This window comes from Bartonella sp. AP88XZML (assembly GCF_042195565.1).
In the GTDB taxonomy this organism is placed as follows: Bacteria; Pseudomonadota; Alphaproteobacteria; order Rhizobiales; family Rhizobiaceae; genus Bartonella.
The window spans coordinates 1-57,671 of the sequence record NZ_JBHIOQ010000029.1; the positions used below are offsets into that span (position 1 = coordinate 1).

The following is a 57,671-nucleotide window of genomic DNA, read 5'->3' on the forward strand; positions in this document are numbered from 1 at the left end:
GATTCATAAGAACCATTTTTACTCCTTTCTGCTATAGTTTTTACCCACACATCAACCCCGCTTGTGGTGTGCAAGCAAGTGGTTTTGATTGATTCAAGATAAACAGATTTGAAATGAGAGAATCCTACGTTATTCGGGGGTCTAATTCAATATGAACAGAGCTAGATTATCATTATAAATCAATGCATTACACACTGGTTGCGCGACAAATAAATATGTTTCTTCTTGTGTTGGTTGGTTACCTATTTATTTAAGCCGGCAAGATCTGAACACCATTAGCTCAAACTTAGCAAGAGAGATCTTAAAGCATAACAAGCAGGGTCAACGCTTGTGTGGGTGGAAACATGGTTAGAAAAAAATCCAAAAAATACACAGAGCTTACAGAAGCAGAAAAAGAAATGCTTCAAGAAATGATCATCACCTATCAAAGCGTGAAAATGATGTCTCGCTTGATGAAGTGGATAGCATTTTTTCTTTTTTTGCTTATCCTTGATTTTGCATGCCTCATGGATGCGATAGACAACATCTTCGCTCATTTGAAGCAGTGGTTTTCAAAGAATTAGAAAAACTGTCATACAAGCAAAAACTTCGAAAAATTCTTTTTACTATGAATTGGAGATCCAATCATAAGCGTAGTTCAGAATGCAAACCAAGTCGTAAGAGCTCGAGTGTTTTGGTATTCGGCTTTCGATAGATCAAAACTAAATCTGGCTTGATATGACAATCACGAAAATTGCGCCATTGACCTGTTAGCGCATGATCTCTCCAATGCGCTTTTAGCGGTTCATTCTCCGCTAACGCTTTGACCACAAGCAGCAAATCCTTCTCTAGTGTATTAGCATACCTACCTTTGCTTTCACGTTTAAGGTCAGACCGGAATGAACGCGTATAGACAATATAGCAAGCTTAGGTTTTCTTTTCAGATTTACGCATTTCGGTTCTATCTTCGCGTATCATGGTCCTTAAGCTGTCTAATAATGTACGTTCGACGCATCCCATTTCGACATCCTCGATAGCTCGTAATGTTTCCGGATTTGGTTGAAAGATCCAAGCGGTAATGTACGATCTCTAGCAATGCGGGTCATAAACATGCGTACTACATCCGATACAGTTAAACCCGTAGACTTAATAACTGCACTTGCAATTTCTTGAACTTGATCAGGTATGCGGGCTTGAATTTTTCCCATTGCTAAATCCCCTATTCAATTGTAGCACAATGTACTGTACGTTAAGTCTATGTCAAGAGTTTCAACAATAGCTTTTCACAAGAGAACTTAGCAAAATTCAAAAAATTATTAGAGAAAGTTAGCAGAATAAGATATGTTTTGTAGAAGAATATTGGAAAATCCTATTCCCTAACCTTTATTTATGAACCCCATACTTAAAAAAACATATAAATCAATGTGATATATGAATAAAAAAGAGCATAATATCACTAAAAGAGTGTTATAGAAATGATGTGTCATGACGATTCTACCACTCGATAGTGCTTCGATAAGAGAGGCAATAGCGCTTCTTGAACAAGGGAAGTTAGTAGCATTACCAACGGAAACTGTTTATGGATTAGCGGGCGATGCAACCAATGGGAGAGCAATTTCTTCTATTTATTCTACAAAGGGTCGTCCGCAAATTAATCCTCTTATTGCGCATGTCAGCGGCATCGAAATGGCGGAACGTTATGTTAAAATTGACTTTCTTTCACGCCAATTAATGGAGGAATTTTGGCCAGGTCCTTTGACATTGGTTTTGCCTTTAAAGGAACAGCATAATATCCATCCTTTAACAACCTCTGGTTTGAATACCTTGGCTGTTCGTTTTCCAGACAGTCGTTTTGCGGAAGTGGTACAACATTTTGGCCGCCCACTTGCTGCTCCTAGTGCGAATCAATCGGGGCGTCTTAGCCCTACTTCAGCTGAGGCTGTTTTTGCATCTTTGGGGGAATCTGTTCCTTTGATATTGGACGGAGGACCTGCTAAAATAGGGCTGGAATCAACGATTATTAAAATTTGTGGTGAAAATATTTATCTTTTGCGTCCAGGGGGGCTTGCGGCTGATGAAATTGAAGAAGTTGTGGGGAAGCCTTTAAAACGGATAGATCAAAGGGCGGCGATTGAAGCTCCTGGGATGTTAAAGTCGCATTATGCTCCCAATGCCACGGTTCGTTTGAATGTAGAAAAGGTGGAAAATGGTGAAGCGCTTTTAGCATTTGGTTCAAAGCGTGTTATGGGGGCTGAAAATGCCGTTTCTATTTTAAACCTTAGCGAAGATGGAAAGTTAGAAGAGGCAGCCTCTCATTTATTTCAATATATGAAGGAATTAGATTCATTTAAAGTGAGATGTATCGCAGTAGAACCTATTCCATTATACGGATTAGGGGAGGCTATCAATGATCGTCTTATACGGGCTGCGGCTCCAAAGGAGAAATGAACATGGAGCAGGAATTAATTGAAGGGTTTAGGGAAATTGTTGGTGCTAAGCATGCTATAACAGATCAAGCGTTGATTGCACCGTATTTGCTTGAAGAGCGTGGGCTTTTTCATGGAAAAACACCTTTACTTTTACGTCCATCTTCTTGCGCAGAGGTCTCATCGATTATGCAGTTAGCGAGCAAAACGCGCACACCGATTGTGCCACAGGGTGGAAATACAGGGCTTGTGGGGGGACAACAACCAGATGAAAGAGGAGAGGGCGTTCTTTTATCCATGGAGCGATTAAATAAGATTAGAGCTATAAATATTGAAGGAAATTTTGTTGTTGTAGAGGCTGGTGTTATTTTACAGGATTTACAGAAAAAAGTGGATGAATCAGGTCGTTTTTTCCCTCTTTCTTTGGCATCTGAAGGTTCTTGCCAAGTAGGAGGAAATCTTTCGTCGAATGCTGGAGGGACAGCTGTTTTAGCCTATGGCAATATGCGTGATCTTTGTCTTGGTTTAGAAGTTGTTTTACCGGATGGGCGTATTTTAGATGATTTGCGTTTTGTTAAAAAAGACAATAGCGGTTACGATTTAAAAGATCTTTTTATTGGTGCAGAAGGTACATTGGGTGTTATAACCGCAGCCGTTTTGAAGATGTTTCCAAAAATAAAAGGAAAAGCTGTTGCTTTGGTGGGATTATATAGTCCGGCGAAGGCTTTAGAGTTTTTATCTCTGGCTCAAGAGTATGGAGGAGGGATGTTGACAGGTTTTGAGCTCATGGGAAATCTCAGTTTGCAAATGGCTTTAGATTATAAGATGTGTGAGAAGCCTCCTCTTCAGCGGAAACATGAATGGTATGTATTAATGAACATTTCATCGTTGCAAGGCAATGATGAGGCGTTATCGGTATTGAGTACTATTTTAGAAGAAGCTTTAAAGAATGCGGTGATAGAAGATGCAGTTGTTGCGCAATCTTTAAAACAGCAAGATTTTTTTTGGCAATTACGAGAAAGTATATCATTAGCACAAAAGTTAGCAGGAGGGTCCATTAAGCATGATATTGCAATCCCACTTGCTTCTATTCCTGATTTTATTGCTGATGCAGCGCTTATTGTTGAGGATATTGCTCCAGGAGCACGGGTGATTTGTTTTGGACACATGGGCGATGGAAATTTACATTATAATATTACACAACCTGTAGGAGCTGATACGACAGTGTTCTTGCAGTTATGGTCAACAATGAATCATCGCATTCATAGTTTAGTGGTGGACTATAGAGGTGCATTTTCTGCTGAGCATGGAATTGGTCAGCTTAAGCGCGAAGAACTTCGTTCTTTTAAATCGCCTGTCGCATTGGATATTATGCAAGGGATTAAAAAAACGTTCGATCCTTTAGGGATAATGAATCCTGGAAAAGTATTATAATTCAAGAATGGTGATCATGCATTTTTGTTTAGATTTTAATAACCAAAAAAGAAACCAGTTGTTTTTTATTCAAACTTTTAATAATCCAATGAGAAAAAGCTGCTAAAGGGTGTATGTTATTTAAGATAAATTGGGATAATGTATATGGCTAATCAATGCTTTAATCAGGCAAAAGCGGTGCTTGAATTTCGGTTAGATCCGTGCCATTTGCCACAAACGACGACATATTTTTCATCCAAAACGGGTAATCAGGTTATTTGTTCGTTAAATGAGCGTGGTGTTTCTTTTAAAACGGATATGCCTTCAAGCTTATCGCATTTAATACCCCCTTATCATTTTCAAGGAATTGCAGCACGTACCGTAAAAACGCGTTCAGGAGAAAGAGCTGTTGCATTAGAATTACTTCATGCCGATGAGGAAGCTTGTATACCGCTTTTGGTTTCCAGAGATTTGAATAATGTTCTTCTGGATTGGCGGTTATGGGCGGATACTTATGGCCTTCCCATGCTTATGATCAATGAAGATAATCGCATTCTGGTTGTAAAAGATCGTTCTGATTTACATCGATTTTTTGGTACAACAGCACATTCTAAACAAAAGCATTTTTTACTTCGTTATAGCAATCCGTTAGGCTTGCGTTTGGTGATTGCGAATCGAATTGCACTCCAGTAAATTAACATGCATTCATTTTTGTACTACCGTCAGCATTTATCTTGTTGTGCTGTAAAACATCGTTGTTTGGGGAGGTAACATAAGGCATGTAAACTTCACACATGAAGTGTTTTTAGAAGATATGGCGAATATTCTTAAGTTTGCTTGTAGGTCTTTGTGTAAGTGCAGCATATTAATGAGAATTCAGACCTTTACAGACGGGATTTGGTGTGACTTTTGGTTCTTTAAAACAAAGAGAAAGTCAATGATTGTAAATGAGAGTTTTTTGACACCATACATTGGCAGCAGGAATCGATGATGTAAAACGCTTTTTTCAGAGAGGTAAAAACGGTTTTCATAACAATAGAAACTGTTTTTTTGCGGTATAATTTTGGGTTTTTGCCACATTATTAAAAACACCAGAAGATTACTGGAAGTGTTTTTGAATTTTTTTATAAATCATTTCTTCATGTTGAATGAAAGCTTTGAATATTGCAGAATATTCTTATTTCATCTCTCTTTTATAATCAAAATCATTTAGATAGAAAGGGTTATCGTAATATTGAGAATTGGAAAATACAATGATGGTATAGGTTTTTATTTTTATTCCAGAAAGCTGGCAGAATGGATTTATACTATTTGCAGGTAGTGTCGTAAAATGGGAATGATAAGCATGAGAGATATTGTTTAAGAGTTTGTATGTGAATAACATAACTATCTTTTTTGGGCATTTCATTTTTCGTAAAAGCGGAATTTCACTAAAAACGCGATAAATAAAAGAAATGATAGTATATACGTTTTTCCTCAGGATTTTATAAGAAAGAAAGTGTTTATAAAAATGATGAGAAAATGCGTTTAAAGTAAAGACAACAGTAAAATGATTATTTTATATTACATCTTCAGATTCAGAAAATTTTCCTATTTTATCATGAGTAGATATCCTATTTACAATATTTGATTGTTCAAAGGAAAGCACACTCATTTTTTCAAAATTATGGTCAACGTAAAACAGTGAGAAAATTTTTGTATCATGCTCTTATATAAAATAAGAAAATCGTAAAAAAAGAATATTCAAAGGATTTAATTTTCTCGCGCAACGGCTCTCCATCCGATATCTCGACGAACAAAACCTTCTGGCCAATCAATACAATCAACAGCTTCATAAGCACGTTTTTGTGCATGGGTAATCGTTTTTCCTGTTGCTGTTATATTGAGTACACGTCCACCATTTGCAATGAGTTCTCCATCACGCAACACTGTACCAGCTTGAAAAACTTTCACATCGAGAAGAGTGTTTACTTGATCAACGTTACGGATAACAGTACCTTTTTGGGGAGAGTCTGGATAACCATTAGCAGCCATAACAACGGTGAGAGCTGTTTTTTCAGACCACCGAAGAGGCTGATTTTCAAGTTTTCCTTGAGCTGCAGCAAGAAAAATTGGCAAAATATCATCTTTGAGGCGCATCATTAAAACTTGACATTCAGGATCACCGAATCGTACGTTAAATTCAATTAATTCGGGTCCTTTTTGCGTTATCATTAATCCGACGAAGAGAATACCTTTAAAGGGGGCACCCATTTCTTTCATGCTTTTTAAAGCTGGTTCAACAATTTCTTTGAGAGTACGATTCACTATTTCTTGGGTCATGATGGGCGCTGGTGAATAAGCACCCATACCACCGGTGTTTGCTCCAGTATCCCCATCACCTACACGTTTATGATCTTGAGCAGATCCAAAAGGAAGAGCAACTTTACCATCACAAAGGCAGAAGAAGCTTGCTTCTTCACCTTCAAGAAAAGATTCTACAACAATTTTGTTTTCTGCATCTCCAAATGTACTTTTGAAGCAGGCATCAACTGCGTTAAACGCTTCTTCCATAGTTGTTGCAACCACGACACCTTTGCCAGCTGCTAAGCCATCAGCTTTAATAACAATGGGAACACCTTGTTGCTGAATGTAAGCTTTAGCTTTAGAGGCATCATTAAAGCATTGGTAACTTCCTGTAGGAATGTTATTCTTCCGACATAAATCTTTTGTAAAGGCTTTTGAACCTTCTAGTTGAGCAGCTTTTTGAGTAGGACCAAATACACAGATGTTAGCGCTATTAAGAGAGTCTGTTATACCCGCCACCAAGGGTGCTTCTGGTCCTACAATTACAAGATCAATAGAATGTGCCTTACAAAAATCAATAACAAGGGGATGGTCATCAATGTTCAAATTAATATTTTCACCAAATTCTGTTGTTGCAGGATTTCCAGGAGCACAATATAACTTTGTTAGCAGTGGTGATGCTGCTATTTTCCATGCTAAAGCATGTTCTCGTCCACCTGAGCCAATAAGAAGAATATTCATTGCTTGCTCCTCTCATAAAAGATAATTAATCTCATCCTCTTCTCATAAGAATGAAATGTCTCTATCGCAAGACCAAAGGTAAATCATTTGATGAAAAAAAATAAAAATATCGCGCATGTTCAGTCCTATGATAGCCAAGGACGGGTTATGGATGCATCTTCCAAACAATGGGTCTACAGCTTCCTTCCCCGTTCTTTATGGTTTTATGCGCAATTGGCGCGTTGGGATCGACCTATCGGTTGGCAATTGTTGATGTGGCCTTGTTTTTGGTCAACAACAATGGCTTTTTTCTCTTATAACATGCATTACGATACTCTTTTATCAATGTTTCTTCATTGGGTTTGGTATCTTTTTCTTTTTTTTCTGGGATCTATTGCTATGCGAGGGGCAGGATGTACTTGGAATGATCTTATTGACCATAAAATTGATGCTCAGGTAGAAAGGACACGTTCTCGCCCATTGCCAACAGGACATGTGAGTCGGTTTCAAGCGAGAGTTTTTATCCTTGTGCAATGTTTTGTTGGTTTAGTCGTTTTATCACAATTTAATAGGTTTAGTTTTTTTCTAGGTATTTCGTCATTGATAGCTGTTGCATTTTATCCTTTTATGAAACGCGTAACATATTGGCCGCAGTTTTTTTTAGGCGTTGCATTTAATTGGGGGGCATTAATGGGGTGGGCTGTTGTCTTTGGAAGTTTAAGCTGGGCACCAATCTTGCTTTATGTGGGATCAATTTTGTGGACCATAGGATACGACACAATCTACGCACATCAAGATAAAGAAGATGACGTTACTGTTGGTGTCCGTTCTACGGCTCTTCTTTTTGGTAAAGCAACCAAGCGTGCTTTAGTATTTTTGTATGGTGGTTTTGTGATGTTCGTTAGTCTAGCATTTTATTTAGCTGGAGTCCCTGTTCTTAGTTTTTTGGGGATTTTTGTGGCAAGTATCCATATGTTTATTCAAATTAAAGTCATTGATATAGATGATAGTTCACAATGCCTCAGGCTTTTCAAATCTAATTCGCTTATTGGTTTTGTGATTTTTTCTGGTTTAGTATGTGGGGGTATATGGATGATATTTTATCCTGCGGTCTAAAAATAAGTTAGCTAAAATCATAGTTTCTACTGAATACAGTATGTTTTTTTTAATAAGCTTGTTGCTAATCTATTTTTAAGCAATACAGTAGAAAATATCACCAATTAACCTTTACAGTGAAAATAAAATTCTTCTATTTAAATAGAATAAATCATCTTCTTTTAGAATTTTTCGAATAAAAAATATTTGTTTAATTGTTGCGAAGAAAAAATCTTCATAACGATGAAGTTTGAAGGATTAGGGATAAAGTTTTTGTCTTTTCCAATCGCTGTGTTCAACACAATCCCGTGTAAAAAGCAAACGATCATGTAAACGAAATGGGCGATCGCACCAGAACTCTATAGAAAGGGGTTTAACACGAAACCCAGACCAATAAGGTGGTCGTGGAATATTGCCTAGAGCATAACGCGCAGTATATTGAGCAATTGCTTTTTCGAGCACAAAACGATTGTCTAAAGGTTGAGATTGTTTAGAGGCCCATGCACCAATTCGACTACCACGTGGTCGCGATTGGAAATAGGCATCGGCTTCCTGTTGACTTACTTTTTCAACGATTCCTCTAATTCTGACTTGACGACGGAGTGATTTCCAATGAAAACCTAAGGATGCTTTCATTGATTTTAAAATTTCTTGTCCTTTACAGCTTTCATAATTGGTATAGAAGACGAATCCTTGGGGACTGTAGTCTTTGAGGAGAACCATACGAACATTAGGGAGTCCTGTTTCGTCAACTGTTGCTAATGCCATAGCATTCGGATCATTTATTTCACTTATCGTTGCCTCTTCAAGCCACTTTGCGAAAAGTTCAAAAGGTTTTTGCATTTTCATAAAATGATCATCTGTTGGTATTTTTGTGCTCATAGTTTCTCCAAATATCAGTGAGCATGGGTGAGGCATTTTCTCATTTACTTGATCATCAAGAAGTTACAGTACTATTTTTTCTTATTTTCAAAAAGCCAATGCTATCGTGTATTTCTATGGTAGTTTAATTATTTTTTACTTTAGCATAGACTACAAGGAGCTATATTAAATAAATGTCTCATTTTATCTGGTATTTTAGTTTATTGATAGACATATAAAGAGAAAAGAAGAAATTATTCTCTAGAATAGACTAATGAAGCTATAAGGGATATTGAACAACGTATCAGTTGATATTTTGAAAACGAAGAAATTGAAAAGAGGGCAATATGCGTGATCCCTACACGATTCTGGGTGTGGCACGTACCGCAAAATCGCAAGAGATTAAATCGGCATTTAGAAGATTAGCGAAGAAATATCATCCAGACCATAATAAAGATGATACAAAGGCTAAAGAGAAATTTGCTGAAATTAATCAAGCCTATGAAATTATAGGTGATAAAGATAAAAAGGCACAATTTGACCGCGGTGAAATTGATATGGAAGGAAAACCGCTTTATCAAGCCTATGGTGCTGGTGAAAATTTTAGCAATAAACAAAATCCCTTTTCAGGAAGAGCAAAGGGATTTGATTTTTCCTCTTCAGGTGGTGCAAGTTTTGATGCGAGTGATATTTTTCGGGATCTGTTTGGAGGAGGAGGTAGCTTTTCGAATTCCACACACTATAACCGTCCCCAACAAGGAGCACATGTTCGTGCTAATCTTGCCATAACATTAGAGCAGATGGTTGGCGCAGAAAAGGTGGAGGCTGTTTTTCCAAATGGAAAAAAGTTAAAAATTAAACTTCCAGATTATATTGAAGACGGACAGACTATTCGTTTAAAAGGTCAGGGAGAAGAGGTACCTCACGGGCAAGCAGGAGATGCGTTGATAACCATTCAGATTCAAAAACATCCTCGTTTTCGGGTTGAAGGAAAAGCACTCCATCTTGATTTACCAGTTTCTCTTAAACATGCTGTTTTGGGAGCAAAAGAAGAAGTTGAGACGTTGGAGGGGCGTGTGGTTTTAACGATTCCTGCGTGGTCAAGTTCTGATCGCGTTTTACGGTTGAAAGGGAAAGGGCTTCGTTTAAAAAATGGTACAAGAGATGATCTTTATGTGCATGTTCGCATTATGTTGCCGGGAGATGAAAATGCCGCCGCACTAGAACAGTTTTTGCAAATGCAACAAGATTAATTTTAAAAATTTTATATATAAAAGCGTAGTTTTTGTTTGATTTTAAACCAATTGCTTGAAGAAAAAGTTGACCTGTGTCATAGGCAGGTGAATAATACTAATTTTAAGTAACAATGGGGCAGTGCTGATGGCTAAGGGTAATGGTTTATTGTACGGTAAGCGTGGTTTAATTTTGGGGTTGGCCAATAATCGCTCCATCGCTTGGGGAATCGCTAAAGCGGCAAGTAGCGCAGGGGCAGAGCTTGCTTTTACCTATCAGGGTGAAGCAATGAAAAAGCGTGTCGAGCCTTTGGCTGAAGAATTAAAGGGATTTGTTTGTGGACATTGTGATGTTTCTGACAGTGTCTCTATTGATACGGTCTTTAGAGAAATAGAGAAGAAATGGGGAAAACTTGATTTTTTAGTTCATGCTATTGGTTTTTCTGATAAAGATGAATTAAGTGGTCGTTATATTGATATCAGCGAATCAAATTTTATGATGACGATGAATATTTCCGTTTATTCCCTAACAGCTCTAACGAAGCGTGCAGAAAAATTGATGCCAGATGGTGGTTCAATCTTGACACTAACCTATTATGGTGCAGAAAAGGTTGTTCCCAATTATAATGTAATGGGGGTTGCCAAAGCCGCTCTTGAAGCGAGCGTGAAATATTTAGCGGTAGATTTAGGTCCCCAAAATATTCGTGTTAATGCTATATCTGCTGGACCAATTAAAACGTTAGCGGCTTCTGGTATTGGTGATTTTCGTTATATTTTAAAATGGAATGAATATAATGCTCCATTACGTCGTACGGTAACAATTGAAGAGGTTGGTGATTCTGCGCTTTATTTTCTTTCAGATTTGTCTCGTTCTGTTACCGGTGAAGTCCATCATGTCGATTCGGGTTATAATATCATAGGTATGAAGGCAGTTGATGCACCAGACATTTCTGTCGTTAAAGAATAAAGTTTGGTTTATAAGATTTTATTAGACAGCAGTAATTTGACCAAATTTAAGGTGTCCAAGAGTATTTGGGAGAAAAGAGTTGTCTTGTGTATAGCACACAACATACGTTATCGTTGTATATATTTGACAGAGAAATGGATCTTTTTTCATGTCGCATAATACATTTGGTCATTTGTTTCGTGTAACAACATGGGGTGAAAGTCATGGTGCTGCTCTTGGTTGTATCATTGATGGTTGTCCACCTGGAATTATTTTTACTCTTGCAGAAGTTCAAGCTTATCTTGATAAACGCAAGCCAGGACAATCAAAATATACAACGCAGCGCCGAGAACCAGATGAAGTAGAGGTCCTTTCAGGAGTTGTTGTTCAAGACGATGGAACGACATTGGTGACAACAGGTACACCAATTTCTCTGTTGATTCGAAATACAGATCAACGCTCTCAAGATTATGGAGCAATTGCTCATCAGTATCGTCCAGGACATGCGGATTATACTTATGATATTAAATATGGCATTCGTGATTTTCGAGGCGGGGGACGTGCTTCGGCACGGGAGACGGCAGCACGTGTTGCAGCAGGTGCATTTGCTCGTAAAATCGTTCCTGGTTTGATTGTACGAGGAGCAGTGATAGCAATTGGTCCTCATAATATTAATCGTGATCGTTGGGATTGGTCAGAGGTTGATAATAATCCTTTTTTTACAGCTGATGCAGAGATGGTTCACATTTTTAGTGACTATATCAGTAAACTCCGTAAAGAGGGGACATCTGTTGGTGCGGTTGTTGAGATCGTTGCAGAAAATGTTCCGGCAGGTTTAGGAGCCCCTATTTACGCAAAGCTTGATCAAGATATTGCCTCGTTACTTATGTCGATTAATGCGGTAAAAGGTGTGGAAATTGGTGATGGTTTTGCGGCAGCCCGCTTGAGGGGAGAAGAAAATGCCGATGAAATGCGAATGGGAAATGATGGAAAACCGCTTTTTTTATCCAATCATGCTGGTGGTATTTTAGGGGGAATATCGAGTGGACAGCCAATTGTTGCACGTTTTGCTGTAAAGCCTACTTCATCAATTTTAACACCTCGTCGTTCCATTGATGTTGATGGTCATGATATAGACGTTATAACAAAGGGACGTCATGATCCATGTGTTGGGATTCGTGCCGTTCCTGTTGGTGAGGCGATGGTTGCTTGTGCTATTGCTGACCATTATCTAAGACATCGCGGTCAAGTTGGGTGATTGAAAAGGTGAACAATGGCGTATGATGAAAAAAAAATTGTTTCTGCACTTAAAGCTTTTGAACGCGGTGAAATTGTTGTGGTGACAGATGATGATGACCGTGAAAATGAGGGTGATTTAACTGTTGCTGCAGCGCATTGTACAGAAGAAAAGATGGCGTTTATTCTTCGTCACACAACAGGTATTGTGTGCACACCTATGCCAAAAAAAGAAGCAAAACGGTTTAATCTTTCTCTTATGGTACCAGATAATAACTCTGCACATGGGACGCAATTTACGGTTACTGTTGATTTTAAACACGGCATAACAACAGGAATTTCAGCGCATGACCGTACATTAGCTGTACGTAATCTTGCGAATTCAAATGCAAGTGCGGATGATTTTGTTCGTCCAGGGCATGTTTTTCCTTTAATTGCGCATGAAGGGGGGGTGCTCATGCGTTCAGGTCACACGGAGGCCGCTGTTGATTTATGTAAATTATCTAATTTGCCGCCGGTTGGTGTTATCGGTGAATTAGTCAATGATGATGGAAGCGTTAAACATGGCGATCAGATTATGAAATTTGCGCAAGAACATCGGTTGCATATTATAACGGTTGCAGATTTAATTTCTTACCGCCAACGTAAGGAAATATTGATCAAGCATGTTGGAGAAATGCTTATTGAAACATCTGTAGGTCCCGCTATTGTTCAAAGTTATCAACTCCCTTGGGAAGTCGTTCAGCATATTGCAATTGTTTTTGGTGATGTCCGTGAGGGTGAGAATATTCCTGTGCATTTACATCATGAAAACATTATAAGTGACGTTTTTTGTCAAACTTCAGATATTATGGTGATGATGCGGCGTATGATGGAAAAAGAAAAACGTGGCGTATTTATTTATTTGCGTGAAGGATCTGTTATACAATCAACTGTTGGTATTCAAAACATGACAAGAAACAGTTCAGAAAACCATGTGCAGGCGATTGAACGCGAAGAAGAATGGCGCAAAATTGGTTTAGGATCACAAATTTTAAAATATTTAGGAATAGGCTCTGTTATTGTTTATGCTTCTAAAGAGCATCATTATGTAGGTTTGGAAGGTTTTGGAGTTCGTATATCCAGAACAGATATTTTTTGAGGTTCATATGAAAAAAGAGATACAAGAGGGGGATATTACGACCTTAAGCTTTGAGCAAGCGCTTAAGCAACTTGAAGTTATTGTCGAAAATTTGGAACGTGGCGATGTGCCTTTGGAACAATCCATTGATATTTATGAACGCGGTGAAGCGCTTAAAAAGCATTGTGAAAAACTCTTAAGAGTTGCTGAAGCTAAAGTTGAAAAAATCCAGCTTTCAGAAGAAGGTTCTCCAGAAGGAGTGGAACCACTTGATGCTAAATAATTTAAATCTTTTTGGATATTTATTGTGGGACTTAAGAGAAGCAATAACCTTAGTTTATAAATAGAAAGTTTTATTGATCTCTTTTTTATAAAATAAGTTAAAAATGAGGAAATTATAGCTCATCTCAAATAGAAAAGAGCATTTTTCAGTAAAAAAGATGCAAAACTGTAAATAAAAGAGTAGAGAAGATATATTTTTATCATTGTGTTTTCTTGAGTTAAGATAATAGAAAGGATTTTTTTTGTCTCAGGTCTTAACACCATTGCTTGACCGTGTTTGTTTTCCGCAAGATTTGCGGGCATTGCCTGAGTCTGATTTGGTACAGTTGGCTGATGAGTTGCGGACCGCAACAATTGATGCGGTTTCTGTAACAGGTGGTCATCTTGGCGCGGGACTTGGTGTTGTTGAGCTCACTGTTGCATTACATTATATTTTTAATACACCAGAGGATAGGATTATTTGGGATGTTGGTCATCAAACCTATCCACACAAGATTTTAACGGGGCGTAGAGAAAAAATTCGCACATTACGTCAAGATGGCGGATTATCGGGTTTTACAAAACGTTCAGAAAGTGTGTATGATCCATTTGGAGCGGGGCATTCGTCTACTTCTATTTCAGCGGGGCTTGGTATGGCGGTGGCAAGTGCTTTGAAAGCAGAGACAAGACGCAATATCATAACTGTCATTGGTGATGGTGCAATGTCTGCGGGCATGGCTTATGAAGCAATGAACAACGCTGGTGCTTTGAATGCACGCTTGATTGTTGTTCTTAATGATAACGATATGTCTATAGCACCACCTACAGGTGCTATGAGTGCACATCTTGCACGATTAGTGTCTCGTCCTTCTTATCGTCATTTGCGTGAACGCGTAAAGATGTTGAGCGAAAAATTGCCAAAGTTTTTTTTGGATAAAGCCCGTCGTTCAGAGGAATTTGCGCGTGGCCTTTTGGTTGGGGGAACTTTATTTGATGAGCTTGGCTTTTATTATGTTGGCCCCATAGATGGGCACAATTTGGGGCATTTATTGCCTGTTTTTAAAAATGTTCGTGAATATCCTAATGGTCCTGTTTTGGTGCATGTTGTAACCCATAAGGGAAAGGGATATCCACCTGCAGAGGCCTCGTCTGATAAATATCATGGTGTTAATCGTTTTGATGTCACGACAGGAAAACAGGTAAAAGCATCAAGTAATATTCTACCCTATACCAAGGTATTTTCTAAAGCTTTAATAGAAGAAGCTCGCCATGATGATAAGATTGTTGGCATAACAGCAGCGATGCCAACAGGGACAGGTCTTGATTCTTTTGCGAAAAAATTTTCTGAAAAAATGTTTGATGTTGGTATCGCTGAGCAACATGCCGTAACTTTTGCGGCAGGACTTGCTTGTGAAGGGTATAAGCCTTTTGTTGCAATTTATTCTACTTTTTTACAGCGTGCTTATGATCAAATTGTTCATGATGTATCAATTCAAAAATTACCGGTACGTTTTGCTATTGACCGAGCAGGTTTTGTGGGGGCAGATGGTGCAACACATGCTGGAAGTTTTGATATTGTTTTTTTGGCCACTCTTCCTGACTTTGTTGTTATGGCACCTTCTGATGAGCTTGAACTGATGCATATGGTGCGTACAGCTGCAGCTTATGATCAGGGACCAATTTCTTTTCGTTATCCGCGTGGTGAGGGGATTGGTATAGATTTACCGCAACGTGGTGAGTTATTAGAAATTGGAAAAGGGCGCGTTCTGCGTGAAGGAAATAGAATCGCTTTGGTTTGTTTTGGAACGCGGATGTCAGAAGTGTTGCAAGCTGCTGATGCGTTGGAGGCTGAAGGATTGTCTACAACGGTTGCAGATGCACGGTTTGCAAAACCTTTAGATAAGGATTTGATGCGTCGTTTGGCACGTGAGCATGAGGTATTGGTGACAATTGAAGAAGGGGCAATCGGTGGATTTGGAGCGCACATATTACAATTTTTAGCGCAAGAAGGGCTCTTAGAGCATGGTTTGAAAGTTCGTACACTAAAATTTCCTGATGAATATTTGAATCATGGTTCACCAGAAAAAGTTCTTTCACGTGTCGGACTTGACGCTATGGGTATTTTAAGCACGGTTTTTGCTGTTTTGGGACGCGAGATTCGAACAGAATAGAAAATTCGAGTATGAGATGGCTTCCAGAAAAAGACTCGATATTTTTTTAGTTGAAAAAAACTTTTTTACGACACGTTCACGCGCACGTGATGCAATTATGCGCCAAACTGTTAAAGTTAACGGAGAAATCGTTTTTAAAGCTGGGCAAATCGTTTTTGATGATGCAGAGATTACCGTTTGTGATCCAGCACAGAATTATGTTTCTCGGGCAGCGTTAAAATTGATTGCTGCACTTGATGCATTTCCAATTATAACAGATAAAGTGACAGCCATTGATGTTGGTGCATCAACAGGTGGTTTTACGCAAGTTCTCTTAGAGCGTGGAGCAGATCATGTCATTGCCGTTGATGTTGGGCATCATCAATTTGATAAACGTTTATTGGGCAACAGTGCTATAACGTTATTAGAAGGCTTGAATGTCAGAGATTTTAAACAGGAACATTTAGGTGGGCGAGAAATTGATCTTATCGTTTCAGATGTTAGCTTTATTTCGCTCAAACTTGCATTGCCTCCCGTGTTGTCTTTAGCCAAGAAGGGAGCCCAAGCTGTTTTACTGGTAAAGCCTCAGTTTGAGGTTGGTCGTAAACACTTTAGTAAGGGAGGAATATTAAGTCCATCAAGTGCTAAAAAAATTGCTGAGGCGCTTTTTGTTTGGTTAAGTACACAAACAGGGTGGAGTGCAAAAAGTTTAATTTCTTCCCCTATTACAGGTGGTGATGGCAACGTGGAATATTTACTATTCGGAGAAAAACAAGAGTGAATGACAATGTCATAATCGATCATATCGGAGCAAATGGTTATGGTACTGCTAAGACCGTCTCACGGCTTCGTTTCTGTTCCTTTTACTTTACCAGGAGAGTGTGCTGAAATTACGGTTCATGGAAAATATGCAACATATATAGCATTAAAAGAAAAATCATTAGAACGCATTGATACTCTTTGTCAGCATTTTGGAGAATGTGGAGGGTGTACTCTTCAGCATTGGCATATGGATGCTTATCGCGTATGGAAACAACAATTGGTTGTTGATGCGCTTAAAAAGTATGGACTTAATAATGTTGTTGCGCCTTTAATAGAATGTAAACCTTATAGCCGACGGCGGATTACTCTAACAGCATCTATGACCCCACAGGGGCAAAAAGTTGGTTTTAACCGTTATCTCTCTCATGAGATTGTAGCTCTTGAGGAATGTCCAGTAAGCCGTCCAGAGCTTATTTCTCAGTTGCATAATATTAGAGAGCTCTGTGCTTTTCTAAGCAGCTCTGCCAAACGGTTTCATGTTACGATAACATGTGTTGAAAATGGTTTAGATGTTGCTTTAAGCGGTTGCATTATACACCATGAATCACTTCGTCAGAAAATGATCAGTGCTGCTCTTTCATATGGGATTATACGTTTATCTGTTGACGGTGAAGTTTTGGTTGAACGAGAAAAACCAGAGATTTACTTTGGAGATGTCCGTGTTGAATTTCCTTCTGGTGGTTTTCTGCAAGCAACTTGTGAAGCTGAAAATATAATGGGCAATATTATTTTGACTCATTTTAAAAAAGTAAAGAATGCTGTTGATTTGTTTTCAGGGGTAGGAACATTTACCTTGCGTATGGCAAAAAAGATGAATGTTCATGCAGTAGAAAATAATGAAGATGCATTAAGAAATCTAAATACAGCAGCACGTTTTGCGACTGGTTTAAAAACGTTCACTTGTGAAAAACGTGATCTTTTCCGACATCCCCTTTCTGTAAAGGAACTTGAATGTTTTGAGAGTGTTGTTTTTGATCCTCCCCGTGCTGGTGCAGAGCAACAAGTACGTGAATTAGCGAAGACAACAGTATCACGTGTTGTGGCAATTTCTTGTAATCCTACTACATTTGCTCGTGATTTATCTCTTCTTGTTGCAGGGGGGTATACAGTAGAAAAAATCATACCGATTGATCAATTTTTATGGTCACCACATGTCGAAATTGTTGCTGTTTTGAGCAAAAAGAAAAAAAAGAAAGGTTGGAAACTTTAGCCTAATTTTTTTTAATGCTATGAAGATTTTTTAAAAGTTGACCTGTGTATTATTATAAAATCTCTCCAAAATTTATCTATAATAATAATCTTTTTCTCGTTGAGTTAAGAGCACTGAATGTAGAAAGTGTTTTTTTTCTTTTAAGCTTTTTTATTATGAAATATAAAAGACAAGTTACCCCACACAAAAAAACCACAAAAGACTAATGTATTACGAAGAAGATGTGTCTGAATAAGCCTGTGCCGTCGTTATATTTGCCATCCCCTAATGTTTCTTAAAACTCTTGGTACTTGAGACGGCCCATAAGAGGAATCTTTAGTTCTTTCTTGTACAGTTTTTATCCATATAACTCTCCCCGCCTGTAACGTATAAACGAATGATTTTGATTGATCCAACAGACACAGATTTAAAATGAGAGAATCTTACGGTATTCAAGGTTCTAATAAAATATGAATAACGCTAGATTATCTTTATAAATCAATTCATTGTAACATCCCCCTCACAAAATGGTCGTAATAGACGAGAAGGAGGCAATACTGGGAAGGAATGAGCAAGCTTATTCCTCTATAAGCGCAGTTCCACCGATTGTCATATTATTGATTCGAAGATGAGGTTGACCAACACCAACAGGGACATTTTGCCCTGCTTTTCCGCACATGCCAATACCATTATCAAGTTTGCTATCATTGCCAATCATTGTAATACGTTTCATGGCATCTGGTCCATTACCGATAAGGGTTGCACCTTTAATAGGCGCTACAATTTTACCATTTTCTACTCTGTAAGCTTCAGTACATTCAAAGACGAACTTTCCAGAAGTGATATCAACTTGTCCTCCGCCAAATGAAACAGCGTAGATACCGTTTTTGAATGATGATAGAATTTCTTCAGGTGTTTTATCGCCTCCTAGCATGATCGTATTAGTCATCCGCGGCATTGGTGCATGTGCATAGGATTCACGCCGTCCATTTCCAGTTGGATTAACCCCCATAAGTCGAGCATTTAGTCTGTCTTGCATAAAGCCAACGAGTTTTCCATCTTCAATAAGAACATTATATCCTGATGGGGTTCCTTCATCATCAACAGTAAGTGAACCACGGCATTCGGGAATTGTACCATCATCAACAACTGTAACACCTTTTGCGGCAACTTGTTGGCCAAGAAGTCCAGCAAAAGCAGAAGTTTTTTTGCGGTTAAAGTCACCTTCCAATCCATGACCTACGGCTTCATGAAGCATAACACCGGGCCATCCATTGGCTAAAACAACATCAAATGTTCCTGCTGGCGCTGCTTCTGCTTCTAAATTTGTTAAAGCCATACGTAAGGCTTCATCTGCAGCTTTTTTCCAATTGTCTTCATGAATAAATTGGTTAAATGCTTGTCTCCCTCCACATCCATAAAAACCATTTTCACGTCGATTGCCTTCAGCTGCGACCACAGATATAGAAAGTCGCACAAGGGGACGAATATCACGAACCAAATAACCATCTGCACGTAAAATTTCAACATGTTGTAGCGAGCCGGAAAGAGAAACAGTCACCTGATGCAATTTATCATTTTTAGCACGTAAATAGGCATCAATTTTTTGCAAAAGAGCACTTTTTTCTTCAAATGATGGAGAATCAAGGGGATTATGCGGTTGATAAAGTCTTTTGTTTGTTTGTTGAGGTGCTATGCTATAAGTCCCTGCATGATTATTATAGGTAACAGCTTTAGCAGCTTCACTGGCACGTTTGAGTGCAGCAGCTGATAACTCACTAGAGTGAGCATATCCAGTAGCCTCTCCAGCAACAACGCGTAGTCCAAATCCCATATCTTGATGAAATGAGCCGTTTTTAAGCTGTCCATTATCAAATAAAAGAGCTTCGCTTTCTGTATACTCAAGGTAAAGCTCACCATCATCAGCATGATGAAGTGTTTCCTGTATAAGTGATTGCACTTTAGAGGAAGCAATATCAAAATGATCAATCAGCGATTTCATAAGAATTATCCTATTTTTATGGGGGCTTAGAAGATTTTTATCAATCTAATTTTAAGAATCTTTCAAAATATACGATGAGATTTTGATTGTTTAAAATGTATTGATTTCATTCATGTCGGTAAGGTTGCATAGGCGTCGCCAAGACCATGAAGGTCAACAAAACCTCCAATCCCTTGTTCAGGAGTTGTAAAGATAAAATAGGTTGCCATTTTTCCTTTTAAAAAGAGCTGCAATATGTCTTCTTTAAGAAAGGCTTCAGCAACACAATTATCACCAAGACAACGACGATATTCCATTCTGCCCATATTTTTATCGTCAATTTTAATTCCAACGCCAGGACGTAATTCAACGCGAATCGGAACAAAAACACGCATCAAGGCACCTTGCTTTTGAGGAAGTTTATAAAATGTAACGCGCAAGGTAATATCTTGACGCCCTTGTGTGTGAACGTTTTGTACAACTTCACACTGCATGTTAGGTGTACCTGGTGGTAGAGAACACACTTTTGTCCATGCACCATAGGTTTGTGGAGCAGGGACATCTTGTGCATAGGGTGTTTGTGCAAATGCATGACTGATAAAACTACTATAAAGTGTGTAAAGAACAGCACCAATAAAAAAAGTTTTTTTGAGTAATTTATAAAGTATCACAGAAAATCCTATCCGACTCAACACCCACAACCATGCATAGATTTACATAAAAAAATGAACTCCCCATAAAAAACTATAACACAAAATCAGTATTTACCCAAATATATTAATTCATATGATATATTTTTATGATACATTTGTAATGTGGAGAGAACGTTGATTGAAAAAATGTATTTTTATTGCCAATATTTCCATTTACTTTTAGGGGATACGTGCGAAAGAGATATTTCATATTTTCTCAAAAATACGATTGGTCTTAATTGGTCATTTCCATACGCTAGATAATATTTGTCAGATAATATTGGGTTTGTGAATGACAGAAATGGAAAAGGGCTTTGAGTGGAATGTCAGTTTCAGAAGAGTTATCTGTTGTGAATGGTAAATCAACGCCACCAAAATCCGGTATTGGTGATTACATCACATTATTAAAGCCACGTGTTATGTCTCTTGTGGTTTTTACGGCTCTGGTTGGTTTGCTTGTATCGCCTGTTCCTATCAATCCGTTGTATGGTTTTTTAGCAATTTTATGTATTGCTGTTGGCGGTGGTGGTGCGGGAGCATTGAATATGTGGTATGATGCTGACATTGATGCTGTGATGGAACGAACTAAAAAGCGTCCTATTCCCATGGGTAAAATCAGCTCCCAAAAGGCATTTATTTTTGGCATGGTTCTTTCTATGCTCTCGGTATTGGTTATGGGGAGCTTCATTAATTGGTTTGCGGCATTTTTTCTTGCGTTTACGATTTTCTTTTATGTCGTTATCTATACAATTTGGTTAAAGCGTATCACACCACAAAATATTGTTATTGGTGGTGCTTCTGGGGCTTTTCCACCAATGATTGGATGGTCCGTGACAACAGGGACAGTGAGTATTGATAGCTTTTTATTATTTTTAATCATTTTTATGTGGACCCCTCCTCACTTTTGGGCTCTTTCTTTATTTTCATCTCTTGATTATGAGGCTGCAGGTATCCCTATGATGCCTAATGTACGAGGTGAGCATTCAACAAAAAAACAGATTTTATTTTATACTGTTTTGATGGCATTATGCGCTGCTGCTCCGTGTTTTACTGGTCTTGGCGGAATTTTTTATGGTATTTTTTCAACAATTTTAAGCATTATCTTTATTTATTTTGCCTATCGTTTGTGGAAAGCTGATACACATAATGAAACTATTTTGATGGCCAAAAAAACGTTTTTCTTTTCATTACTTTATTTGGCAGCTATCTTTGGAATTCTTTTGATTGAATCTCTTGTTTGGTATTTTATCGCTCTTTAGTTGCGTAAAATGAAGGAGCAAATTTTAAAAGAGCTTTTCTTCAAGAAAATGCTGTAAGAAAATACGATAGAGTGTGTTCTTATACAAAAGATGATATTGCGCGTTTTTTTACATTGCTTATTCATGTATAATGATAGGTTGTTTGAATATGATAAAGCTATAGAGATTAAGGATGATTATGTCTGGACTTCCCCCTTTAACGATACGTCTTTGTAGTCCACGTGGATTTTGTGCAGGGGTTGATCGTGCTATCCAGATTGTTCTGCTTGCATTAAAAAAATATGGTGTTCCAGTATATGTTCGTCATGAAATTGTACACAACCGCTACGTGGTTGAGGGATTACAGCAACGGGGTGCTGTTTTTGTCGAAGAACTTAATGAGATTCCAGAAGAACATCGCAATCAACCAGTTGTTTTTTCTGCTCATGGTGTACCAAAATCTGTTTCAGAAGAAGCACGATGCTATAATTTGTTTTATCTCGACGCAACATGTCCGTTGGTCTCGAAAGTTCATAAACAAGCGATACGACATCAACGTCATGGTCGTCATGTTATATTGATTGGTCATGCTGGTCATCCTGAAGTGATAGGGACAATGGGACAGCTTGAAGAAGGGGTTGTGACGCTTATTGAAACGATAGAAGATGCTTTGCATTATCAACCCAATGATCCAGATAAATTAGGATTTGTTACACAAACAACGCTTTCTGTTGAAGATACTGCAGGAATTATCGATATATTACAACAACGTTTTCCTACATTAGCAGCCCCAGCGGCTGAATCAATTTGCTATGCTACAACGAATCGACAAGATGCGGTTAAAGCAGCGGCAAAGGGGAGTGATTTGTTTTTGATTGTTGGAGCACCAAATTCTTCTAATTCACGACGTTTAGTAGAGGTTGCCGAAAAGTCTGGTGCGCGACAAGCTATTTTAGTTCAGCGCGCTGATGAAATTAATTTTGAAAACCTAAAATCTCTTTCTATTGTCAGTCTTTCAGCAGGGGCTTCGGCTCCTGAAATTATTATTGATGAAATTATTTCAGCGTTTCGTGAGCGTTATGATGTCACAATAGAATTAGCTGAAACAGCGGTAGAAACGGAAAAATTTTTAGTGAGTCGCGAATTACGTGACGTCATTTTAACGTCTCAAGATATGGCTTTCGTCAATGGTCAAGCAAATAATGCAAAAAATGAAAATCAGAATACAGACATGTCTACAACGAAAGCAGAATAATGGCCGTTTATACAGATATTCACCCAAATGATTTAAAAGTGTTTTTAACACGTTATGCAATAGGATCACTTTTGTCTTATCAAGGTATAGAAGAGGGGATTGAAAATTCCAATTTTATGTTAGAGACAACACAAGGGCGATTTATTTTAACACTTTATGAAAAGCGTATTTCAAAAGATGATTTACCTTTTTTTTGTCGCTTGATGCAGCATTTAGGACAACGTGGAATTCCTTGTCCTAAACCTGTTATTCAAAATGATGGAATGATGATCTGTGAATTAGCAGGACGTCCTGCTGCTATTATTACTTTTCTGGAAGGAGAGTGGATCCGCCAGCCCAACATAGATCATTGTGGCGAAGTGGGGATGGGGTTAGCACAATTACATTTAGCAGGACAGGATTTTACACTCAGTCGTAAAAATACTCTTTCTGTTATGGATTGGCAGGTATTGTGGCAACGTTGTCAAACCAAAGAAGATGCATTGTTAAAAGAATTTGGACAAAAAATTGAGTTGGAATTGGCTTTTTTACAGGAAAATTGGCCGTTCAATTTACCAATAGGCATTATTCATGCAGATTTATTTAATGATAACGTTTTTTTTGTGAATCATCGTCTTTCTGGGATGATAGATTTCTATTTTGCTTGTAATGACTTTTTTGCTTATGATTTAGCGATCTGTTTAAATGCTTGGTGCTTTGAGCCTGATCATTCCTATAATCTTACCAAAGCACGTAAGTTATTGGAAAATTATCAAAAAATAAGACCATTGATCCCTTTAGAATTGGACAAGATGGTTTTATTAGCTCGTGGTGCGTCTCTACGTTTCTTACTCACACGTCTATATGATTGGTTTAATACACCGCCTAATAGCTTTGTTATTAAGAAAGATCCATGGGAGTATTGGCACAAGCTTTGTTTTTTCAGTAATGTAAATTCGCTAAGTGAATTAGGTTTTTAAATTTTATGGCAACTCAACAAAAAGTCGTTGAAATTTATACAGATGGTGCTTGCTCAGGGAATCCTGGAATTGGAGGGTGGGGGGCAATTTTACGCTGGAATGGTCATGAACGGGAGCTTTATGGCGGTAAGGTCCATACGACAAACAATCAAATGGAACTCATGGCGGCAATTTGTGCATTAAAGGTGCTTAAAGAGCCCTGTTTGGTCGATCTTTATACAGACTCAGTTTATGTACGTAACGGTATATCTAAGTGGATTGAAGATTGGAAAAAGAATAATTGGCGCACCGCATCAAAAAATCCTGTTAAAAATATGGAGCTATGGCAAGCTCTTGAGGATGCTAGTTCTTGTCATACAGTTAGATGGCACTGGGTAAAAGGGCATGCGGGACATCCAGAAAATGAACGCGCAGATGCCCTTGCTCGCAAAGCAATTACTCAATATCGTGAAAATGGACGTTTTCCAGCATAATTGCTGTTTGAGAGCTTTTTCTTTTATCACGGAGACGCAAGAGGGGTTGGCTGCGTATGGAATATGAATGTTCCACTTAAGGCGTGATCTTTAAAAGAAACTGTATAAAAAATTTTTTGGTTTATTTCTTCTGGTGCGAAATAGAGTGGAGCATTAAAGAGTGTATATTCTGCGTTATCACTGACTTTTCTTGCTGCTCCAATTTGCATTTCTCCTCCATCTAAAAAGAGAGAGGAAGGAGTGGTTTTGTTATTATTTTGTATTTTTATAAGAAGGGTACTGTTATTTTTTTCGGCACTTATTTTTAGTGCATTCTGCGCCATGCGTGGCAAAGAATCTTGCGCCTTTTTTAAGAAGGAAGCAGGAAGCTGTTTATTTTTAAGAGCAGATGGCGAAAAATCAAAGTTAACAGTAAATGGAAGACAGATTTTGTGACATAATCCAAGAGTGAAAGCACCACTTAAATTTTTGCTTGAACTAGAAAGATTGAAGGGCAATATTACTTTATCTTTATAACCTAATGACCAATCATTTTCTGTTTCAAAAAGCTGTGGAGTAGGATAAAAGATTTCATAAGAAATCTGTTGGTTGAAATTAAAAAATGGTGCCATGCCAGAATTACCTGGATTACGCCAGTAAGTTTTCCATTCTGGTTTAAGCTCAATTTCAATAATGCCTTCTCTTATTCCAGAAAGAGAAGGTTCAGTGATCGCTAATCGGATACGACCACCATCTGATTCATACCAAGATGTTGCGAAAAGCTGGAGTTTTTGTTCTGTTTGAGCATTTACAGGAATGTTAAGTAATTCTAAAACTATGAATGTTAAGCTTAAAGTAACTAAAAGCTTTTTATAAAAGAAAGTTGCGATATTTTGTAAATTTGTAAATATATAACTTTTTTTCATTGGAGTTTTATTTTCCTAGTGTGCTAAATGAACAAACTTTTATCATGTAAATTATGGAGAATAACAGATTAATGAAGCGGTGTAATGGCTTTTTAGGTGGACAATTACTCATAGCAATGCCTGGGATGAATGACAAACGCTTTATTCGTTCTGTTATTTATATTTGTGCGCATTCTGATGCCGGTGCGATGGGCATCATTCTCAATCAATTGCATCATATTGATTTTCCGGAGCTTTTGCTTCACTTAGGAATCATAGACAGTGGCCAAAAAAAAAGTCTTTCTGAACCAATAAAACAGTTTCCAGTTCGCTATGGTGGTCCTGTTGATCCTTCGCGTGGTTTTGTTCTTCATTCAGATGATTATGCTTGTGAAGAAACTGTTTTTATTGCAGATAAGATCTGTTTTACTGCGACAATTGATATATTAAAAGCGATCAGTTGCGAACAAGGTCCGCAACATGCACTGGTCGCATTAGGCTATGCTGGATGGAAAGCGGGGCAACTTGAGGCAGAAATTTCTACAAATGGGTGGCTAATCAGTTCTACATCACCTAGTTTTCTTTTTGAAAGCGATTTAAGCTGCAAATATGATAAAAGTTTAACACGCATGGGTATCGATCCAACTTATCTTGCTTCTGAAATGGGACACGCGTAGAGTTTTTTCTAAGCTTTTTAACTTTATTTTATCCCTTATGTTTTTATTTTATAAGGGAAATGGCTCTGAACGAGCGTAATTAATTCTTCTATGGCAATCGGTTTTGTCACAAGTGTACTTTGAACATATTTACAGCCTTCTTGACGGAGGAAGATTGCTTCTTTTTCATTTTCAACACCTTCTGCGATAATTTGCAAATTAAGATCTGTTGCCATATTAATGATAGACTTTAGAACAATTTTCTTCTTAAGAGAGTCGATTGAGATAAGTGAATGATCAAGTTTAACCATATCAAATGGATAACGTACGAGATAGGTCAGAGACGAATAACCTGTTCCAAAATTATCGAGTGCGAGATTCATTCCAAGTGTTTTAATTTGTTCAAGAAAGTGCGCTGATTGTTCAGGATTATTTCTTAAGACAAATTCAGATATTTCAATCATCAGACGCCCTTTGTGGAGCGGATGGCGAAGCAAAGCGGCACGCAATTGACTGATAAAACGAGGATGAATCATTTCTGCGCTTGGTAAATTAATTGAAATAAAGAAAGATTGTTGGGAAAACTTTTCTTGTACATTTATAAGATCAATAATGGCATTATCGATGATAAATTGTGACAAATCCATAACAATTTGTTCATTTTCTACGATTTTTATGAAATCAGAGACATTTAAATTTCCATAAGTGGGATGATGCCATTCTACAATTGTTTCAAAACCAATAATATGTCCGTCTGATAAATTAAGAATAGGATGGTAGAGGATTTTCATCTCATTACGTTTTATGGCATAATGAACATCTTTCTCCAGAGTATTATGTTCGAGACCCAAAGTGCGAAAATTAGGACGAAAAGGTTCAATATGGTTCCCACCCATTTGTTTTGCGCGAATCATCGCTAACTCACTATCATTAAAAATATCTTTAGCCGTCGATCGGCTTTCACTCCATGTAACCAATCCGATAGAGGTTGAAAGGATTATTTTATTTTCTGAAAGTGAAATAGGTGCTGAAATTGTTTTGTGCAAATGATCTGCAAATGCTGCAATTTTTTGTGGTTCGGTTTCACTGAGTAAAATAATTGCAAAGCGGTCTGCTGAAAGACGCGATAAGGTGTCTTGAAAGTTAATGAGACGATTTAAACGACGTGCGATTATAAGCAGTACAGTATCCCCAACTGCTATGCCTAATTTGCGATTAATTTGGCGAAAATTGTCAAAATCAATCATAAAGACAGTCGGTCTAATTTTGATATTTGCTTTCGCTAAAGAGGTATAATTTTGTAGTCTATCAAAGAAAATTTGTTGGTTAGGAAGTCCAGTTAAGCTGTCGTGGATTGCATCATGCAATAAGCGTTCTTCGGATTTTTTATGGTTAGTAATATTGACAATGGTTCCAATAACACGTGTGATTTTTCCATCTTTTTGCATAGCCGGACGTGCACGAAGAGAAAACCAATGATAATAACCACCACCGGAAGAAAGCCGAAAAATTTGATCAATGCGCCCTTTTTTATTTTTAAGAATGATATCCAATACGGCTTGAAAGCGTTCACGATCATCATGGTGCAAGGCTGAAATCCAGTTGCGCATAGGTCCATTGAGGTTATGAATTTCAGTACCAAAAAGGGTTGCCATGTTTGGATGTACAACAATACGGTCACGCTCAATATTCCAATCCCAAATAATATTTCCAGCTCCCTTTGCTGCGAGTACTTGTTGTTCAAGGTCGGAAAATATTCCTTCATGGAAAGCGTCATTAGAAAAAGTTTGTTGCAGGACAGTAAAGCTTATGAGAAGAACAATGAGCACTAATCCCCCCGCTAATGCTGGCTGGATAATATCATTGTTTAAATGTCCAGCTATGCAGGCATAGGCTCCAACGCACCAAAAGCTAACGAGCAACCATGTTGGAATAAGCATAATGGCGCGGTCATAGCTTCTGATTGAGAAATAGATGATTAATATTATACCAAGCACAGCGGTAAGGCCAAAAGACAAACGCGCAATTCCAGCTGCTCTGATGGGATCATAAATAGCAAAGGCTCCTAGACTGCAAAACGCAATGGTCCAAGCGATAGCACCGTAACTAAAATGATAATGCCAGCGGTTAAGGCTGAGATAGGTAAAAAGAAAAATGAAGAGTGTAGCAGTAAGTGCTACTTCTGTACCAGCACGCCAGATTGGTTGGGTTGTGAGTGTAACTGCAAAGAATTTATTTAAAAAGTTGAAGTCAATACCAATATAAAAAAGCACTGCCCAAGCAACTGCCGCTGTTGCAGGAAACAGCCCTGTTCCACGGACGACGAAGAGAACAGTTAACAAAAGCGCTAAGAGACCTGATATCCCAAGAAGAATACCATGATAAAGCGTATAAGAATTAATTGCATCTTTATAAGCTTCAGGTTGCCATAAATAGATTTGCGGTAGATTTGCAGAGTTAAGTTCGGCCACAAATGTAATAACAGCACCAGGGTTAAGGGTAATACGAAAGATATCAGAGTTTGCACTAAGTTGACGATCGAGGGAAAAACCTTCGCTTGGCGTTATGGATTGAATCCTTGATGATCCAAGGTCTGGCCAAAAAAATCCAGAACGTGCCATGCGGTAATGGGGGGCAACGATGAGACGATCAACTTGTTCATCTGTTGGATTTGCAAGAGAAAAAACTGCCCAATTTCCGGAAAATTTTTCATTTTTTGCCTGCACTTCAATACGCCATACAATACCATCTGGTCCTGGTGCTGTACTTGTTTGAAAAATAGAGTTGTTTGTATGGTGAATTTCAATTGCTTTTGAGAGATCAAGAGCAGCATCTTGAGAAGAAATTTTAACTGGTTCAATTGCTTGTGCTGATGTAAGATGGACAAGAGAACTAACGACTACAATGAAAATGATGTCAATTATTTTACGCAAACTCTTCACAATGTCCCACTCTCAATATTTTAGGATGTTTAATTTTCATTTCGACTTTTGAGAAAAAACGTCCACCTTTTATAATTTATTTACATAATAAATTGTTATCACTTTTTCTTAAGTTATGTGATTTTATATACAAATAGACCACACACCCATTTGCTTCAATGGAACCTGAAGCGAATGAAGTTTTATATTTTAAAAGGGCAAAGTTAAACCATGAATTTTCAGATTTCACGGATATACCTTCACTTATTAGAATCTTTATCACATGAAGTATGAATTGGGTAGTTTTGTACACCTCTTTGCCCAATATTTCCAAAACTTATTTAATGAGGAGAGCTTTTGTGGTAAATTTTATGATAAAATATGTGACGTTATTGTGATGCTGCTTTAAAAAGAAGTTTTTACTTTAGCTTGTATGAAAGAGTTGACGTTAAATCATCAAAATTTATGAGGGGGCCTACAGGTCCGACAGCAGTTAGTGTTGGAGTGGAGTTTGTAAAAAGACGATGTGCTAAATCAGTTAATCTTTTAGGAGTGATGAGATTGAGGCGTTCAATTGTTTCCGATATTGGAATTGGTCGACCATAAAGGAGTATTTGGCGAGCAATGAGATGTGCTTGACTAGAGGGATTTTCTTGTGACATTGTCAGATTTGCACGATATTGCGTTTGTGCTCGTTGCAGTTCGTTGGCGTGAATATTTTTGCTGACCTTGGAAAGTTCATCAAGAATCACAGGAATAAGTTCTTTGAGCCCTTCTTGTCCGGTAGCTGCGTGAACACCAAAAAGCCCAGTATCTGAAAATCCCCAATGAAAAGCATAAATAGAATAGCATAATCCACGTTTCTCTCTTACCTCTTGAAAAAGACGTGAAGACATACCACCACCAAGAATGATTGAAAGAATTTGGGCCGCATAAAAATCACGCGCGTGATAAGCACGCCCTTCAAACCCTAGAACAACTTGTGTATCCATTAAATCGCGATATTCACGAAAGTCGCCACCGACATAATTTGCAAGATTAGTAAGAGGTGCGGTTGAATGGGAGCGAAAAGTACCAAGACGACTTTCAACTTCTCGCAAGAAACTTTCGTGCTTTACAGCTCCTGCAGCAACGACAATCATACGATCTGCACTATATTGTTTATTGATGAAATCATGGAGATCAGTAGATGTAAATGATTGAATAGTTTTAGCTGTTCCTAAAATAGAGCGTCCAAGGGATTGATGACGAAAGGCTGTTTCTGTAAAGTGATCAAAAACAATATCATCAGGAGTGTCATGGGCAGCACCAATTTCCTGAAAGATTACTTGTTTTTCTCGTTCTAGTTCATCGTCGTCAAATTTTGAATGCATTAAAATATCGGCTAAAATGTCTATAGCAAGTGGGATATCGCTTTTAAGTACACGTGCAAAGTAAGCTGTTGTTTCAATACTGGTTGTAGCATTGATTTCACCGCCAACATCTTCAATATCGGTTGCAATTTGAAAAGCAGTACGGTTTTCGGTTCCTTTAAAAGCCATATGCTCAAGAAGATGAGCAATACCATGCTGTGTGGAGGTTTCATTGCGTGAGCCCACTTTAACCCATATTCCGAGGGCAACACTATCAATTTGTTGCATTGTATGTGTGGCGATAGTCAAACCATTATTTAGGCGACAGATATCTACATCCATGTATTTACAACTCCATTAAATAAGCTAAATACCTCATTGTAAGGGTATCAGAATCTTCTTGATTTAAATTAATGCAGCTAACTTTAATAAGATGCACGCGATTTTAAAGAAATATAATCTTTTACTATTTTTTCATCATTAGCAAGATTTATAAAATGTTCTTCGTGTTTCATTACATCATTGAGATGAGATGGCCATGGAGCATGAAGGCCACAAGCGCTTTTAATAGTATCAGGAAATTTAGCTGGATGAGCCGTGGCAAGAACGATCATTGGAATATGCGGTTTTTTGTTTTCACGCGCTACTTGAAGAGCGACCGCTGTATGTGGATCAACAAGATAGCCACTTTCCTTATAGACACTATCAATTTTTTGAGCTGTTGCAGCCATGTTGCTTTTCCCAGCGGAAAATAGCGAACGAATATTTTTGAGTTGCTTTTCATCAAGAGTAAAGAGACCCGTTTTTTTCAAGTTTTCCATTGCATTGCGAATCCACATTGGATCACGATTGCCACTTTCAAAGAGCAAACGTTCAAAATTAGAAGAGACCTGAATATCCATAGAAGGTGATGTTGTATGGACTATTGGTTTTGTTTCGTAAGTACCACTGGTCAATGTACGTACAAGGATGTCGTTATCATTCGTTGCGATGACCAGTTGAGCAATGGGTAATCCCATACGGGCTGCGACATAACCTGCAAAAATATCACCAAAATTTCCAGTAGGAACAGTGAATGAAACAGCTCTATCAGGTGCTCCTAAAGAAAGTGCAGATGAAAAATAGTAAACAATTTGCGCCATGATACGCGCCCAATTTATAGAATTAACACCTGAAAGCGCTGTTTTTTTACGAAAATTATGATCATTAAACATTGCTTTGACAAGAGCTTGGCAATCATCAAAATTTCCTTCAATGGCAATGGGATGAACATTGGAACATTGATTGGTTGTCATTTGCCGTTGTTGAACAGGTGATACACGTCCTTTAGGAAATAAAATAAAAATATCTGAGTGTTCTTTTCCAGCAAAAGCTTGTATCGCAGCTCCTCCTGTATCACCTGATGTTGCAGCAATAATCGTTGCACATCTATTTTTTTTAGTCAAAACATAATCCATCAGTCGAGAAAGAAACTGCATTGCTACATCTTTAAAAGCTAAAGTAGGACCATGAAAGAGTTCAAGGATAAATTCATCTGCTCCAGTTTGTCGTAACGGACAGATTGCTGGATGGTGAAAGGTTGCATAAGATTCAGCGATCATATTTTCAAAAGCTGTATATTCGATTTCGTTATTCACAAAGGGCCACAGAATAGTTTTAGCAATTGTTGTATAGGACTGACCACGAAGTGCTCGTAACGCATCAAATGATAATTGCGGAAATTTATCTGGAAGATAAAGCCCACCATCACTCGCCAACCCTGTCATGATTGTTTCCGTAAAGCTTAAAGCAGGAGCTTCACCTCTCGTGCTGATATATTCCATAAGTCTTATCCTTTTTTTATTTCTGGCAAATTGGTGAAGTTATTTATTTCACGTTTTTCATAATATTTAAATTATTAAATGGATAGAGCTTCTTTTCTTCTTTTTAACTCAATAATGAAAGGAAATAGCCTTAAGCATTTTTATTTTTGAGATATAAACGCCAAATGTTCACAGAAAATCTTTTACAGTCGAAAATTTTCTCTCTATTATTCATTCACTTAAATTTTACAACGTATCTTCATTTGTACACCTTCTTAAATAATACAATTAAATAGATAGAATGGCATTTACTGAAGAACTTTTGTATAAAACTCAATCATTTATAGTTATTTTATGCTCTTAATACTTTGTAACAATTAAATCTGCTGAACTGAATGTTAAAATGATACACCTCAGAACTCACATTGGAAGATTTATAAGGTAAATTTATGGCATTTCGTGCGCAAATCTATACTTTGAATAATATTTTTTAGCTTAATTTATCACTTTGTATAATAATAGATATTATATTTGTGCTATACAGTATGGTAACCTAAAGTTTATCCATAGAAAACATACAACAGCCTGCTAAATGATGGGAAGCAGGCTGTAAAGTATTTTCATTTTAAATAGAAAAAAATAACTAAGTATCTTTGAATTATTTGCCTTTAATTTTTCCTATTGCCCATCCGATTATCGCACTAAATATGGCCATAACAGATCCGGTTAAAAATCCAAAACCCAAAGCTCCCATTGTAGAAAAAACTCCTAGCGTAATGGGTTCAAATACTTTCTCAAATTTTCCTTCAAAGGCAGATTCACTTTTTGCTCTATGAGTGAAACTTGGGACATAAAGAGCAGCTATATCGATAGTTTTTTTCTTTCCTTGTTCTATTAGAGAGACAGTTTCCCATTGAGTATCATTTTTCAAATGATTGGCATGAACATTTATAACTTGTGAAAGCAAAAAAGCAACTGCTATAAAAATATTTAATACGTAAGTTTTCAATACTTTAATCATAGTTTACCACCAATACTTTTATTTTAATCTGAATTGAATAGATGCATCGGCAGAATTAGTGCACATTGAGAGAAACAGAAGCATTTAAAGCTTTTTTCACTCTTAGTGTGGTAATTCATTAGTTTTTGTCATCAACAATGGATAAACACAGAATATGTTCATAGTTTATATTTCATATGAGAAGGTCTTATTCTGATGAAATTTCAATTTTAACGAGATTTAAAATACAATATTATTTTACTTATTATCCATCCTAAAAACATGCCTATCGTACTTGATGCATATCCAAGTGCCATCCCCATACCAAAAGCCCCGAGTGTAAGAGGTTCAACAACCTTTTCAAATTTTCCTTCAATAGTAGCTTCATTACCCACTCCACGATTTAGACTAGGTCTATAGAGAGAAACAGTATGGACTACATCCTTTCTTTTCTGCTCTATTGCAGAAACAAAAATATTCTCACGATGAGTACTATTTTGTAAAGAGTTTGCATGCACATTTACAACCTGAGAAAGAGAAAAGGCAGACATAATGAAAATACTTAATATATGATTTTTAAATAATTTAATCATAATTTACCTCAAATATTTATAATATTCAATACATATGCGTAAATTTATACTTTGGATATTTGGATGTAATCTACGAAATTTATATTTCATGGAAAAATAAGCTTCATTATGTAATTATTTACAATTAATTATTGACTCATAATGAAGCTATTATTCTAGAGTTATAGACGAGGTTGAATTATTTGAACATCAATACTATGTCCTTTATCCAACTTATTATCGATCCTATAAAACTCAGTGCATATCCAGCGTACAATAGTCCCATTCCTATAGTCATAGGCCCAACGACCTTTTCAAATTTTCCTTCACCTATTGTTCCATGTTCTGTTTGATAATTTACAGACGGAGCATAGAAAGCAGTCGTAGAAACTACATCGGATTTCGCATATTTTACTTGTTCCATTGGGAAAACAGAAAGTTCCTCTTTTGGAGTATCGTTTTTCAAATAGTTTGCATTAACATTTACAGTTTGTGAAATAAAAAAAGTGCTCGCTATAAAAATGCTTAAAATATAATTTTTAAATATTTTTACCATAAATTTACCTCAAATATTTTTAAGTTATATATGTAATAAATATACATAATGTTTATGTATATCACACTATATACAAGCCATATAGTTCAATATGTATTTTTAGTCAATAATAAAAATACATATAAAAAATATAACTATAATTTTTATAAACGTTATTGTAAAAAAGTAACAGTAATAATTACAAATTATATTTTTTAAAAACTTTATACAATATTTTATTATGTGTTATATATAAAACAACATATGGTTATCGTATAATTTTTATAAAACGATATTAATATATTTTTTAAATACATTTATAGATAATAAAAGTGATCAAAATTTTTACATATTAAATATATAAAAATTTATTTATTATCGATAGTATAATAGAAAACATGAAAATTATGATGTAGTTATAAAAATATTATTAACAATTAAAATATGAAAGGATACGATAAAATTTTATTATTTATAGTATTTATTATAGATAGTCATTATTGTATAATGTGTGTTATATAGATATTATTTAAGTTATTATTCAATGGTTATTTAAGTGCATCGTGATAGCAGAATAATAATTCTTAATTTACTATTAAATATATACATTTATCTTATAGATAATAATATGTTATAGATACTAAAAAATGTACAATTTTCTCATAGTATAAAGTAGAGCTCGAATTGGATAGAGATAAATGATATTATCTTTTTCTCGCCAATGTGAACAGCATATTACTATGATGGAAGGCGGTGTATAGAAGAATATAATTTAGACATATTTATGAGTGCCGAAAGATCAGCATTAGATAATATTTTCAACACTTTCTTTTTTCCAAACTGAAAAGCCGCTTTTATTTTTAGAAAGTGGATTACTTTTGAAAAGATCTGATTTCATTGCTTATTTAAAAAGGCTATTAAGTGCTTTCGGAAAATTTTAAGCAACTATTGGTATCTCTGTCGCTTGTTTAACATGATTATATGTTTCATATTTATGTGCTTTTTTAAAGAAACCGTTCTCAAGTTACTCAAGCCTATTTTGCAATGATAGATATGATGATAAAGCCCCCATAATATAAAATTCTTAGGGCATCAGAATTTTTGACGTTTATAAAGAAGAAAGATGGCATTGCCATACACTTTTCTCGCTCCTAATGTTGCTATAATTTTTGCCTTTTGAGATGATTCATTAAAAGGCATTTTTATTTCTTTATTTATTTAATTCAGCATATCCAGATTTGAAATGAGAGAATCTTACAATATTCGTTTTTTTTGCTTAATTTGAATAATGATAAATTATGATTATAAATCAATATATTGTCTGTAAATTACTTGGTATGAAATGTTTTTTATAAAATGCAAATCTTTATAAGAATGTATTCTTTTTGTTTTTTGTAATCTTAGGGAGGTTGTACCGATTGAAGCTGTTAAAATACTGTTTAAGCAGCAAAGTAAATAAGCCTTCAACAAGTTTATGAGATTTGGATTGAGTAAATATAAGTTCTTCTAACTCAACAAGGACGCTTTTGTTGTTTTCAATAAACTCTTGTATTCCATAGATTCCGCGAATTTTAATATGCTTTCCATGACCAATACGCACATACTCTAAAATTTTACCATAGTGTGTGATTTTTTGATCAGATGGAAGAGGCTAGCAATTTTCACATCTTATCGAGCAGGGCATCGTCATATTCCTTTTTTGAAAAATATAATAACTTATCAGGATGGGCTGCTGAGGTTGGGAGTGAGATATCGGATTTGAGATAGATAAGCAGGGTTTGATTTTTATGAGTTTTCCTCCCTGTTGTTTGCTTTTTTAAAGCGCGTGCAATGGTTAACTGACTTATTGATTGCTCAACGAGGTGCTATATTTTTTCCTTCACATTGAAATGCAATTCACCCGTATCGTGAATTACGCATTTATTGAAGTTATTATAAAAGAAGCAACGAGAAGAGAAGGGCATTTGAGTAAAAATGCTTCTTACATAAGAGTTTACAAACTAATATATTCAAGAGATTTTTTATAATAGATCCCTCCATACTGCCATTGCTTCTAAGACTTCTCCTAAATGAGCATGTTTTGCGATAACTGTTTCTGCACCAGCTTCTGCAAGTGCATTAGAGTGGCCAAGATAGCTATGTGATCCTCCCGTAAAGCCGATGACACGCATGCCTGCTGCTGTGGCTGCGTGTACACCATGAAGGGAATCTTCTATAACGATAGTGTTTTGGGGCTCTGCCTGTAATTGTTGTGCGGCAAAAAGGAAAACATCAGGGGCCGGTTTCGTTCTTTTTGTTCCAACTTCAGGTGCTGAAAATATTTTACCTTCAAAAAGGTCATAGAGATCAACCGTGGTGAGCATCTCTTTTATATCTACGCTTTTTGCATTAGAGCAGATACAGTAGGGATAGCGTGTTTGAATAATTTCTATGGCTTCTCTTACATCATCAATAGCCCGTAATTTAGTTTTTATTTGTGTACGAAAAATATTAGTCATCTGATCTATGAGATGAGCGGAAATTGGTTTTTCTGTTTCCTGTTCAACGTGTTTAAGAATATCGCGAAAAATAAGCCCTGCAAAACGCTCACTCAATTCTTCGGGTGATATTTCATATCCTGTTTGTTTGAGCAATTGAGATCCAATTTTTGCTGCAAGATATTCAGAGTCGACGAGAACTCCGTCACAATCAAAAATAATAAGATCTATCTGAGGCATAAGATATTCCTTTACATGTTACGAGATGGACAACTTTCATGAAAACGATATTGAGAGGATCTTATTTCATAAAAATACGCTTTGAAAATGATTCTTAATTCTTTTACGAAATAAAAGATATGGGAACAGTACATTGAAAAAAAGAAAAATAAGGTTTCATTCATATGAAAGTTTTTTTACTTAAAAAAACAAAAACAATTATCAATTTTGTAGAACTTTAACGATACGTTTACGCTATTTTGTAAATATGGATTGGTAATGCGGGCCTATAAACTATTTTGGTTGATTATAGGGCAAATTCAGTTAATTTTGTTGGGTTTTTCATGACAGTTATTCAGCTTCAAAAAGATTTTCTTCGTACTCCCTCACAGATGCCATGGCGCAATAAAATTTTTAAAGGAGATTGTGTTTCCGTTCTAGAAAAACTTCCAAAACATTCCGTTGATATGATTTTTGCGGATCCACCCTATAATTTGCAATTGGACGGAGCTTTATATCGTCCAGATCATTCGCTTGTTGATGCGGTTGATGATGCATGGGATCAGTTTGAGAGTTTTGCTGCTTATGATGCTTTTACTCGTGCATGGTTGCTTGCTTGTCGTCGTGTATTAAAACCCAACGGAACACTTTGGGTTATCGGATCTTACCATAATATTTTTCGAGTTGGGACGGCATTACAAGATTTAGGTTTTTGGATGCTTAATGATATTATTTGGCGCAAGAATAATCCGATGCCTAATTTTCGAGGGCGCCGTTTTCAAAATGCTCATGAGACGCTTATTTGGGCTGTGCGAGATCAAAAAGATAAAAAGTACACATTTAATTATGATGCCTTAAAAGCGGCAAATGAAGATCTACAAATGCGTTCAGATTGGCTTTTCCCTCTCTGCACTGGAGCTGAACGTTTAAAGGATGATTCAGGGCGTAAATTACATCCAACACAAAAACCGCAAGCGTTATTAGCGCGTATTATTATGGCTTCTAGTAAACCTGGAGATGTTATTCTCGATCCGTTTTTTGGTTCGGGAACAACAGGTGCTGTTGCCAAGCTTTTAGGGCGTGATTTTGTTGGGATTGAACGCGAGCAAGATTACATCGATGCAGCATGTGAGAGAATTGCAGCGGTTCAACCTTTAGCGCAACCAGAACTAGCGATTTTGGATAGAAAAAAAGCAGAACCACGCGTAGCATTCAACAGTTTGCTTGAAGCAGGTTTACTCTATCCTGGAGAAGTTCTGTATGATCGTAAGAAGCAAGTATCTGCTATTGTAAGAGCTGATGGTACGATTATGCATGGTGGTGAAGCGGGCTCAATTCACGCAATGGGAAGAAAGGCTCAAGATTCGCAGAGTTGTAATGGTTGGACCTTTTGGTATTATGAGGAAAATGGACGGTTGAAGTCCATAGATCATTTAAGAATGATCATACGTTCACAAATGTTAAAAACGGGTGTTTTATGAACTAAGCTGATCGCTTCATTCTAGAGTGATCATCAATGTACCTGATCTTGATTGAGATGGACGGGAGGGTGTTTTTGCCTTTCTTAGATGTTTTTTATTAAAACACTAATCCGCTTATAAGCGGCAAGCGAGTATTTTTATGCTTCTTTTAGAAGAAATTAAAATGAGAAATTTTCACTCTATGTTCTGATTTTAGTTCCAAAACAGTAAAATTTCAATATAAGCTTATAAAAATGAAATATCAGAATTAAAAGGTTCATTCAGAAGTTCAAAATTAAGTGCGTTTTTGAATACGTACATCTGTAAAGTGCGTAAGATGTATTGGTTTATCAAGCTAATTTAGCGTTATTCATATTGACGTCCTCCCCGAATATCGTCAAATTTTCTTATTTCAGACCTGTTTCATATTGAATCAATAAAATTTACTTGCTTGCATGTCATAAGCGGGGGTGGCGTGTGAATAAAATTATTAAAGAAAGAATTAAAAAGTACCTTTTATGAACCGTTTCAAGTGCCAAGGGTTGTTGTAGGAGGCTGGTAAATATAATGATGGTGCTGACTTGCTCCTTCATAAGCAAAAAAGGATAGATCCTGAAATTTAAATCTAAAGCTTCTAAGCGTTTCTATCCCTCCTTAATTTTTGTCTGTAGAAAAAATTGGTTATTTCATTTTTTAAAATTTTTCTTTTACAGATTAATAAATGATCGCTAGAGATACAAAAGTCTCCATTAGAAAACATTTTTATGAATAGGGAAGGTTATTTAAATCTGAAAGAATTGGGAAGTGCTACGGAAATGGCTTTTTTCATAACAGTAGGTAGTGCTTCTTCGGCAAGATGTTGAATGTTACACCACCAACCATTTTCATAATTCATTTCATGAACATTCTCAGTATAGTAAACATCGAGTTTTAGAGAAAAGTGAGTAAAAACATGCGTAATTTGTCCTTTGAATTGCCAATTGGCAGTAAAGGGTGCATTTTGGAGCCCATTTTCGTTGTTTATGCCAATATTGTTAGGAATTTGGGTCATTCCACCAAGGAGCTTTTGCGTCTGTCGTTTTTCCAAATAAATTTGTTTCTTTTTATTAAGGACCACAAAAGCAATACCTGTTTTTGAAGGGCGTTCTTTTTTAGGGGCTTTAACTGGAAAAGACTCCGTTTGTTGCATCTTTTCTGCTTTGCATAAACATTGAAGAGGGCAGGTATAACAAGATGGTTTGCGTGGAGTACAAATTGTTGCTCCCAAATCCATCATTGCTTGAGCAAAGTCACCAGGACGATTTAAAGCAGTAATTTTTTGTGTTTTTTCTTTAATTTCAACTTTTGCTTTTTGCAATATTGAAGTGATAGCAAAAAGTCGCGCTACCACACGTTCGACATTACCATCAACCACTGCTACAGGGTGGTTAAAAGCAATCGCAGCAATGGCTGCGGCAGTATAATCTCCAATACCGGCTAGAGTTCGCAATTCTTTTACAGATTGTGGAAATTGTCCCGCGTAGTTTTCAACAAGCTGTCGCGCACATTTTTTAAGATTACGTGCGCGTGAATAATAACCAAGTCCAGCCCATGCTTTCATGATATCATCTTGTGAGGCTTTTGCTAAAGAGGAAAGATCAGGCCATAGTTTTAGAAACTTTTTAAAATAAGGCTTAACTGTTTCAACGGTTGTTTGTTGAAGCATGATTTCAGAAAGCCAAACTTGATAAGGATCAGGACGGATACCTTGTTTTTGCTTTTCTGGGGTAATCCGCCACGGAAGATGTCTGTGATTTTGATCGTACCAAGCAAGGAGGTGCGAAGAAATTTCATACATGATTGCTTTCAAGCATAGGGAGATATAAAATGCAAAAGAAAAAATTATTTATTTTGTTGATATTTCATAAATTGAGGAGGCAACAATTTTTAGATGAAACAAATGATTTTAATTTAGTAAGCGGTTGAACAATGATCTAAAAATGAGAAAACAACTTAAAAAACGTATCTTTTATTCTCTTTCTGAGACGGTATACAAAATACTTGATCCAGTTTTACGCAAACGGACAGGGCTTAATGTAGCGCTTATAGAACATTGGCCACAAATTGCGGGCTATGATATCAGTGAACATACAATGCCGCTTAAAATTATTTGGAAACGTCGTGCAGATCAAGATGAAGTTTTTCAGCCAGCAACACTTGTTGTCGCATGTGAAGGATTTGCTGCGTTAAAATTGATGCATGAAACAGAGGAATTACTTCATAGAATTAACGGATTTTTTGGCTATATTGCTATTGATCGCATCAAGATTGAGCAAAGGAGTATGTCGGTTTTTATGAATCACTTGCCTCTAAAACCGCCTTTGAGTGAACAAGACAAAAAATGCGTGGAAAAAATGCTTGAAGGAATTGAAGATAAAAGTTTGCACCAAGCACTTTATCAACTTGGCTGTTGCATTTTTTTGGAAAAAAATAATAAATAGAAAGATATTTTATATATTTTTCTTTAATATATGAGAAAGCATTGGATTCCTATTCGTTAATAACAACAGAAAAGTATTATTTATGGTAAAATATCGTTCTTTTTTATCTTTCGGGATAATTTTTCTCTTCATAACGATTGTACAAAACAGTGTAACAGTTGCTTTAGCGCGTGATCCCAAATCAGTGGCAACTGTTGATATGGCAGAGCTTCTTCAATCGGGTAAAGTAAAGGATCGCTTTGAGGGAGAGGCGGATGCACCAGTCGTCATTGTTGAGTATGCTTCGTTGACATGTACCCATTGTGCGCATTTTTATAATGATATACTTCCCCAAATTCGTAAAAAATATATCAAAACAGGAAAAGTAAAACTTATTTTCCGAGAATATGCTTTTGATCCTCGGGCAACAGCAGGTTTTATGTTGGCACGGTGTGCACCGGAAGATCGCTATTTTCCTTTGATAGAAGTTTTATTTCAAAAACAAAATGAATGGGCTTTCGGAAAAAATGCTCTAACACCATTGAAGAAAATTGGCTTAATGGCTGGTTTTACAGATGAAAGTTTTACTGCGTGTTTGAAAAATCAGTCCATTTTAGATGAAGTAAATGCATCTTTTGAACGCGGTAAAGAGCTTGGTGTCACAGCAACACCTACTTTCTTTATTAATGGTAGTAAATATGAAGGTGCCATGAAAGTAGAAGAATTTTTTTCGGTGATTGATAGTTTTCTAAAAAACTGAATCTTAATCTTCCAGAAGATGGATAGTGATTTTTGGTCATTATCTCTTTTGGAAGGATTAATATTATGCATTTATGAAGCGATATCGTTGAGCCAATTTTGAATCAAATCATTGCTTTTAAGTGAGCCTGGGTTGAATGATGTTTTGAAGCTGATATGGGAGGATTTGTACAGTGAAAAAATGGGTTTATAGTTTTGGAGATGGAAAGGCAGAAGGAAGTGCAAGTGAGCGTAACCTTCTCGGAGGTAAAGGGGCTAATTTGGCAGAAATGAGTAATCTTGGTTTGCCCGTACCACCCGGATTTACGCTGACAACAGAAGTTTGTAATTTTTATTATGCCCATGACAAATCATATCCAGAAGAGCTACAGGAATCTGTTAAGCAAGCACTAAGATACGTTGCTGAACAAACAGGACGTGAATTTGGGAATGAACAAAGACCACTTTTGCTGTCTGTTCGTTCAGGGGCTAGGGCTTCTATGCCAGGGATGATGGATACAGTGCTGAACCTTGGCATGAATGATAAAACTGTAAAAGCAATTGCTTTACAAGCCAATAATGAACGTTTTGCTTATGATAGTTATCGGCGTTTTATCCAAATGTATTCTAACGTTGTTTTGGGGCTAGACCATTCGTATTTTGAAGAGATTCTTGATGAAGTAAAAGCATGCAATGGTTACACTATTGATACAGAAATGACAGCAGATGATTGGAAGAATGTTATTATTTCTTATAAAGCCTATGTTGAAGAAAAATTAGGAACCCCTTTTCCACAAGATCCTGAACAACAGTTATGGGGGGCGATTGGAGCCGTTTTTTCAAGTTGGATGACAGCACGTGCAGTTACTTATCGCCGTTTACATAGCATTCCTGAAAGTTGGGGAACGGCAGTTAATGTGCAAGCTATGGTTTTTGGTAACATGGGAGAAGATTCGGCAACGGGCGTTGCTTTTACACGCAATCCATCGACAGGGAAAAAAGAACTTTATGGTGAGTTTTTAGTTAATGCGCAAGGGGAAGATGTTGTGGCGGGCATTCGAACGCCTCAAAATATTACAGAAAATGCGCGTATTGTTTCTGGTTCAAATAGACCGTCGTTAGAAAAAATTATGCCTGAGGCTTTTTTGAAATTATGTCAGATTGCGCAGAATCTTGAGCAGCATTATCGGGATATGCAAGATCTCGAATTTACCATTGAAAAAGGTAAATTATGGATGCTTCAGACTCGTTCAGGAAAACGCACGGCTCGTGCGGCTCTCAAGATGGCAATTGAAATGGTTGAGGAGGGGTTAATAAACCGTGAAGAGGCTGTGATGCGTATTGATGCAAAGTCGCTTGACCAACTTTTGCATCCAACACTTGATCCCAAAGCAGAACGTTTTGTTATAGGACGTGGTTTACCTGCTTCTCCTGGAGCCGCAACTGGTGAAATTGTTTTTACTTCAGAAGAGGCAGAAACTGTGTCGGCGGAAGGTCGCAAAGTTATTTTGGTCCGGGTAGAAACAAGCCCAGAAGATATTCATGGTATGCATGCTGCAGAAGGAATTTTAACAACGCGTGGCGGTATGACAAGTCACGCTGCTGTTGTTGCGCGGGGGATGGGAAAACCATGTATTTCTGGTGCTGGCAGTGTGCGGATTGATTATAACACAAATACGTTGTTTGCCTCAGGAGAAAGCCTAAAAAAAGGTGATGTTATCACAATTGATGGTGGAAGTGGAGAAATTTTCAAAGGGAAAGTTGCAATGTTGCAGCCTCAGCTTTGCGGAGACTTTGCAAAATTAATGGAATGGGCTGATGGGATGCGACGTATAAGAGTTCGCGCTAATGCTGATACACCATCTGATGCCCGTATGGGACGCTCTTTTGGGGCTGAAGGTATAGGTCTTTGCCGTACGGAGCATATGTTTTTTTCTGATGAACGTATCGTTGCCATGCGTGAAATGATTTTAAGTCATGATGAAAGTGGTCGTCGTAAAGCACTAGATAAGCTTTTGCCAATGCAGCGTTCAGATTTTAGTGAATTATTTGAAATTATGTGTGGTTTACCTGTTACTATCCGCTTGCTAGATCCACCATTACATGAATTTTTGCCTAAAACGAAAGCAGAAATTCTTGATGTTGCAACAGCTATGGGGGTTTCTGCTGAAGTGCTTGCTGAACGCACTCAGCAGTTGCACGAATTTAATCCTATGCTTGGATTACGAGGATGCCGTTTAGCTATTACTTATCCTGAAATTGCAGAAATGCAAGCGCGGGCGATTTTTGAAGCAGCAGCAGAAGCTGCCCAAAAATCTGGATCTCCTGTTATGCTTGAAATTATGGTGCCACTGGTTGCGCTTAAATCTGAACTCGATTTTGTGAAAGCGCGTATTGATCAGGTTGCTGAGGAAGTGATGAAAGAAAAGGGAAGCACTATTCAATATATGGTTGGGACGATGATTGAACTTCCAAGAGCGGCGCTTCGAGCAGATGAAATTGCTGAAACTGCTGAATTTTTTTCATTTGGAACAAACGATTTGACACAAACTACTTTTGGGATTTCCCGTGATGATGCAGCTCCTTTTTTGGCAACCTATTTTCAAAAAGGTCTTTTAGAGCAAGATCCTTTTGTGTCTATTGATCGTGATGGAGTAGGGGAACTTATTACCATTGCTGCACAGCGTGGACGCTCAAAGTGTGCAAAAATAAAATTGGGAATTTGCGGTGAACATGGAGGCGATCCTGCCTCTATTGCTTTATGCGAAGAAAATAACCTAGATTATGTTTCGTGTTCTCCTTTTCGAGTGCCAATTGCTCGTTTAGCAGCAGCTCAGGCCGCAATAGCAAAAAGGATGTAATGGGTTAATATTTTTTGTTGTATCGTTATTACTGAAATAAATTTTTATATATTCTTTTATTTTCTTTAATAAAGGGAATAAAAATGCTTCTAAAATGCACGATAAGTTGTGTTACGCGAGAAAGTGTTTTTTTTAGAGGTTTATGAGAGAAAATATAAAGCAGGATAGACAAAGATGTATTATTAATACTACTTTCTATTGGCGAACCTCTTGATAGAGAGAAACGTGTTATTGTGCAGTCAATTTATGCGTTTGCTTTTTTATAGGGGAATGAGCTCCTCACGCAAAATAGAATGCTCCAAACAAATGCATTTTTTTTTGCACATCATGCTGTTTGAGATAGACATTTCTCAGTGGATGCTCCATTTCACATTGATATTCGTGGAATGGGGATTATGTAAAACTCCCCGTAAGTTTATAAAAATCTTCCCAAAATTTATAAACTCCATTATGCACTCCCATCTTTACATTTATAAAGGAATATCAAAGTTACACAATCTATTGATTTATAAAGATAATTTTTTATTTCTCATATTGAATGAAAGCTGTAAATATCATAAGATCTTCTTATTTCGACTTCTTTTATAATGAATCAATCAAAACCATGTTTTTTGTATGTTACAGGCCGGATGAGCGTCTGTGGATAAAAAAATAAAGCAAGGATATGCCTCTTATGAATCATCTCAAGTGAGAGCTATCACAAATTGAAGGTAGGTACAGTGTGTAATGGTGCCGGCTTGCTTCTTCATAAGCGTAAAGATGATGTGCGCTGTCGCGCAGTTGTTGTGGGGGGGGGGGCTGCTATTATTATTCACGGGCGTTGTTGCGAAGTGGTTTTGGGTGCTTTAGAGATGTTTTTTAAGAAAGCCCGTGAATGGCAATCCAAGTATATTCCGTTTGGGACATTTTGTTTTAGGTGAGGGGGAGTGAGACTAAAAAGACATGTGATAAATAAGAGCATGAGGCAATAGGTAATCTCCGTTATTTTAAAGATATTGCTTTAGATGTATTTGAAAGGCGTAAAGCTGAATTAAAAGGAAATGGCAAAGATGAAAACTGGTTTTTACCTTAAATTTTCATATTCTTCCCAAATTAGGCTGTTTTCCTGTTTTAAGAGATTATACAAACAGAGATGCGCAATATTCTTGCTTCCATTTGGCATACAAAAGCTATAACAGCTGAGAGAAGTACTAAACTGTCTTAACATTTGTTTCAAACATACTGCTGCGTTAGGTTTGGATGTTGATTTATAGGCAATACTAAACGCACACGCTCTCTTAAGAAGACAATGTCATAAAACACATAACTTTCCAGCAGTAGATTAGAGAGAAGTGCCGGTTTTTTATCAGACACTTTGCAAAACAACAACCATAACACAACTAGCTTTATGTCTACTTATCCTTACAGGTGTTTGCACAAATTCTTTGCATCATATTTATAAAGATCAAATTGACGATAATATATGGACAATTCGTGGTTCGATAATATGAAAGGTTTACGTGATACTACAAAAATTTCGTGTCCTTTTATCATCAGAGGCAATAAAAATGCTAGAACAAGCGCGTTTGCTATTTTGCAATATTCTTTTTTCTGCAATCGGTTGTGGTTTTTTTGAAGCAAATTATACGGCTCAATATGTAATGTGTAAGAAAACCATTCTGATTGATTGAATATAAGAGGGCTTGAGATGAAGGAATGTTTGAGGGGAGCATTAAACAAACGAAAGATGAATTATCATTATAAATTAAGAGATTATTATGATTAGCTTCAATTTAATAAACCAATTTCACGCATTTTCATTAAAATTGTGTGATTAATTTTACCTGTTACAGGAAGATCAAATATTTTTTGAAACTGTTTTAAGGCTTCTATCGTCTTTTGATCTTCTATTCCTGTGACAATAACCTCCTCATTCCCAAAAATATGTAAAGCTTTTTGCACTTGTATAATATCTTCAACAGAAGGCTCTAAAATAGCTTCTTTTAAGTGTGTCATATTTTTTGTATTGTTTGTTTCTATTTCGCTTTGCTTAATTAATATCGCGATTTCATCTGCTGCGGGATTAGATAGAACATTCTTTTGCATTCTCTGAGCAGTTTGCTGTTTCCATAAAGTGATGGCTCGGCGTGTTTTAGGTCCTTCCAGTCCATCTAATGGACCATCATAAAATCCTAATTTTGCTAGTTCTTTTTGCTTTTCCAGCATGCTTGCTGATTGAGAGGGTAAAGGTGAATTTGTGTGGTTATGACTTTGAGAATGTACAGAAGCTACACGGGAGAGTTCTTGTGATTTTTCTTCTTTTTCCGATAAATTAGAGCTCTTACCTATACTTTGAACAGAGGAAAATTTCATTTGAGTTAAAATATTTTGATGCGTTGTCATTTGCGAAAATAAAGCATTAAATGAAATAAATAAAAAACTAATGCTAAAAAGAAGAAATCCAACAAAAAATAAAGTATTTTTTCGTGTATAGAAATAAAGAGTTTTTGCACTCCAAAAAATAAAATGAAAAGTTATAAGAAGAAGTGTTATAACAATACTACTGTAGTATTTACGGTGTTTTACAGTTTTTTTTCGGTATGTCTTTCGTTTTGTTGCCATTACTTTTATTTTCAGTTGCGTTTATTTTTTACAAAGAAACAAATATAAATTAGGAAACGAATATGAATCAGTTCTTACTTCCAGCCAGAGAGAAGTGCATTGACATTATTGATTTTTCCTTTCAAACTCCTAGAATGAGCAGCTTCATTATATCAATTTATAAGTTGATAAATCAACAAGAGTTCTTACCAACTTTTATTCATTTCATTTTTTTACAAATCTTTAATGTGTATAAAGAGAGTACCAAATGATTAGCATTCAAGATCATTTTGGTGTTTGCAAACTGCATTATCACATATAATTATCTAAACAATAATGCCACGTTATTCTTCATTTTGTGGCATATGTTTGCCTATTATTTAAAATAAAATTGAAAATATTTGCCTATAACGCTAAAAAGATGACAATCGTTATCTATTCTTTATAATTTACATATAGATGGTTACTGATCCATAAACGGTTTGGTAAGAATAATTATCTCTTAATATTATTATATTTTGGTATAAATTCCTTCTATTAAATAATTTTCATAAGTATCAATTAAATTGATGTTTACAATGTTATAGAAAAAAAACTGGCTTGAGATGTAATCATAAGAGATGCAGTTATTTTTTTGATGTTTTTATCGACATGTTGACCATTTTCATAACATTCCAGTAAAAATTTTATAGATAATATAAATATTTTATCGACACTAGAGTCAGAATAACAGAATTTTACTCTTTTTAGCCTTTTCAACTAAGCTAATATGGTGGACTATTATTTAAAATAATTATGTACACAACATGATTATCTCTCTCATTTTTTATCATAGTATGTTCATTAACATGACCAGCTTGTAAGTGTATAATTTTGATGTTAATTTTTTACTGAATAGACAATGTATCCCATTTTATACAGCGGAATTGTGCCATATTTATAAAAAAGCCAATGATATAGATCCAATACATGAATACTCAATTTTATAAAAAGCACATTTTATAAATTGTTTATAAAGCAACAGTGTATAAAATGTTTCTTTTATTGTATTTACCACTGCGGTACATTGATTATCCATGATACGTTTTTTAATCAAATTATCATTTTTTTTATTTTTTATTTTTGTCATTATTTCATTTTTTGTAGCAGATCCAAGCAGTAACCATTCTTCTAGCCCCCAAAATAATGAGACAACAACGAGCGATGTGATTATTGCTTTTAAGGAAGCCTTAAATGACTTAGGCGCATTTTGTGACCGTAATATAAAAACCTGCAAAGTAGGAAAATCCTTTTTAAGTTCACTTGGCGAGCGCGCATATTACGGTGCAAGAGCTGCTTATGAATATTTAGGGAACATATTAGGAAACAAAAATGATATCAGAGACTTCCCCTAATGTTTCTTACAAAATCGAAATACAAGAGTTCTTACAAAACCATGCAATGTTATCTTGAAATAAGGATTTTTAACGTTCTTCGTGTTATTTATGTTAGGAAGAATAAATATTTATTTTTTATAAGTGTATTCAAGAATGATTATTCAAACGAAACAGGACTAAAATAATGGCGGAAACAATCGGTAATATTATAGAAAACTTTTCGCTTTTGGATAATTGGGAAGATCGTTATCGTTATGTCATCGAGCTTGGCTATGAATTGCCACCTTTTCCAGAAAGCGCTCGAAACGATGCTCACAAAGTTCCTGGTTGTGTTAGCCAAGTGTGGCTTTTATCTTCACGTAATAACTCAAAAGATCCAATATTGACGTTTCAAGGTGATTCCGATGCTCATATTGTGCGTGGACTCATTTACATACTTCTTGCTTTTTATTCAGGCAAAAAAGCTTCTGAAATTCGCAATTCTGATGCTCAAGAGCTCTTTGAAAAACTTGGTTTAAATGAAAATCTTACACCACAACGATCAAATGGTCTGAAATCAATGATTAAACGGATTCGTAACGAAAGCTATATGTAATCCCCTTGGTAGAAATTGCTATATATACAAAAGCTTCACACAAAACATGTATACTAAAATCAACTTTATACATGAAACCATTTTTTCGCAAAATAAGATTATTTAGTTTTTTTCCGTTTGCTTTTGCGTCCAAGCCCCATTTCTTTGGCCAAAGCCGATCGTGTTTTTGCATAATTAGGCGCCACCATAGGATAAGAACTATCTAACTGCCATTTTTCACGATATTCCTCTGGCAACATTCCATAATGTGTCATGAGATGACGCTTTAGAGATTTAAACTTCTTTCCATCTTCAAGGCAAATGAGATAATCAGGAAATACTGAACGCTTCGGATTAACGGCAGGCCTTTGTTTTTCAACTTCGACTTCTGTTAACTCTAGATTCCCTGCTTTACGAAAAGCAGCATGGACATCAGCAATTAAACTTGGCACTTCAGTCGGTCGAATAGAATTATTACTCACGTAGGCAGCAACAATATCAGCAACCAATGTAATAACTAAATTGCTTTCAGTCTCTAAGACTGCACGATGTTCCATTCTTGTTTCCTTTAATTTAAAATTGAGTAATTCAAAATCGAGATATAGTGCATATACTCATGATATAAAGATCTCATGCACATGAGCTTCATATTGTACAAAAATCTTTTTTGTCAATTCAATTATTCTATAAAATTGCCAAAACACAAAAAAATCAAATAAATACCCATTTTTTGTCATAATATACAATAAGAAAAACGAAATTATTACATGCTAAAATATATTTTTATCCTATAACATATCATACATAATATATAATACATCACAAATATAAAAAAATATATGATAAAATTTATTTATTTTTTTTGAGAACGTAAAAATAAAATTACTAATTATAAAAATATAATATATAAATTATTATATTTTTTTTGAATACTTATAGTTTAGTAAGTTTATGTTTAATAAGTTTTAAATTCATTTTTATTGTTTATATTTATAAAATTTAATAATAAAAAACATGATATATTATAAATATGACATAATAGTATTATTTATAATATAAAATTATTCATTAAAAGGAGATAGGACATTTTTATTTTTTATACAGTAATAATAATATTTTAGATATATTTATTCCTCTCTGTAAAATTATGCGATTATACTGTTTCAAAAAAAATCAATTCTTTTTCTAATAGTTTAATTGTTTTACCAGTCACTTTCATTATAAAAGTGGTGTTATATCCCTAGAAAACAATAGCTGTGATATGTAATGAACAGAAAGGTATTAGTTTTAAAAATTATCATGGTGCTATTTTTGCAAGTGAATAGAACTTATAGACTTTTACACTTGCATCAATCACTGTGATTCTAACATATAAACGAAGCTATTAACATATTTTAATATAGGATTGTGTATGACTCGCACTTTTGCAATTCCTCCCAAAGCATCTAGAATCACTCATAAGGAAATATATCATGGTATTTTTCGTGATGATCCCTATCATTGGCTACGTGCGTCTAACTGGCAAGATGTTTTTAAAGATCCTAACTGTCTTGATCCCAATATTCGACATTATCTTGAAAAAGAAAATGCTTATCAATCAGCTCAAATGGCTGATACAAAACCATTACGAGATTTGCTTTTTACCGAAATGAAAAACAGGATCCAAGAGAATGATAGTTCTGTTCCTATAAAACATGGTCCTTTTGCTTACGGATTCTCTTATGTTACCGGAGGCCAACAACCACATTATTTTCAGACACCAAGGAATGGCGGAGAAAAAAACGTGTACCTTAATGGTGATGTCTTGGCAGAAGGCAAAGAATATTTCAAATTTGGTTCAGTTCAAGAATCTCCTGACCATACACATGTGGTATGGACCTATGATGACAAAGGATCAGAATTCTATACAGCTAAAATTCGTAATTTTGAGACATTGTCTGACTGTACGGACACAATTACTGATACATCTGGTCAAATTGTATGGGATGCTAGGTCTGAAGGTTTTTTTTATACTAAGATGGATAAAAACCACCGACCTTCAGAGCTCTATTATCACCAATTAAACACAGATCAATCACAAGATAAGCTTATTTTTCGTGAAGACAATCCAGGTTTTTTCTTAGATGTAAGCGGTTCTAAGCTTAATGATGTTATTTATATTAATATTCATGATCATGAAACATCCGAGATCTGGTTAATTCCTGCTGAGGCGCCTTTTACTGTTCCCCAATGTGTACGGAAACGACAAAAAGGTATTGAATATTCACTTACAGAGGGTGGTGATGTCTTTTATATTCTGACCAATTTAGATAATGCAAAAGATTTCAAAATTATGGTAGCGCCATATACATCTCCACAATCAGAAAATTGGTCTGAGTTTGTCCCACATCAGCTTGGGTGCCTAATATTATCCCATGATGCTTATCAAGATTTTCTTGTCTGGATCGAACGTTTTGAGGGGCTTCCACGTATAAAAGTGATGGAACGTACCACTAAACAAGTGAATTCCATTGCTTTTACTGAAGAGGCTTATTCTTTAAGTTTGCAAGGAGTTGCAGAATATAACAGTCCAACTATTCGTTTTTCCTATTCATCTATGACAACACCTGATCAAGTGTTTGATTATGAGATGAAAAATTGTAAACGAATGCTTTTAAAAACGCAAATAATTCCCTCTGGGCATAATAAAGATGCATATGTAACACGACGGATTACAGCAATAGCAGACGATGGTGAGAAGATTCCTATTTCACTTTTTTACCACAAAAACACTCTCCTTGATGGTGGTGCGCCTTGTCTGCTTTACGGTTATGGTGCTTATGGGATCTCTATTCCTGCCAGTTTCAATAGTAATGTACTTTCTCTAGTAAACAGAGGTTTTATTTACGCGATTGCTCATATTCGCGGAGGAAAAGAAAAGGGAGTAGAGTGGTATGAGAAAGGAAAGCATCTCTTTAAGCACAATACATTTACAGATTTTATTGCTTGTGGGCGTTACCTTGTAAACAATAAATTCACTTCTCACGACCGGCTGATTGCTCATGGTGGTTCAGCAGGGGGGATGTTGATGGGAGCCATTGCCAATATAGCTCCCCAGGATTTTGCTGGGATCGTAGCGAATGTGCCTTTTGTTGATGTCTTAGCGACAATGTTAGATGCTTCATTGCCACTCACACCTCCAGAATGGGCCGAATGGGGGAATCCTCTTGAATCAGAAGAAGATTATAAGCTTATTGCTTCCTATTCCCCTTACGATAATGTCAAAGCTCAAAACTATCCCCCTATACTTGTGATGGCAGGATTAACAGATCCTCGTGTAACTTACTGGGAGCCTGCAAAATGGGTGGCAAAATTACGAGACCTAAAAACAGACGATAATGCAGTTTTATTACGTATTAATATGGATTCAGGGCACGCTGGTGCAGCTGGACGTTTTTCAAAGCTAGAAGAAGTTGCCTATATCTATGCATATATTCTAAAGATAGCAGGAAAAGACTTTTGCTAATCCATAATACTTCTGTATGAAAGTCTCCGATAATTTATTGGATTATAGAGACTTTCATACACTAAAAAGTTATCTAGATAGTTTAAAATTCACATTCTTCATAAAGTTCCAAAACATAGTCCCAATTAATTAAATGGTCTACAAAGGATTCGAGGTACTTCGGTCGAGCATTGCGATAATCAATGTAATAGGAATGTTCCCACACATCGACACCCAAAATAGGGCGAGCATTGTGCACTAAGGGATTTTCACCATTAGGCGTTTTCATAATTTCAAGCTTGCCATCTTTAACAGCAACCCACGTCCATCCAGAACCAAATTGGGCACTAGCAGCAGCAATAAAATCAGCGCGGAATTTGTCGTAACCACCTAGATCAGCGTCAATAGCTTTTGCTAACTTTTCAGGAAGTCTTTGGCCACCACCATTTTTTTTCATCCAAAGCCAAAAGTGGTTATGATTGTAATACTGCGCTGCATTATTAAACAAACCAATATTTTTTCCAAAACTTTTTTTAACAATATCTTCAAGGCTTTCATTTTCTAAGCCTAACTCTTTCACAAAATTATTGGTGTTGGTAAGATAAGCAAGGTGATGCTTATCATGATGATATTCAAGCGTTTCGCGTGACATATAAGGCGAAAGGGCATCGTAATCATAAGGCAACGGGGGCAATTCAAAAGCCATTTAAAAATCTCCTCGATTCTAATTGTTAAGCTTATTTCATAAGTCTAATTTGCCATTTACCGCATTTAAAAGCAAATGTTGAATACCTAGTTTGTATGAAATAGTTTTAATGTTTCTCTTTTTGTAAAAGAAGCTTTTAGGAAATGTATATTCATCAATCAAAAAGGGTATTGGTCTACATAAAGATTGCTTCTGAAGATTTTTTTACATCTATGAGTGGGTAATAAATATCATTATCTTTTGAATAAAAAGTAAATGGAAATAGTTATTATTCCTTGTTTTTGTATCTCTATTTTTTCAAATACCATATAAAATGTTTTTAATTTTTGCAAAACTCTTCCAGTTTATTGGTGTATCATAATGTTTTCAACAGAATATTAAGTGTTATTTTTTAGGAAATATTTTTCAATGTGCTTGATTTTATTTTATGGTGCTACCCATGAATAATATAATGTAAAAATTAGTGGACATTACCATCTTTATGCTTAATGCAAGAATAAGCAAACGCAAAGCCAGTTGTGTCATTGTTGTTGTTTTGCAGAGTGACTGATAAAAGGCAGGAACATCTTTCCAGTCCATTGCTGGTAAATTTTGTGCTTTATGGCGTTGTTTCCCTAAGAGAGCCCGTGCTTTTATCGTTGCTTGTAAATCAACATCCAGCCCCAAAGCAGCAGCATGTTTGAGACAAATATTAAGACGATTTATTGCTTTCTCTGCGGTTGCAGCTTTTGCATGCCAGATGGGAGCAAGAACATTGCGTATCTCTGTTTGTGTAATTTCTGAAATAGGAATACAGCCTAATTTGGGGAGAATATAAAGTTGTAAAGGTAGAAACCAATTCCCAGCCTTGCCATCTCCTTTTAATTCAGCTTTACGACTTTCAAAAGCATCTAAGGCAATGTCTTTTAGGTAATGGAGATTACTTATTGCCTCACGCTTTTGTTTCTCACGTTCTTTAATGGGATCACGCCCCTCATGCAAAACAGAACGCCATTGATTTGCTAATTCACGGGCTTTTTTTTAAGAAACATGTCTTAATGCACCCAAGCCCATTTCGCGGCGCCGACCATGAATGGTATAACGATAAAGCCATTGAGCACCACCATCTTTACGCTTATGAAGAAGCAAGCCGGCACCATCATTATATTTGCCAGCCCCAATGTTGCGACAGCCCTTGCATTAAGACGATTCATAAGAACCATTTTTACTCCTTTCTTGTACAATTTTTACCCACACACTAGCCCCGCTTTTGACGTGCAAGCAAGTGATATTAATTGATTCAATCTGAGAGGGTTTGTGATGAGAAAATCTTACTATATTCGGAGTTATGATTCAAGTTGAAAAAGGATGATTTATTATTATAAATCAATGTGTCGCCAGAGCACAGCAGCACTATTATACACTTACCGATTGCCAATGTGGTGACAGCTTTTTTCTTAAATTGAGCAAGATGGGATTTTAATATATCAAGAAAAGTAAATCATATGCAAATTTATTAGATACATGAGTAAACTGCAAGATTTTCATTTTCTGTTCCTAGAAAATCAATACAAAGAGCAAAATAATTGATGGATAAATGGTTTTTTCTTATGTTAAAATCACAACTGTATATCAGTTTCTGCTACGAATTTGTATCGATGGCAATGCCATACAAAACTCAGAAATTTTATGATAAAAAAGTAAAGTCTTTGATTTTCAGATATTGCGTCCAATCACAGGAATCGCTATAAAGTGCAAGAGTTGCTATAAAGCGTGTTTTTTTGGGGTATAGCCAAGCGGTAAGGCACCGGTTTTTGGTACCGGCATTCCCTGGTTCGAATCCAGGTACCCCAGCCAATATTAGTGAAATTAGTTAATCAAAGTTCAGCTTGAGAGTGAATTAGCCCCCTTAACCATCTATTGCTATTCATAGAAAGTCTGGTAAGTTGAAAAACACCTATTTGTAGCGGGGCAGCTCTAAATAATGGTAAAGTTTTCTTTTAATATAGCTATCGCTTAAAGAACTCTTTTAAAAGCTTATTTTTTATAAGAGGGGAATAAATGATTTATGCGCACTTGCTTTAGAAAAACTATTTGGCTGGATTTTGCGCTCTATAGCAACACCAGCGTGCAATTTTTCGTATTCCACCATCTTCATTACGTCGTACAGCATAACAATAACGCTGATCAGGAAATATATTTCGTTGCATATCGCGTACAATATGAGCAGTATGGCCATAGGGTGCTACACAATCAATAAACCATACGTATTTTCCATTCTGCCAATTGACATCGGGTAAAAATTCTCCCTTTTTAAGCATAGATTGATGATTTTTCTCATCTAAAAAAGCCCAAGTGATAAAGGCACAAAATTCTCCACGTTCATTTTTATAGAGTTTATATTGCCCAGTCTGTAAGGCGGGTCCTATGTTGCGTTCGATATCCCAAATTCGCCAGCGGCGGTATAAGGGAGATGTAAGCATTAAAACCATCATAGCTCCTAACGCTGTAAGAGGGTCTATGAATGATGATGAAGGATTTTTATGCACACACATTAATCTTTATCTTTCCTTTAGAGATTGTTCTAAAACTTTGGTAATAGGTTCAAAGAAATAAGAAATGAGACGCCGTTTTGAGGTAATGACATCCGTTGTCACAGTCATGCCAGGGATAAATTTAAGTTGTTTGTTATTCAAAGTGATGTGATCTTGGTCAATTTTGATTAAAACAGCGTAGACACCATTAATTTCTTTATCATAGCGTGCTGTAGCGCCTACATTAACGACTGTACCGTGGATAACACCGAAACGTTCAGGCGGAAAGGCAGAAAACTTGATGTAAGCGCGTTGGCCCTTTTCTAAAAAGCCGATATCGCTGTTATCAAAAAACGCTTCGACAATGAGTCCGCCGGCACCAGGGACAATGCGCATGAGAGTTTTACCAGCCTCTACAAAGCCGCCCAAAGTATGGATACTTAAATCATCGATACGTCCATCAACAGGTGCATAAAGTGATAAGTGGTCAAGATGGTATTGAGTGCTATCAAGCTTTGCTTTTAATCCTTGAAGATTCAGTTCTGTTTCACGCGAAAGTTGCCGATAGCGGGCGATTTCATCGGAAATGAGACTTTTCCGTTGTTGGCGGAGGGTGTTTATTTCGGCGGCATTTTCTTCCAAACGTCTTTGATTGGTTAAAATTTCATGCTCGACATTTTTAAAGTCATGTAAACGCTCTAAATAAACTGCTTGGCTAATGACTTTTGTTTCCATTAGGCTTTTTGCAGCCTTTAATTTCCCTTGGCTTAATTGACGATCATCTTCCAACCTATCTAATTGCGCATGTTGTGTTGCACCGCTGCGCTCGACGCGGTCCGCCTGTGCTTTTAGCGCTCTTAATTTATCTTGGAGAGATTGAAGGGTAGCGCTAATGAGTTTTTCCCCTTCTATTCTTGCAGTCGTGTTGCCAGAAGGAGGAACTGGCAGATAGGCAATCCCTTTGGTCACAAAATCTTTATCCAAAGGATCACTTTCATGTAAAGCTGTTAAAATAGCTGTTGCGATTTGTGCTTGAAGAGTTTGTTGCGCGATATCTGCTTGAACACGTGCGCACTCATTGAGGGCTTCACGAGGATCTAATTGAATAAGGAGATCGCCTTGATGAACAAATTGCCCTTCTTTTACAAGAATTTTCTCAATGCGTCCTGTATTTTGCGCTTGGACCAGCTGAACGTAAGCGGTGGGAATAACACTTCCTTGCCCCCGTGCAACAATCTCTGTTTTTGCGATAAAGCTGCCGATTACAATAAAGAGAAATAAGGTGACCAAAACAGCAACAACCATATGAAGCGTTGGTGACAAAGGGCGCAAATAGGGAGCTTTATCTGCCATTTTTTGCCTCCAAATCAGTAAAGTTTAAGACGGTTGCATGCCGAGGAAAGAGGTCACTTTTGTGGGTAATAACAAGAACAATACGATCTTGTGAAAGTTTATATAAATGCTCAACAATTTGTGCACTGACAGCGTCATCCAATGCGGAAGTAGGTTCATCCAAAATAAGCAGGCTTGGGTTTATCAGAAAGAAACAAGCCAAAGCCAAGCGTTGGCGCTGACCACCTGATAAAAAACCACCTTGCTCTCCTACTTGAGTATTGAGTCCTAAAGGCAACTGAGCAATCAAATCATGGCAAGCACTAACATATAGTGCAGAGTCGATTTCATCTTTAGTGGCATCTGGTTTAGCAAGAAGCATATTCTCAAGAATAGTTCCGGAAAAAAGGCAAGGATTTTGAGGAAAATACGCGATTGTTTTACGCACGCTACGGACATCAAAATTCTGTAAAGGTTGGGCGTTAATCAATATCTTTCCGCTTGTTGGGGGGTAGAGTCCACAAAGGAGCTTCGCCAAGGTTGTTTTTCCGCACCCTGAAGGACCAAGTAACATAATCGGTTGCCCAGGTTGTAAACAGACATCAAGATGATTGATAATGGACTTATCTCCATAAGAAAAACAGAGATCGTTGGTTTCAAGATGAGGAGGAGCGCTGAGTTGAAGAGGCGGCTTTTCTTCTTCCCATTCTGAAGGGGAGTTAAGAATATCGCCCAAACGAAGACGAGAGATTTTCAAATGCTGCCATTCTTCCCATAGGGATGCAAGGCTTAAGATAGGACCAGAAACATTTCCAGCGAGGAGATGAAAGGCAATA

44 protein-coding genes, 1 tRNA gene and 4 pseudogenes (1 of these 49 running past the window's edge) are annotated in these 57,671 nt (G+C 36.5%); 27 read left to right on the forward strand and 22 right to left on the reverse strand.

Annotation, left to right across the window (positions count from 1 at the left end):
* Nucleotides 1-344 precede the first annotated feature (344 nt).
* Nucleotides 345-563, forward strand: coding sequence for a hypothetical protein (locus tag ACFIK2_RS02115; RefSeq protein WP_375634205.1), 219 nt, complete (start codon nucleotides 345-347; stop codon nucleotides 561-563).
* Nucleotides 564-624: 61 nt separating this feature from the next.
* On the opposite strand, the gene ACFIK2_RS02120 is transcribed toward ACFIK2_RS02115, so the two are convergent.
* Together ACFIK2_RS02120 and ACFIK2_RS02125 are read right to left on the reverse strand one after the other, a co-directional pair.
* Nucleotides 625-897 (reverse strand): type II toxin-antitoxin system YafQ family toxin, encoded by a 273-nt coding sequence (locus tag ACFIK2_RS02120; protein ID WP_375636309.1) that lies wholly within the window; start codon nucleotides 895-897, stop codon nucleotides 625-627.
* 9 nt (nucleotides 898-906) lie between these two features.
* A pseudogene (locus ACFIK2_RS02125) lies at nucleotides 907-1,187 on the reverse strand (type II toxin-antitoxin system RelB/DinJ family antitoxin).
* Nucleotides 1,188-1,464: 277 nt separating this feature from the next.
* On the opposite strand from ACFIK2_RS02125, the gene ACFIK2_RS02130 reads away from it, so the two are divergent.
* The 3 genes from ACFIK2_RS02130 (at nucleotide 1,465) to ACFIK2_RS02140 (ending at nucleotide 4,511) form a co-directional block, all read left to right on the forward strand.
* Nucleotides 1,465-2,427, forward strand: coding sequence for an L-threonylcarbamoyladenylate synthase (locus tag ACFIK2_RS02130; RefSeq protein ID WP_375620641.1), 963 nt, complete (start codon nucleotides 1,465-1,467; stop codon nucleotides 2,425-2,427).
* A 2-nt stretch (nucleotides 2,428-2,429) separates the two neighbouring features.
* Nucleotides 2,430-3,839, forward strand: a complete 1,410-nt coding sequence (locus tag ACFIK2_RS02135; RefSeq protein ID WP_375634207.1) for an FAD-binding oxidoreductase — start codon at nucleotides 2,430-2,432, stop codon at nucleotides 3,837-3,839.
* Between the two features lie 144 nt (nucleotides 3,840-3,983).
* Nucleotides 3,984-4,511, forward strand: a complete 528-nt coding sequence (locus ACFIK2_RS02140) for a DUF6101 family protein (protein ID WP_375628324.1) — start codon at nucleotides 3,984-3,986, stop codon at nucleotides 4,509-4,511.
* 1,059 nt (nucleotides 4,512-5,570) lie between these two features.
* On the opposite strand, the gene purD is transcribed toward ACFIK2_RS02140, so the two are convergent.
* Nucleotides 5,571-6,845 carry a phosphoribosylamine--glycine ligase gene (gene purD / locus ACFIK2_RS02145; RefSeq protein WP_375634209.1) on the reverse strand — a complete coding sequence of 425 codons (1,275 nt, stop codon included), beginning with the start codon at nucleotides 6,843-6,845 and terminating at the stop codon, nucleotides 5,571-5,573.
* Between the two features lie 90 nt (nucleotides 6,846-6,935).
* On the opposite strand from purD, the gene ubiA reads away from it, so the two are divergent.
* A complete protein-coding gene (ubiA, locus tag ACFIK2_RS02150) occupies nucleotides 6,936-7,940 on the forward strand; it encodes a 4-hydroxybenzoate octaprenyltransferase (protein ID WP_375634211.1) in 1,005 nt (334 codons plus the stop codon).
* A 237-nt stretch (nucleotides 7,941-8,177) separates the two neighbouring features.
* On the opposite strand, the gene pdxH is transcribed toward ubiA, so the two are convergent.
* A complete protein-coding gene (gene pdxH, locus ACFIK2_RS02155; protein WP_375611119.1) occupies nucleotides 8,178-8,801 on the reverse strand; it encodes a pyridoxamine 5'-phosphate oxidase in 624 nt (207 codons plus the stop codon).
* A gap of 326 nt (nucleotides 8,802-9,127) precedes the next feature.
* Between pdxH and ACFIK2_RS02160 the strand changes: the two genes are divergently transcribed.
* The 8 genes and pseudogenes from ACFIK2_RS02160 (at nucleotide 9,128) to ACFIK2_RS02195 (ending at nucleotide 17,757) form a co-directional block, all read left to right on the forward strand.
* On the forward strand, nucleotides 9,128-10,033 hold the full coding sequence (locus ACFIK2_RS02160; RefSeq protein WP_375634213.1) for a DnaJ C-terminal domain-containing protein: 906 nt from the start codon (nucleotides 9,128-9,130) through the stop codon (nucleotides 10,031-10,033).
* 127 nt (nucleotides 10,034-10,160) lie between these two features.
* Complete coding sequence (gene fabI / locus ACFIK2_RS02165) at nucleotides 10,161-10,979, forward strand: enoyl-ACP reductase FabI (RefSeq protein WP_273787904.1); 819 nt, start codon at nucleotides 10,161-10,163, stop codon at nucleotides 10,977-10,979.
* Between the two features lie 148 nt (nucleotides 10,980-11,127).
* A complete protein-coding gene (aroC, locus tag ACFIK2_RS02170; protein ID WP_375676858.1) occupies nucleotides 11,128-12,216 on the forward strand; it encodes a chorismate synthase in 1,089 nt (362 codons plus the stop codon).
* Nucleotides 12,217-12,231: 15 nt separating this feature from the next.
* Nucleotides 12,232-13,335: a 3,4-dihydroxy-2-butanone-4-phosphate synthase gene (gene ribB / locus ACFIK2_RS02175; RefSeq protein WP_375676859.1), complete on the forward strand. Its 1,104-nt coding sequence runs from the start codon at nucleotides 12,232-12,234 to the stop codon at nucleotides 13,333-13,335.
* A 7-nt stretch (nucleotides 13,336-13,342) separates the two neighbouring features.
* Nucleotides 13,343-13,597, forward strand: coding sequence for an exodeoxyribonuclease VII small subunit (locus ACFIK2_RS02180; RefSeq protein ID WP_375618413.1), 255 nt, complete (start codon nucleotides 13,343-13,345; stop codon nucleotides 13,595-13,597).
* A gap of 241 nt (nucleotides 13,598-13,838) precedes the next feature.
* Nucleotides 13,839-15,746, forward strand: coding sequence for a 1-deoxy-D-xylulose-5-phosphate synthase (dxs, locus tag ACFIK2_RS02185; protein WP_375634291.1), 1,908 nt, complete (start codon nucleotides 13,839-13,841; stop codon nucleotides 15,744-15,746).
* A gap of 16 nt (nucleotides 15,747-15,762) precedes the next feature.
* On the forward strand, nucleotides 15,763-16,506 hold the full coding sequence (locus tag ACFIK2_RS02190) for a TlyA family RNA methyltransferase (protein ID WP_375634289.1): 744 nt from the start codon (nucleotides 15,763-15,765) through the stop codon (nucleotides 16,504-16,506).
* Nucleotides 16,503-17,757: pseudogene (locus ACFIK2_RS02195) on the forward strand (class I SAM-dependent RNA methyltransferase). Before ACFIK2_RS02190 ends, ACFIK2_RS02195 begins: the two are co-directional and overlap by 4 nt.
* A 556-nt stretch (nucleotides 17,758-18,313) precedes the next feature.
* Here ACFIK2_RS02195 and tldD read toward each other — a convergent pair.
* Nucleotides 18,314-19,738 carry a metalloprotease TldD gene (gene tldD, locus ACFIK2_RS02200; protein ID WP_375634225.1) on the reverse strand — a complete coding sequence of 475 codons (1,425 nt, stop codon included), beginning with the start codon at nucleotides 19,736-19,738 and terminating at the stop codon, nucleotides 18,314-18,316.
* Nucleotides 19,739-19,848: 110 nt separating this feature from the next.
* Nucleotides 19,849-20,388, reverse strand: coding sequence for an invasion associated locus B family protein (locus ACFIK2_RS02205; protein WP_375611128.1), 540 nt, complete (start codon nucleotides 20,386-20,388; stop codon nucleotides 19,849-19,851).
* A 344-nt stretch (nucleotides 20,389-20,732) separates the two neighbouring features.
* Here ACFIK2_RS02205 and cyoE point away from each other — a divergent pair, with 344 nt between their 5' ends.
* The 4 genes from cyoE (at nucleotide 20,733) to rnhA (ending at nucleotide 24,334) form a co-directional block, all read left to right on the forward strand.
* The gene (gene cyoE / locus ACFIK2_RS02210) at nucleotides 20,733-21,668 is read left to right on the forward strand and encodes a heme o synthase (protein WP_375634227.1); all 936 of its coding nucleotides are present in this window, start codon (nucleotides 20,733-20,735) and stop codon (nucleotides 21,666-21,668) included.
* A 178-nt stretch (nucleotides 21,669-21,846) separates the two neighbouring features.
* On the forward strand, nucleotides 21,847-22,902 hold the full coding sequence (gene ispH, locus ACFIK2_RS02215) for a 4-hydroxy-3-methylbut-2-enyl diphosphate reductase (RefSeq protein ID WP_375634229.1): 1,056 nt from the start codon (nucleotides 21,847-21,849) through the stop codon (nucleotides 22,900-22,902).
* Nucleotides 22,902-23,861, forward strand: a complete 960-nt coding sequence (locus tag ACFIK2_RS02220; protein ID WP_375634231.1) for a homoserine kinase — start codon at nucleotides 22,902-22,904, stop codon at nucleotides 23,859-23,861. Before ispH ends, ACFIK2_RS02220 begins: the two co-directional genes overlap by 1 nt.
* 5 nt (nucleotides 23,862-23,866) lie before the next feature.
* Nucleotides 23,867-24,334 (forward strand): ribonuclease HI, encoded by a 468-nt coding sequence (rnhA, locus tag ACFIK2_RS02225; RefSeq protein ID WP_375634233.1) that lies wholly within the window; start codon nucleotides 23,867-23,869, stop codon nucleotides 24,332-24,334.
* A 26-nt stretch (nucleotides 24,335-24,360) separates the two neighbouring features.
* Here rnhA and ACFIK2_RS02230 read toward each other — a convergent pair whose 3' ends face one another.
* A complete protein-coding gene (locus ACFIK2_RS02230) occupies nucleotides 24,361-25,239 on the reverse strand; it encodes a protein-disulfide reductase DsbD domain-containing protein (RefSeq protein ID WP_375634235.1) in 879 nt (292 codons plus the stop codon).
* 71 nt (nucleotides 25,240-25,310) lie between these two features.
* Here ACFIK2_RS02230 and ACFIK2_RS02235 point away from each other — a divergent pair, with 71 nt between their 5' ends.
* Complete coding sequence (locus tag ACFIK2_RS02235) at nucleotides 25,311-25,895, forward strand: YqgE/AlgH family protein (RefSeq protein ID WP_375613019.1); 585 nt, start codon at nucleotides 25,311-25,313, stop codon at nucleotides 25,893-25,895.
* A gap of 35 nt (nucleotides 25,896-25,930) precedes the next feature.
* On the opposite strand, the gene ACFIK2_RS02240 is transcribed toward ACFIK2_RS02235, so the two are convergent.
* From ACFIK2_RS02240 to ACFIK2_RS02270, 7 genes are all read right to left on the reverse strand, one after another.
* Nucleotides 25,931-28,816, reverse strand: a complete 2,886-nt coding sequence (locus ACFIK2_RS02240; protein WP_375634284.1) for an EAL domain-containing protein — start codon at nucleotides 28,814-28,816, stop codon at nucleotides 25,931-25,933.
* A 398-nt stretch (nucleotides 28,817-29,214) separates the two neighbouring features.
* Nucleotides 29,215-30,489 carry a M16 family metallopeptidase gene (locus ACFIK2_RS02245; protein ID WP_375618402.1) on the reverse strand — a complete coding sequence of 425 codons (1,275 nt, stop codon included), beginning with the start codon at nucleotides 30,487-30,489 and terminating at the stop codon, nucleotides 29,215-29,217.
* Nucleotides 30,490-30,572: 83 nt separating this feature from the next.
* Nucleotides 30,573-31,970: a threonine synthase gene (thrC, locus tag ACFIK2_RS02250; protein WP_375634239.1), complete on the reverse strand. Its 1,398-nt coding sequence runs from the start codon at nucleotides 31,968-31,970 to the stop codon at nucleotides 30,573-30,575.
* Between the two features lie 637 nt (nucleotides 31,971-32,607).
* On the reverse strand, nucleotides 32,608-32,970 hold the full coding sequence (locus tag ACFIK2_RS02255; protein WP_375634240.1) for a hypothetical protein: 363 nt from the start codon (nucleotides 32,968-32,970) through the stop codon (nucleotides 32,608-32,610).
* 209 nt (nucleotides 32,971-33,179) lie between these two features.
* On the reverse strand, nucleotides 33,180-33,542 hold the full coding sequence (locus ACFIK2_RS02260; protein ID WP_375634242.1) for a hypothetical protein: 363 nt from the start codon (nucleotides 33,540-33,542) through the stop codon (nucleotides 33,180-33,182).
* Nucleotides 33,543-33,720: 178 nt separating this feature from the next.
* Nucleotides 33,721-34,077: a hypothetical protein gene (locus tag ACFIK2_RS02265; protein WP_375634244.1), complete on the reverse strand. Its 357-nt coding sequence runs from the start codon at nucleotides 34,075-34,077 to the stop codon at nucleotides 33,721-33,723.
* Nucleotides 34,078-36,077: 2,000 nt separating this feature from the next.
* Nucleotides 36,078-36,773: an HAD family hydrolase gene (locus ACFIK2_RS02270; RefSeq protein ID WP_375634246.1), complete on the reverse strand. Its 696-nt coding sequence runs from the start codon at nucleotides 36,771-36,773 to the stop codon at nucleotides 36,078-36,080.
* Between the two features lie 371 nt (nucleotides 36,774-37,144).
* Between ACFIK2_RS02270 and ACFIK2_RS02275 the strand changes: the two genes are divergently transcribed.
* Nucleotides 37,145-38,233 (forward strand): site-specific DNA-methyltransferase, encoded by a 1,089-nt coding sequence (locus ACFIK2_RS02275; RefSeq protein WP_375613050.1) that lies wholly within the window; start codon nucleotides 37,145-37,147, stop codon nucleotides 38,231-38,233.
* Between the two features lie 757 nt (nucleotides 38,234-38,990).
* On the opposite strand, the gene mutY is transcribed toward ACFIK2_RS02275, so the two are convergent.
* A complete protein-coding gene (gene mutY, locus ACFIK2_RS02280; protein ID WP_375634248.1) occupies nucleotides 38,991-40,049 on the reverse strand; it encodes an A/G-specific adenine glycosylase in 1,059 nt (352 codons plus the stop codon).
* A 142-nt stretch (nucleotides 40,050-40,191) separates the two neighbouring features.
* Between mutY and ACFIK2_RS02285 the strand changes: the two genes are divergently transcribed.
* The 4 genes from ACFIK2_RS02285 (at nucleotide 40,192) to ACFIK2_RS02300 (ending at nucleotide 45,190) form a co-directional block, all read left to right on the forward strand.
* Entirely contained in the window at nucleotides 40,192-40,692 is a 501-nt protein-coding gene (locus ACFIK2_RS02285) for a DUF721 domain-containing protein (RefSeq protein WP_375631604.1), read from the forward strand.
* Nucleotides 40,693-40,774: 82 nt separating this feature from the next.
* Nucleotides 40,775-41,431, forward strand: coding sequence for a DsbA family protein (locus tag ACFIK2_RS02290; RefSeq protein ID WP_375611143.1), 657 nt, complete (start codon nucleotides 40,775-40,777; stop codon nucleotides 41,429-41,431).
* 172 nt (nucleotides 41,432-41,603) lie between these two features.
* Nucleotides 41,604-44,270, forward strand: coding sequence for a pyruvate, phosphate dikinase (gene ppdK / locus ACFIK2_RS02295; RefSeq protein ID WP_375634250.1), 2,667 nt, complete (start codon nucleotides 41,604-41,606; stop codon nucleotides 44,268-44,270).
* Nucleotides 44,271-44,989: 719 nt separating this feature from the next.
* Nucleotides 44,990-45,190, forward strand: coding sequence for a hypothetical protein (locus tag ACFIK2_RS02300; RefSeq protein WP_375676860.1), 201 nt, complete (start codon nucleotides 44,990-44,992; stop codon nucleotides 45,188-45,190).
* Between the two features lie 847 nt (nucleotides 45,191-46,037).
* Here ACFIK2_RS02300 and ACFIK2_RS02305 read toward each other — a convergent pair.
* Complete coding sequence (locus ACFIK2_RS02305) at nucleotides 46,038-46,871, reverse strand: peptidoglycan-binding protein (RefSeq protein WP_375634277.1); 834 nt, start codon at nucleotides 46,869-46,871, stop codon at nucleotides 46,038-46,040.
* Between the two features lie 1,055 nt (nucleotides 46,872-47,926).
* Here ACFIK2_RS02305 and ACFIK2_RS02310 point away from each other — a divergent pair.
* A pseudogene (locus tag ACFIK2_RS02310) lies at nucleotides 47,927-48,302 on the forward strand (DUF5330 domain-containing protein).
* Between the two features lie 108 nt (nucleotides 48,303-48,410).
* A complete protein-coding gene (locus tag ACFIK2_RS02315; RefSeq protein ID WP_375611146.1) occupies nucleotides 48,411-48,821 on the forward strand; it encodes a SufE family protein in 411 nt (136 codons plus the stop codon).
* Nucleotides 48,822-48,919: 98 nt separating this feature from the next.
* Here the strand turns inward: ACFIK2_RS02315 and ACFIK2_RS02320 are convergent, their stop codons facing one another.
* On the reverse strand, nucleotides 48,920-49,357 hold the full coding sequence (locus ACFIK2_RS02320) for a MucR family transcriptional regulator (RefSeq protein ID WP_012754848.1): 438 nt from the start codon (nucleotides 49,355-49,357) through the stop codon (nucleotides 48,920-48,922).
* An 854-nt stretch (nucleotides 49,358-50,211) separates the two neighbouring features.
* Here ACFIK2_RS02320 and ACFIK2_RS02325 point away from each other — a divergent pair.
* Nucleotides 50,212-52,305, forward strand: a complete 2,094-nt coding sequence (locus ACFIK2_RS02325) for a S9 family peptidase (protein ID WP_375634276.1) — start codon at nucleotides 50,212-50,214, stop codon at nucleotides 52,303-52,305.
* Nucleotides 52,306-52,387: 82 nt separating this feature from the next.
* On the opposite strand, the gene ACFIK2_RS02330 is transcribed toward ACFIK2_RS02325, so the two are convergent.
* Both ACFIK2_RS02330 and ACFIK2_RS02335 read right to left on the reverse strand, forming a co-directional pair.
* Nucleotides 52,388-52,990: a superoxide dismutase gene (locus tag ACFIK2_RS02330; protein WP_375634275.1), complete on the reverse strand. Its 603-nt coding sequence runs from the start codon at nucleotides 52,988-52,990 to the stop codon at nucleotides 52,388-52,390.
* Nucleotides 52,991-53,482: 492 nt separating this feature from the next.
* Nucleotides 53,483-54,192: pseudogene (locus ACFIK2_RS02335) on the reverse strand (tyrosine-type recombinase/integrase); the annotation flags it as partial.
* 559 nt (nucleotides 54,193-54,751) lie between these two features.
* On the opposite strand from ACFIK2_RS02335, the gene ACFIK2_RS02340 reads away from it, so the two are divergent.
* Nucleotides 54,752-54,826: transfer RNA gene (locus ACFIK2_RS02340), tRNA-Gln, on the forward strand.
* 233 nt (nucleotides 54,827-55,059) lie between these two features.
* Here ACFIK2_RS02340 and ACFIK2_RS02345 read toward each other — a convergent pair.
* The 3 genes in view from ACFIK2_RS02345 to ACFIK2_RS02355 are tightly spaced (at most 6 nt apart) and all read right to left on the reverse strand, a layout consistent with a single transcriptional unit that may run on beyond the window.
* A complete protein-coding gene (locus tag ACFIK2_RS02345) occupies nucleotides 55,060-55,524 on the reverse strand; it encodes a toxin-activating lysine-acyltransferase (RefSeq protein WP_375636201.1) in 465 nt (154 codons plus the stop codon).
* Nucleotides 55,525-55,530: 6 nt separating this feature from the next.
* A complete protein-coding gene (locus ACFIK2_RS02350; protein WP_375676861.1) occupies nucleotides 55,531-56,856 on the reverse strand; it encodes an HlyD family type I secretion periplasmic adaptor subunit in 1,326 nt (441 codons plus the stop codon).
* Nucleotides 56,846-57,671: the 3' end of a peptidase domain-containing ABC transporter gene (locus ACFIK2_RS02355; protein WP_375676862.1), read on the reverse strand. It continues 842 nt past the right edge of the window; 826 of the gene's 1,668 nt are visible here — the last part of the coding sequence; the start codon falls outside the window, past its right edge; it ends in the stop codon at nucleotides 56,846-56,848. The genes ACFIK2_RS02350 and ACFIK2_RS02355 overlap by 11 nt, the downstream gene beginning before the upstream one ends.

Excerpts from the sequence above, each read along its gene's own strand:
- ACFIK2_RS02115 (WP_375634205.1), top strand. The coding sequence starts at position 345 with ATGGTTAGAAAAAAATCCAAAAAATACACAGAGCTTACAGAAGCAGAA.
- ACFIK2_RS02130 (WP_375620641.1), top strand. The coding sequence starts at position 1,465 with ATGACGATTCTACCACTCGATAGTGCTTCGATAAGAGAGGCAATAGCG.
- ACFIK2_RS02135 (WP_375634207.1), top strand. The coding sequence starts at position 2,430 with ATGGAGCAGGAATTAATTGAAGGGTTTAGGGAAATTGTTGGTGCTAAG.
- ACFIK2_RS02140 (WP_375628324.1), top strand. The coding sequence starts at position 3,984 with ATGGCTAATCAATGCTTTAATCAGGCAAAAGCGGTGCTTGAATTTCGG.
- purD (WP_375634209.1), bottom strand. The coding sequence starts at position 6,845 with ATGAATATTCTTCTTATTGGCTCAGGTGGACGAGAACATGCTTTAGCA.
- ubiA (WP_375634211.1), top strand. The coding sequence starts at position 6,936 with ATGAAAAAAAATAAAAATATCGCGCATGTTCAGTCCTATGATAGCCAA.
- pdxH (WP_375611119.1), bottom strand. The coding sequence starts at position 8,801 with ATGAGCACAAAAATACCAACAGATGATCATTTTATGAAAATGCAAAAA.
- ACFIK2_RS02160 (WP_375634213.1), top strand. The coding sequence starts at position 9,128 with ATGCGTGATCCCTACACGATTCTGGGTGTGGCACGTACCGCAAAATCG.
- fabI (WP_273787904.1), top strand. The coding sequence starts at position 10,161 with ATGGCTAAGGGTAATGGTTTATTGTACGGTAAGCGTGGTTTAATTTTG.
- aroC (WP_375676858.1), top strand. The coding sequence starts at position 11,128 with ATGTCGCATAATACATTTGGTCATTTGTTTCGTGTAACAACATGGGGT.
- ribB (WP_375676859.1), top strand. The coding sequence starts at position 12,232 with ATGGCGTATGATGAAAAAAAAATTGTTTCTGCACTTAAAGCTTTTGAA.
- ACFIK2_RS02180 (WP_375618413.1), top strand. The coding sequence starts at position 13,343 with ATGAAAAAAGAGATACAAGAGGGGGATATTACGACCTTAAGCTTTGAG.
- ACFIK2_RS02190 (WP_375634289.1), top strand. The coding sequence starts at position 15,763 with ATGGCTTCCAGAAAAAGACTCGATATTTTTTTAGTTGAAAAAAACTTT.
- tldD (WP_375634225.1), bottom strand. The coding sequence starts at position 19,738 with ATGAAATCGCTGATTGATCATTTTGATATTGCTTCCTCTAAAGTGCAA.
- cyoE (WP_375634227.1), top strand. The coding sequence starts at position 20,733 with ATGTCAGTTTCAGAAGAGTTATCTGTTGTGAATGGTAAATCAACGCCA.
- ispH (WP_375634229.1), top strand. The coding sequence starts at position 21,847 with ATGTCTGGACTTCCCCCTTTAACGATACGTCTTTGTAGTCCACGTGGA.
- ACFIK2_RS02220 (WP_375634231.1), top strand. The coding sequence starts at position 22,902 with ATGGCCGTTTATACAGATATTCACCCAAATGATTTAAAAGTGTTTTTA.
- rnhA (WP_375634233.1), top strand. The coding sequence starts at position 23,867 with ATGGCAACTCAACAAAAAGTCGTTGAAATTTATACAGATGGTGCTTGC.
- ACFIK2_RS02230 (WP_375634235.1), bottom strand. The coding sequence starts at position 25,239 with ATGAAAAAAAGTTATATATTTACAAATTTACAAAATATCGCAACTTTC.
- ACFIK2_RS02235 (WP_375613019.1), top strand. The coding sequence starts at position 25,311 with ATGAAGCGGTGTAATGGCTTTTTAGGTGGACAATTACTCATAGCAATG.
- ACFIK2_RS02245 (WP_375618402.1), bottom strand. The coding sequence starts at position 30,489 with ATGGATGTAGATATCTGTCGCCTAAATAATGGTTTGACTATCGCCACA.
- thrC (WP_375634239.1), bottom strand. The coding sequence starts at position 31,970 with ATGGAATATATCAGCACGAGAGGTGAAGCTCCTGCTTTAAGCTTTACG.
- ACFIK2_RS02255 (WP_375634240.1), bottom strand. The coding sequence starts at position 32,970 with ATGATTAAAGTATTGAAAACTTACGTATTAAATATTTTTATAGCAGTT.
- ACFIK2_RS02260 (WP_375634242.1), bottom strand. The coding sequence starts at position 33,542 with ATGATTAAATTATTTAAAAATCATATATTAAGTATTTTCATTATGTCT.
- ACFIK2_RS02265 (WP_375634244.1), bottom strand. The coding sequence starts at position 34,077 with ATGGTAAAAATATTTAAAAATTATATTTTAAGCATTTTTATAGCGAGC.
- ACFIK2_RS02270 (WP_375634246.1), bottom strand. The coding sequence starts at position 36,773 with ATGCCTCAGATAGATCTTATTATTTTTGATTGTGACGGAGTTCTCGTC.
- ACFIK2_RS02275 (WP_375613050.1), top strand. The coding sequence starts at position 37,145 with ATGCCATGGCGCAATAAAATTTTTAAAGGAGATTGTGTTTCCGTTCTA.
- mutY (WP_375634248.1), bottom strand. The coding sequence starts at position 40,049 with ATGTATGAAATTTCTTCGCACCTCCTTGCTTGGTACGATCAAAATCAC.
- ACFIK2_RS02285 (WP_375631604.1), top strand. The coding sequence starts at position 40,192 with ATGAGAAAACAACTTAAAAAACGTATCTTTTATTCTCTTTCTGAGACG.
- ACFIK2_RS02290 (WP_375611143.1), top strand. The coding sequence starts at position 40,775 with ATGGTAAAATATCGTTCTTTTTTATCTTTCGGGATAATTTTTCTCTTC.
- ACFIK2_RS02305 (WP_375634277.1), bottom strand. The coding sequence starts at position 46,871 with ATGGCAACAAAACGAAAGACATACCGAAAAAAAACTGTAAAACACCGT.
- ACFIK2_RS02315 (WP_375611146.1), top strand. The coding sequence starts at position 48,411 with ATGGCGGAAACAATCGGTAATATTATAGAAAACTTTTCGCTTTTGGAT.
- ACFIK2_RS02320 (WP_012754848.1), bottom strand. The coding sequence starts at position 49,357 with ATGGAACATCGTGCAGTCTTAGAGACTGAAAGCAATTTAGTTATTACA.
- ACFIK2_RS02325 (WP_375634276.1), top strand. The coding sequence starts at position 50,212 with ATGACTCGCACTTTTGCAATTCCTCCCAAAGCATCTAGAATCACTCAT.
- ACFIK2_RS02330 (WP_375634275.1), bottom strand. The coding sequence starts at position 52,990 with ATGGCTTTTGAATTGCCCCCGTTGCCTTATGATTACGATGCCCTTTCG.
- ACFIK2_RS02345 (WP_375636201.1), bottom strand. The coding sequence starts at position 55,524 with ATGTGTGTGCATAAAAATCCTTCATCATCATTCATAGACCCTCTTACA.
- ACFIK2_RS02350 (WP_375676861.1), bottom strand. The coding sequence starts at position 56,856 with ATGGCAGATAAAGCTCCCTATTTGCGCCCTTTGTCACCAACGCTTCAT.